General features: G+C 69.1%; 46 protein-coding genes and 1 pseudogene (2 of these 47 only partly in view). 31 read left to right on the top strand and 16 right to left on the bottom strand.

Annotation, left to right across the window (positions count from 1 at the left end; translation table 11 throughout):
• Window positions 1-253 carry the 5' portion of a MerR family transcriptional regulator gene (locus tag ED92_RS40645; protein ID WP_037348190.1) on the bottom strand. It extends 137 nt beyond the left edge of the window, so the window shows 253 of its 390 coding nt (coding positions 1-253); it begins with the start codon at window positions 251-253; its stop codon lies beyond the left edge, outside the window.
• Window positions 254-327: 74 nt separating this feature from the next.
• On the opposite strand from ED92_RS40645, the gene ED92_RS40650 reads away from it, so the two are divergent.
• The 6 genes from ED92_RS40650 (at window position 328) to ED92_RS40675 (ending at window position 10,176) form a co-directional block, all read left to right on the top strand.
• Window positions 328-2,877 (top strand): PEP/pyruvate-binding domain-containing protein, encoded by a 2,550-nt coding sequence (locus tag ED92_RS40650; RefSeq protein ID WP_037348191.1) that lies wholly within the window; start codon window positions 328-330, stop codon window positions 2,875-2,877.
• Complete coding sequence (locus tag ED92_RS40655; protein WP_037348192.1) at window positions 2,874-3,545, top strand: tyrosine-protein phosphatase; 672 nt, start codon at window positions 2,874-2,876, stop codon at window positions 3,543-3,545. Before ED92_RS40650 ends, ED92_RS40655 begins: the two co-directional genes overlap by 4 nt.
• Before the next feature lie 82 nt (window positions 3,546-3,627).
• Entirely contained in the window at window positions 3,628-4,446 is an 819-nt protein-coding gene (locus ED92_RS40660; protein WP_037348194.1) for a tyrosine-type recombinase/integrase, read from the top strand.
• 127 nt (window positions 4,447-4,573) lie between these two features.
• Entirely contained in the window at window positions 4,574-6,853 is a 2,280-nt protein-coding gene (locus ED92_RS40665) for a glycoside hydrolase family 95-like protein (protein ID WP_037348196.1), read from the top strand.
• 2 nt (window positions 6,854-6,855) lie between these two features.
• A complete protein-coding gene (locus ED92_RS40670) occupies window positions 6,856-9,147 on the top strand; it encodes a glycoside hydrolase family 95-like protein (RefSeq protein ID WP_037348198.1) in 2,292 nt (763 codons plus the stop codon).
• 60 nt (window positions 9,148-9,207) lie between these two features.
• A complete protein-coding gene (locus ED92_RS40675) occupies window positions 9,208-10,176 on the top strand; it encodes a peptidylprolyl isomerase (protein ID WP_037348201.1) in 969 nt (322 codons plus the stop codon).
• A gap of 43 nt (window positions 10,177-10,219) precedes the next feature.
• Here ED92_RS40675 and ED92_RS43620 read toward each other — a convergent pair whose 3' ends face one another.
• Entirely contained in the window at window positions 10,220-10,405 is a 186-nt protein-coding gene (locus tag ED92_RS43620; RefSeq protein WP_037348203.1) for a hypothetical protein, read from the bottom strand.
• A 176-nt stretch (window positions 10,406-10,581) separates the two neighbouring features.
• Here ED92_RS43620 and ED92_RS40685 point away from each other — a divergent pair, with 176 nt between their 5' ends.
• Window positions 10,582-11,067, top strand: a complete 486-nt coding sequence (locus ED92_RS40685; protein ID WP_255355424.1) for a TetR family transcriptional regulator — start codon at window positions 10,582-10,584, stop codon at window positions 11,065-11,067.
• A 43-nt stretch (window positions 11,068-11,110) separates the two neighbouring features.
• Window positions 11,111-11,824 carry a MerR family transcriptional regulator gene (locus ED92_RS40690; protein ID WP_037348205.1) on the top strand — a complete coding sequence of 238 codons (714 nt, stop codon included), beginning with the start codon at window positions 11,111-11,113 and terminating at the stop codon, window positions 11,822-11,824.
• On the opposite strand, the gene ED92_RS40695 is transcribed toward ED92_RS40690, so the two are convergent.
• Entirely contained in the window at window positions 11,806-12,240 is a 435-nt protein-coding gene (locus tag ED92_RS40695) for a MarR family winged helix-turn-helix transcriptional regulator (protein ID WP_037348294.1), read from the bottom strand. The two genes, ED92_RS40690 and ED92_RS40695, sit on opposite strands and share 19 nt — an antisense overlap.
• Before the next feature lie 57 nt (window positions 12,241-12,297).
• Between ED92_RS40695 and ED92_RS40700 the strand changes: the two genes are divergently transcribed.
• Together ED92_RS40700 and ED92_RS40705 are read left to right on the top strand one after the other, a co-directional pair.
• Window positions 12,298-12,804 (top strand): DUF6790 family protein, encoded by a 507-nt coding sequence (locus tag ED92_RS40700; protein WP_037348207.1) that lies wholly within the window; start codon window positions 12,298-12,300, stop codon window positions 12,802-12,804.
• 22 nt (window positions 12,805-12,826) lie between these two features.
• Window positions 12,827-13,429 carry a TMEM175 family protein gene (locus ED92_RS40705; RefSeq protein ID WP_037348210.1) on the top strand — a complete coding sequence of 201 codons (603 nt, stop codon included), beginning with the start codon at window positions 12,827-12,829 and terminating at the stop codon, window positions 13,427-13,429.
• Window positions 13,430-13,544: 115 nt separating this feature from the next.
• Here ED92_RS40705 and ED92_RS40710 read toward each other — a convergent pair whose 3' ends face one another.
• Together ED92_RS40710 and ED92_RS40715 are read right to left on the bottom strand one after the other, a co-directional pair.
• The gene (locus tag ED92_RS40710) at window positions 13,545-14,369 is read right to left on the bottom strand and encodes an NAD(P)-dependent oxidoreductase (RefSeq protein WP_037348212.1); all 825 of its coding nucleotides are present in this window, start codon (window positions 14,367-14,369) and stop codon (window positions 13,545-13,547) included.
• Between the two features lie 37 nt (window positions 14,370-14,406).
• Entirely contained in the window at window positions 14,407-15,213 is an 807-nt protein-coding gene (locus tag ED92_RS40715) for an IclR family transcriptional regulator (protein ID WP_037348214.1), read from the bottom strand.
• Window positions 15,214-15,367: 154 nt separating this feature from the next.
• On the opposite strand from ED92_RS40715, the gene ED92_RS40720 reads away from it, so the two are divergent.
• From ED92_RS40720 to ED92_RS40755, 8 genes are all read left to right on the top strand, one after another.
• Entirely contained in the window at window positions 15,368-16,879 is a 1,512-nt protein-coding gene (locus ED92_RS40720) for a sodium:solute symporter family protein (protein WP_037348217.1), read from the top strand.
• Between the two features lie 46 nt (window positions 16,880-16,925).
• Entirely contained in the window at window positions 16,926-17,870 is a 945-nt protein-coding gene (locus ED92_RS40725; RefSeq protein ID WP_037348219.1) for a 5-dehydro-4-deoxyglucarate dehydratase, read from the top strand.
• A 2-nt stretch (window positions 17,871-17,872) separates the two neighbouring features.
• Window positions 17,873-19,129, top strand: coding sequence for a glucarate dehydratase family protein (locus ED92_RS40730; RefSeq protein WP_037348221.1), 1,257 nt, complete (start codon window positions 17,873-17,875; stop codon window positions 19,127-19,129).
• Window positions 19,130-19,133: 4 nt separating this feature from the next.
• Window positions 19,134-20,279: a hypothetical protein gene (locus ED92_RS40735; protein ID WP_037348222.1), complete on the top strand. Its 1,146-nt coding sequence runs from the start codon at window positions 19,134-19,136 to the stop codon at window positions 20,277-20,279.
• A gap of 13 nt (window positions 20,280-20,292) precedes the next feature.
• Window positions 20,293-21,753 (top strand): aldehyde dehydrogenase (NADP(+)), encoded by a 1,461-nt coding sequence (locus ED92_RS40740; protein WP_037348223.1) that lies wholly within the window; start codon window positions 20,293-20,295, stop codon window positions 21,751-21,753.
• 106 nt (window positions 21,754-21,859) lie between these two features.
• On the top strand, window positions 21,860-24,202 hold the full coding sequence (locus ED92_RS40745; protein ID WP_037348224.1) for a polysaccharide lyase 8 family protein: 2,343 nt from the start codon (window positions 21,860-21,862) through the stop codon (window positions 24,200-24,202).
• A gap of 336 nt (window positions 24,203-24,538) precedes the next feature.
• Window positions 24,539-25,687, top strand: coding sequence for an epoxide hydrolase family protein (locus ED92_RS40750; protein WP_037348225.1), 1,149 nt, complete (start codon window positions 24,539-24,541; stop codon window positions 25,685-25,687).
• A gap of 69 nt (window positions 25,688-25,756) precedes the next feature.
• A complete protein-coding gene (locus ED92_RS40755; protein ID WP_037348228.1) occupies window positions 25,757-26,554 on the top strand; it encodes an alpha/beta fold hydrolase in 798 nt (265 codons plus the stop codon).
• Here the strand turns inward: ED92_RS40755 and ED92_RS40760 are convergent.
• On the bottom strand, window positions 26,535-27,446 hold the full coding sequence (locus ED92_RS40760) for a LysR family transcriptional regulator (RefSeq protein ID WP_037348231.1): 912 nt from the start codon (window positions 27,444-27,446) through the stop codon (window positions 26,535-26,537). The two genes, ED92_RS40755 and ED92_RS40760, sit on opposite strands and share 20 nt — an antisense overlap.
• 207 nt (window positions 27,447-27,653) lie before the next feature.
• Here ED92_RS40760 and ED92_RS43625 point away from each other — a divergent pair.
• A pseudogene (locus tag ED92_RS43625) lies at window positions 27,654-28,547 on the top strand (MFS transporter); the annotation flags it as partial.
• 20 nt (window positions 28,548-28,567) lie between these two features.
• Here ED92_RS43625 and ED92_RS40765 read toward each other — a convergent pair.
• Window positions 28,568-31,375 carry a BTAD domain-containing putative transcriptional regulator gene (locus ED92_RS40765; RefSeq protein ID WP_037348233.1) on the bottom strand — a complete coding sequence of 936 codons (2,808 nt, stop codon included), beginning with the start codon at window positions 31,373-31,375 and terminating at the stop codon, window positions 28,568-28,570.
• A gap of 124 nt (window positions 31,376-31,499) precedes the next feature.
• Here ED92_RS40765 and ED92_RS40770 point away from each other — a divergent pair, with 124 nt between their 5' ends.
• The gene (locus tag ED92_RS40770) at window positions 31,500-31,988 is read left to right on the top strand and encodes a hypothetical protein (RefSeq protein ID WP_037348235.1); all 489 of its coding nucleotides are present in this window, start codon (window positions 31,500-31,502) and stop codon (window positions 31,986-31,988) included.
• 84 nt (window positions 31,989-32,072) lie between these two features.
• On the opposite strand, the gene ED92_RS40775 is transcribed toward ED92_RS40770, so the two are convergent.
• Window positions 32,073-32,885 carry an SAM-dependent methyltransferase gene (locus ED92_RS40775; RefSeq protein ID WP_037348237.1) on the bottom strand — a complete coding sequence of 271 codons (813 nt, stop codon included), beginning with the start codon at window positions 32,883-32,885 and terminating at the stop codon, window positions 32,073-32,075.
• A 171-nt stretch (window positions 32,886-33,056) separates the two neighbouring features.
• On the opposite strand from ED92_RS40775, the gene ED92_RS40780 reads away from it, so the two are divergent.
• From ED92_RS40780 to ED92_RS40800, 5 genes are all read left to right on the top strand, one after another.
• Window positions 33,057-34,400, top strand: a complete 1,344-nt coding sequence (locus ED92_RS40780; RefSeq protein ID WP_037348238.1) for a cytochrome P450 — start codon at window positions 33,057-33,059, stop codon at window positions 34,398-34,400.
• 76 nt (window positions 34,401-34,476) lie between these two features.
• A complete protein-coding gene (locus ED92_RS40785; RefSeq protein WP_152611172.1) occupies window positions 34,477-35,526 on the top strand; it encodes an alpha/beta hydrolase in 1,050 nt (349 codons plus the stop codon).
• A 105-nt stretch (window positions 35,527-35,631) separates the two neighbouring features.
• Window positions 35,632-37,746 (top strand): bifunctional diguanylate cyclase/phosphodiesterase, encoded by a 2,115-nt coding sequence (locus ED92_RS40790; protein ID WP_037348241.1) that lies wholly within the window; start codon window positions 35,632-35,634, stop codon window positions 37,744-37,746.
• Between the two features lie 103 nt (window positions 37,747-37,849).
• Entirely contained in the window at window positions 37,850-39,433 is a 1,584-nt protein-coding gene (locus tag ED92_RS40795; protein WP_037348243.1) for a substrate-binding and VWA domain-containing protein, read from the top strand.
• Window positions 39,434-39,441: 8 nt separating this feature from the next.
• A complete protein-coding gene (locus ED92_RS40800; protein WP_037348246.1) occupies window positions 39,442-41,187 on the top strand; it encodes a hypothetical protein in 1,746 nt (581 codons plus the stop codon).
• On the opposite strand, the gene ED92_RS40805 is transcribed toward ED92_RS40800, so the two are convergent.
• On the bottom strand, window positions 41,181-41,885 hold the full coding sequence (locus ED92_RS40805; protein ID WP_037348248.1) for a class I SAM-dependent methyltransferase: 705 nt from the start codon (window positions 41,883-41,885) through the stop codon (window positions 41,181-41,183). The two genes, ED92_RS40800 and ED92_RS40805, sit on opposite strands and share 7 nt — an antisense overlap.
• 40 nt (window positions 41,886-41,925) lie before the next feature.
• Between ED92_RS40805 and ED92_RS40810 the strand changes: the two genes are divergently transcribed.
• Window positions 41,926-45,852: an alpha-(1->3)-arabinofuranosyltransferase gene (locus ED92_RS40810; RefSeq protein ID WP_037348249.1), complete on the top strand. Its 3,927-nt coding sequence runs from the start codon at window positions 41,926-41,928 to the stop codon at window positions 45,850-45,852.
• Here the strand turns inward: ED92_RS40810 and ED92_RS40815 are convergent.
• On the bottom strand, window positions 45,820-46,626 hold the full coding sequence (locus tag ED92_RS40815; protein WP_235213521.1) for a hypothetical protein: 807 nt from the start codon (window positions 46,624-46,626) through the stop codon (window positions 45,820-45,822). The two genes, ED92_RS40810 and ED92_RS40815, sit on opposite strands and share 33 nt — an antisense overlap.
• A 253-nt stretch (window positions 46,627-46,879) precedes the next feature.
• Window positions 46,880-48,094, bottom strand: coding sequence for a lipopolysaccharide biosynthesis protein (locus ED92_RS40820; RefSeq protein WP_037348297.1), 1,215 nt, complete (start codon window positions 48,092-48,094; stop codon window positions 46,880-46,882).
• Between the two features lie 69 nt (window positions 48,095-48,163).
• On the opposite strand from ED92_RS40820, the gene ED92_RS40825 reads away from it, so the two are divergent.
• Both ED92_RS40825 and ED92_RS40830 read left to right on the top strand, forming a co-directional pair.
• On the top strand, window positions 48,164-49,855 hold the full coding sequence (locus ED92_RS40825) for a hypothetical protein (RefSeq protein WP_037348250.1): 1,692 nt from the start codon (window positions 48,164-48,166) through the stop codon (window positions 49,853-49,855).
• A 3-nt stretch (window positions 49,856-49,858) separates the two neighbouring features.
• Window positions 49,859-50,038, top strand: a complete 180-nt coding sequence (locus ED92_RS40830; RefSeq protein WP_037348252.1) for a hypothetical protein — start codon at window positions 49,859-49,861, stop codon at window positions 50,036-50,038.
• Window positions 50,039-50,963: 925 nt separating this feature from the next.
• Here ED92_RS40830 and ED92_RS40835 read toward each other — a convergent pair.
• Window positions 50,964-52,196 carry a glycosyltransferase family 4 protein gene (locus tag ED92_RS40835; protein ID WP_037348253.1) on the bottom strand — a complete coding sequence of 411 codons (1,233 nt, stop codon included), beginning with the start codon at window positions 52,194-52,196 and terminating at the stop codon, window positions 50,964-50,966.
• Between the two features lie 163 nt (window positions 52,197-52,359).
• Between ED92_RS40835 and ED92_RS40840 the strand changes: the two genes are divergently transcribed.
• Window positions 52,360-53,055 (top strand): class I SAM-dependent methyltransferase, encoded by a 696-nt coding sequence (locus tag ED92_RS40840; RefSeq protein ID WP_037348256.1) that lies wholly within the window; start codon window positions 52,360-52,362, stop codon window positions 53,053-53,055.
• Here ED92_RS40840 and ED92_RS40845 read toward each other — a convergent pair.
• The gene (locus tag ED92_RS40845) at window positions 53,052-54,083 is read right to left on the bottom strand and encodes a DUF3068 domain-containing protein (protein ID WP_052121334.1); all 1,032 of its coding nucleotides are present in this window, start codon (window positions 54,081-54,083) and stop codon (window positions 53,052-53,054) included. The genes ED92_RS40840 and ED92_RS40845 overlap by 4 nt on opposite strands.
• A gap of 237 nt (window positions 54,084-54,320) precedes the next feature.
• On the opposite strand from ED92_RS40845, the gene ED92_RS40850 reads away from it, so the two are divergent.
• The gene (locus ED92_RS40850) at window positions 54,321-54,704 is read left to right on the top strand and encodes a hypothetical protein (RefSeq protein WP_037348260.1); all 384 of its coding nucleotides are present in this window, start codon (window positions 54,321-54,323) and stop codon (window positions 54,702-54,704) included.
• On the opposite strand, the gene ED92_RS40855 is transcribed toward ED92_RS40850, so the two are convergent.
• Together ED92_RS40855 and ED92_RS40860 are read right to left on the bottom strand one after the other, a co-directional pair.
• The gene (locus ED92_RS40855; protein ID WP_037348262.1) at window positions 54,701-55,873 is read right to left on the bottom strand and encodes a CdaR family transcriptional regulator; all 1,173 of its coding nucleotides are present in this window, start codon (window positions 55,871-55,873) and stop codon (window positions 54,701-54,703) included. The genes ED92_RS40850 and ED92_RS40855 overlap by 4 nt on opposite strands.
• 60 nt (window positions 55,874-55,933) lie before the next feature.
• Window positions 55,934-56,371: a MarR family winged helix-turn-helix transcriptional regulator gene (locus ED92_RS40860; RefSeq protein WP_037348263.1), complete on the bottom strand. Its 438-nt coding sequence runs from the start codon at window positions 56,369-56,371 to the stop codon at window positions 55,934-55,936.
• A 38-nt stretch (window positions 56,372-56,409) separates the two neighbouring features.
• Here ED92_RS40860 and ED92_RS40865 point away from each other — a divergent pair, with 38 nt between their 5' ends.
• Window positions 56,410-56,931 (top strand): hypothetical protein, encoded by a 522-nt coding sequence (locus ED92_RS40865; protein ID WP_037348264.1) that lies wholly within the window; start codon window positions 56,410-56,412, stop codon window positions 56,929-56,931.
• Here ED92_RS40865 and ED92_RS40870 read toward each other — a convergent pair.
• On the bottom strand, window positions 56,921-57,671 hold the 3' portion of the coding sequence (locus ED92_RS40870; RefSeq protein WP_037348265.1) for an SH3 domain-containing protein. 20 nt of this gene lie beyond the right edge of the window; 751 of the gene's 771 nt are visible here — the last part of the coding sequence; its start codon lies off the right edge, out of view — the gene reads right to left on this strand; the stop codon is at window positions 56,921-56,923. The genes ED92_RS40865 and ED92_RS40870 overlap by 11 nt on opposite strands.

The raw sequence follows: 57,671 nt of genomic DNA on the forward strand, positions 1-57,671 counted from the left end.
GGGCGGAGACGGTGTCCCGCCAGTCGTGCGTGGCGGTGCGCCCGGCGAGCACGGTCGCGATCTCATCGAGGCTGAGCTGGCCGGTGTCCCGCCACAGCCGGATCAGTGCGATCCGGTAGAGCTGATCGGTGTCGTAGTAGCGCCAGCCGGACCGGCGGTGCGGCTTGATCAGCCCGCGGCGTTCCCAGTAGTGCAGGGTCGAGACGGGCAGATCGAACCGGTCGGCGACTTCCCTGATCGATGCGGATTCCATGAACGTATTTGAACTCAACCCAGGTTGAGGATGCAAGCTTAGGCTAAGCAAACACCCCCTGGGAGGTAACGAAAGTGATTCTCGAGCTCGCCGAAGCGGGAGGCTGCCCGCGCGACCTCGTCGGTGGCAAGGCGGCGAATCTCGCGGAAATGACTTCGGCGGGTTTCCCCGTGCCGGAGGGCTTCTGCGTCACGACCGCCGCGTACCGGCGGGTGCTCGCCGGTGGTGACGGGCCGCGGCTGCTCGACGAGCTGACCAGGGTGCCGCCCGGTGACGGGCGGGCGCTGGCCGATCTGGCGGACCGGCTGCGGGCCCACGTGCTGACCGTGCCGATCCCGGCCCGGCTCGAAACCGGGATCGTCCAGGCGTACGAACGGCTTTCGGCGGACGGGCCGGTGTCGGTGGCGGTGCGGTCCTCGTCGACGGCCGAGGATCTGCCGGACGCCAGTTTCGCCGGGCAGTACGACACCTTCCTCGACGTCCAGGGTGCGGGCGAGGTGCTGGCGGCGGTGCGCCGGTGCTGGGCCTCGCTGTGGTCCGACCGGGCGACCAGGTACCGGGCGGCGCACGACACCGATCGCGCCCCCGCCATCGCGGTGATCGTGCAGCGTCTGGTCGACGCGGAATGCGCCGGCGTGCTGTACACGGCGAATCCGGTTTCGGGCAAACGGTCCGAAATCGTCGTCGACGCCGCGCCCGGATTGGGTGAAGCGGTGGTTTCCGGTGCGGTGACTCCGGACCACTACCGGCTGAGCGTCGAAGGCGAAACCGTCGAAGGGCCGGGCTACGGCTGCCTGACGCCGTCACGATTGGGTGAACTCGCGGCGGTCGGCAGGAGTCTGGAGAAGCACTTCGGCGCACCGCAGGACGTCGAGTGGGCGTTCAACGGTGAGGGCGAGTTGTGGTTGACCCAGTCGCGGCACATCACCACGCTCTTCCCGGTCCCGGAGAGTGAAGGGGCGCCGCGCGCGTACTGGTCGGTCAACGTCTATCAGGGGATCAGCCGCCCCTTCACGCCGATGGGCGCGTCCATGATCAGGGAGCGCCAGCGCGGCATGGCGGTGTACATGAGCGCGCTCGGCTTTTCCGACGAGATCACCGATGTGGACGGGTGGCTGTTCTGGGACATCACCGACGGCGTGCGGAGTCCGGCGAAGCGGCCGAAGATGGCCGCGTTCGTGGACAGTCTCGCGGCGCCGTCGGGCAGGCTCGTCGAACAGCTCGGCCGCGACCAGCGATTCCCTCCGGTGTCGCCCGGTTCTGGAGAGGACGTCCCACCGAAGAAACGGCGCCGCCGCTGGGAACGGATGATCCCCGCGTGGCTGTGGCCGGATCAGGCCCGCGCCAAGGTCGTCCGCGACGCCGAACGGCGGATCGCCGCTTTCGCGGGCCCGGCCGAGGCGACGGCGGAGGAGCGACTGTCCTTTGTGGAATCCGTTCGGCGAGATGTCTGTCAGATCGAAGCGAACCTCCCGCGTGACGCCAACACCGCGGGCGGGACCGGTGGGCAGCTGGCCGGGCAGTTGCTGCGCGGTTACGTGGACGAGGCGGAGATCGCCACCGTTTTCCGTGGTGTCCCGCACAATCCGACCACCGAGATGGATCTCGCGTTGTGGCGCGCGGGTGAGGCGATCCGGCGTGACGACGAAGCCTTCCGGCTGCTGCTGGACACCGCCCCCGACGAACTGGCCGCGAAACAGCTCGCGGGGACCCTGCCGGACGTGATCCAGCACGGTGTCGCCGCGTTCCTGGCGGAATACGGCTGCCGTGCCACCTCGGAAATCGACTTCGGCGTTCCCCGCTGGACCGACGATCCCGAGCCGGTCTTCGCGATGCTGGTGAATCTGCTGCGTGCGGAGGGCGAGGAGCAGAACGCGGAAACCCGCTTCGAACACGCGGCCGCGGCGGCCGAGGCGCGGATCGTCGAACTCACCCGGCGGCTTCCGGCGACCAAGGCGCACCGGGCGATCTTGGCGCGTTTCCTGCTTCGCAGGTCGAGGCGATTGCGTGGGCTGCGCGAGTTCCCGAAGTTCTGCCTGATGCGCGGTTTCGCCGCGCTTCGGAAGCAGCTGCTCCTCGTCGGCGAGGAGATCGTCCGGGCGGAGCGGCTGGACCGGGCCGATGACGTGATGTTCCTCGACCTCGCCGAAGTCCGCGAAGCCTTGGACAGCAGGGACTTCCGCGCGACCGTGGCGCGGCGGCGCGAGATCTGGGAGCGGGAGGCGCGCAGGCCGCGGGTGCCGTCGGTCCTGCTTTCCGACGGCACCGCACCTGCCGTCGAAGCCGTCGCGGGCGAAGGTGATCTCACCGGACTTGCCGCGGCGGCCGGGGTGGCGACCGGCCGGGCGCGGGTGATCCACGATCCCGACGGGGCGCGGATCGAACCGGGTGAGATCCTGGTCGCCGCGACGACGGACCCCGGCTGGACCCCGCTGTTCCTGACCGCGGCCGCGCTGGTGACCGAAACCGGCGGGATGATCTCCCACGGCACCACCGTGGCGAGGGAACACGGGATCCCGGCCGTGGTCGGCGTTCCCGGCGCGACCACGCTCGTCACCACCGGCCAGATGATCACCGTCGACGGCTCGGCGGGGACGATCACCCTCGGCGAGGAGCCCCGGTGACCGCGGTCGCTTCCGCGCTCACCGGCGCGTTCAACTTCCGCGACGCCGGCGGCGGGCCGATCCGGCGGGGACGGCTGTTCCGCAGTGACACCTTGCAGGCCCTGACCGGGACGGACAAAGAACTCCTGCTCGACCGGTTCGGTATCGAAGGCGTTCTCGACCTCCGCTCCAGCGCCGAGACGTTCAGCGAGGGCAGGGCGGAACTGCCCGGCGTCCGCTACGTCAACGTGCCGCTGCGTACCGTCCAAAGCGGACGGTCGAGCGCGCTGGAGGAGATCTACGTCGACCATCTCCGGCACGACGACGATCTCCCGGTCGCCATCGAGATCCTGGCGGTCCTGCTGGCCCGGCCCGTCGTCGTGCACTGCGCGTCGGGCAAGGACCGGACCGGGGTCGTCACGGCCCTCGCGCTCGGTCTCGCCGGGGCGTCGCGGGAAATGATCGTCCAGGACTACCTGCGCAGCGCGTACAGCCTTCCCCGGGTGATCGAGCGCTTCCGCGCGCTCCGGTTGCCGGAGGAACTGTTCCGGTGCACCGAGAGCACGATCAACGCTCTGCTGGACAGCGTCGAGGACGATTTCGGTGGCTTCGCCGGCTGGGCGCGGCAGCGTGGTGTGCCCGATGCGGCGGTCAGGACGTTGAAGGCGCGGTTACTCAACGCTGGATGATCTGCGGAAGCCCCGGTAAATCGGTGGTCGGCGGCTCGGACGTCTCGTTATCGTCCTTCCGCCGACCTCGGGGGGAGACAGTATGGGACGGAAGAGTCCGCAGGAGAAGAAGCGGCTGAGCTACGCCAAGGACCGTCGCAACGATTACGGTGCGAACGACAAGTCTTCGCGCAAGAACCTCCCGCGGCACAAACGCCGGGTGAACCAGGCGAACCGGCACCGCGATCACCAGATGCTGACCTCGGCCCGCGGACCGGTGGATCTCGAACATGCGGCGACCGCCGAGGAGGACCTGTCGAAGGTCCGGCCTCTGCAGTGGCGGAAGTGGCCCGACACCCCGCTGGGCGGGGTAGTGCGGGGAAAGCTGGACCGGATCGAGGTGCGCCGGTCGTTCGAGGCGGCAACGCTGTCCCCGCTGGCCGACGGCGAACTGGACGAGATGCTCGCCGCGGCGGCGCATCTTTTGTCGACCAAGGACGTGGCGGTCCTGCACTTCCTGGCGCGTACCGGTGTTCGGGTCACCGAACTGTCCGCGCTGGATCTGCGGGACGTGTCGGCCTGCTCGGTCATCGTGCGCGGCGGGCGACGGCGGACGATTCCGCTGCCACCCGAGCTCCGGCCGCCGCTCGACGCCTATCTTCGGGTCCGTGCCGAGCGGCCGGGTGCCGACGAGGCGACTGCGTATTTCCTCAACGCTTTCGGCTGCCGAGTGTCTCCAGGTTCGGTCAACGACGTCGTGGCGACATTCGGGACCTTGATCGGCATGCCGGGGCTGTCCGCGCGAACGCTGCGCAAGACCTTCGCCGTCAACCTGCTCCGCGCGGGGGCCGACCTCGGCACCACCTCCGAGATGCTCGGTCACGCCTCGCCCGAGGCAACTCGTGCCTACCTTGCTCGCTGACCGATAGGTCGGATGTATCTGCCGCTTTCCGGGTGAGCGCTCTGGTCAAAGCCTGCTCATTTCTGGAAACATGCCGGTCGCCAGGACTTGATCTGCGGTAAACATAGTATGAATCTGGAGGCGACCCATGGCCGAGCTGTCCAGGCGATCGATGCTGAGGGTCGCGGCGGGGGCGGCGGCGCTCGGTGGCCTCTGGGCTCAGGGTGCGCCACCGGCGCTCGCCGGACAAGACGTCCACCGCCGGATCGTCGACGACGCGCGCATGGTCTGGAAGCGGATGCCGACGGGCTGGCAAGAGGGCCCGTTCCTCGCCAACGGCTTCCTCGGCGTCCAGTTCTACGCGGGAGCGCAGCCGAACGTCCTCAAGGTGATGCTCGGCCATTCGCGTGTCCAGGACCAGCGCGGGCAATGGGAAGCGGGCATCGGGTACTCGCGGCTCCCGATCGGCTACCTCACCCTCACCTTCGAGGGCGCGATCACGGCGGTGGACTGGCACCTCGACCTGTACAACGCCGAACTCGGCGGCACGATCACCACCACCCGCGGCTCCGTGCGCTTCTCCGCGCTGGTCCACAACGACCAGGACCTCCTCCTCGTCTCGCTCACCGGGGAGGCGGCGGCGGACTGGGGGTTCACGCCGCTCACGTCGGCCACCACCCGGACGATCCGCAAACCGCCCGAGTACACGGCCAATCCCGATCCGAAGCTCGGCGGCGCGGGCGCCGTCCGGTACTGCGAGCAGCCGCTGCACGCGGGCGGCGGGTACACGACGGCATGGCGTGAGCGGACCATCGGCACGCGACGGCTCCTGGCGGCGACGGTCGCGTACGGGTTCCCCGAGCCGACGCACACCGCGGAAGCGATCACGAGGGTCGATCGGGCGTCGGCGGCGGACCCGGATCTGCTGGTCGCCGGGCACCGGCGCTGGTGGAACGCCTTCTACCGGCGCAGTTTCGTGTCCATTCCGGACAAACGGATCCAGCGGTTCTACTGGATCCAGCTGTACAAGACCGCGTGCGCCACCCGCGCGAACGGTCCGGTGGTCGCAGAATGGGGGCCGTGGTTCCCGGAGGTCGGCAACAGCTGGACGGCGGTGTGGTGGAACCTGAACGTCCAGGTCACGTATCCGATCGTCAACAGCAGCAACCATCCCGAACTCGACGCCGTCACCGCGACCTTCCGCCGTGACCACGCCAACCTCGAACTCTCGGTGCCTCCCGCCTACCGGGACGGCGAAACGTACGCGCTTTCGCATCCGGGCGACTGGCGGCTGCGGCCCGGCGGCACCCGCGCGGTCGGGATCCCCGGGCCCGCCACCAAGAACGACCAGACCGGAAACCTGATCTGGGGCCTGCACAACGTCTGGCTCGCGTACCGGCACAGCATGGACCACCGGGTCCTGCGCGACGTCCTGTATCCGACGCTCGCCAAGGCGCTCAACTACTACCGGCATTTCCTCGCGACGGGCCCGGACGGGGCCCTGCACCTGCCGATGACGAGGTCGCCCGAGTACGCCGACGCGGCCGACTGCACCTACGACCTGTCGTTGATCCGCTGGGCCGCGCGCACGCTCGTCGAATCGGCGGCCAAGTTGCGGATCGACGATCCCCGGGTGCCGGCGTGGCGGGAGATCGGCGAGAAACTGGTTCCGTACCACCAGGATCCCGCTCAAGGCGTGCTGATCGGCGACGGCGTCCCGCTGGCCGAATCACATCGGCACTTCTCGCATCTGCTCTGGCTCTATCCGCTGCGCGAGAAACTCTGGGACCGTCCCGGCGACCGGGACATCATGCGCCGGACCTTCGCGCATTGGTCGAGCGCGCAGGACAAATGGCACGGTTACAGCTTCGCGGCGGCGTCGTCGATGAGTTCCGTGATGGACGAGCCCGAGGAGGCCTTGCGCTATCTGAAGATCTTCCTCGACGGAACCGTCGTCGCGAACACCCAGCTGACGCCGAACACGATGTACCGCGAAGGGGCGAACCTCGCGATCGAGAGCCCCATCACTGCCGCACAGTCCGTTGTGGACATGCTTCTGCAGGGTGATCACGGCGTGCTCAAGATCTTCCCGTCGGTCTCGTCGACGTGGCCGGACGCGTCCTTCGAAAGCCTGCGCGCGGAGGGGGCGTTCCTCGTGGACGCGTCGCGGCGGAACGGCGCGACCGAATGGGTCCGCGTCCACAGCGAGGCGGGGGAGCCGCTCGTCCTGCGGCACGGGATCCCCGGAGACATCGAGGTCCGCGACGCGCGCGGAAGGCGGCTTCCTTGGCGTCGAACGGATCTCGGCACGATCTCGATTCCGCTCCGCCGTGGCGGGACGGCCGTCGTCTCGCGGCGCGGCACACATCCGGAACTGGAGGCGCGGGACGTGCCCGGCGACCGTGGAACTCCGGCTTGGGGGATCTGAGCATGGACATCACTCGCAGGACGGTGCTCGGCGGGGCGTTGGCGGGTGTGGCCGCGGCCGGCCTCACGCCGTCCGCGTCGGCGGTGGAGAACGACTTCGCGCTCGGCGGCCTCGACTGGCCCGGTTTCCTCGGCACGGCCGACCTGATCTGGCGCCGGATGCCGAAGACCTGGTACGAAGGCCCATTCCTGGGCAACGGGTTCCTCGGGTCGGGCATCTACGCCGAACCCGGCCGGAACGCCGTCCGGTTCAACGTCCAGCACAGCGAGGTGCAGGACCACCGGCCGGAGTTCGGCTCCCTCTTCGGGCTCGCGCGGCTGCCGATCGGGTATTTCACCCTCGAACCGGTCGGCGCCATCACCGGGATCGACTGGCGGATGGACCTGTGGAACGCCGAACTCAGGGGCACGATCACCACGGCCGCGGGCAGCCTTTCGCTGCGGGCGATCGTCCACACCGGACAGTCACTGCTGGCCGTCGAGGTCGAACCGACCGAGGGGGAGCGCGGTTTCGCGTGGGTCTTCCATCCGGCCGAGGCGGTGAGCCCGCGAACGGATCCGAAGTTCGGCAAGCCGCCGCCCGCCGGGTATGTCGCCAACCCGCCCGCGAGTCTGGAAAGCAGCGGTGACAGCAGGCTTTCCGTGCAGAGCCTGCTGGCGGGCGGCGAGCATGTCACGGCGTGGCGCGAGGTCGCCCAAGGCTCGAAGCGGACGTTGTACACGTCCGTGGCCTGGTCGTATCCGAAGCGGACCGCCGCACGGGAGGCGTTGAAGACGATCCGCCGGGCCGAGCCGTTCTCGGCGTTGGCGGCCGGACACCGCCGCTGGTGGCACGACTACTACCGGCACGGCTTCCTGTCCATTCCGGACACCCGGCTCCAGAGCTTCTACTGGATCCAGCTGTACAAGATCGCTTCCGCCGCGCGCCGGGAAGCTCCGGTGATGGCGACCTGCGGGCCGTGGCTGGAGCCGACCCCGTGGCCCGCGACGTGGTGGAACCTCAACGTCCAGCTCGAGTACTGGCTCATCCACGGCTCCAACCATCTCGAACTGGACGCCGTCGGCCACGCGCTCGGCGAGTACCGGGCGAACCTGACGAGTCAGGTCGCCGAGCCGTACCAGCACGATTCGGCGGGCATCCCGCGGACGACGGACATGAACCTGCTCAACGGCGCGGTCGGGACGAACGCCGGGTTCCCGGTCGGTATCCCCGGCAAGGAGACGCCGACGCCGGAGGTCGGGAACCTCACCTGGGCGCTGCACAACGTCTGGCTGTCCTACCGGCACACGATGGACCGGCGGCTGCTGCGGGAGGCCCTGTTCCCGTTGCTGCGCAAGGCGATCAACTACTACCTCCATTTCCTGACGCCCGGGGCGGACGGGAAGCTGCACCTTCCGGCGACGTTCTCCCCGGAGTACGGCGTCAACGCGCCCGACTGCAACTACGACCTCGCGCTGATCCGCTGGGGTTGCAAGACCCTGCTGGAGGCGGCGGCGGAACTGCGCATCGACGATCCGCTCGCGCGACGGTGGCGGGAGGTCCTGGCCACGCTCGTCCCGTATCCGGCCGATGCCAACGGCTACATGATCGGCGCGGGTGTGCCGTTCGCGAAGTCGCATCGGCACTATTCGCATCTGCTGCAGATCTACCCGCTGTACGAGATCACCTGGGAACGACCGGAGCACCGGCGGATCATCGAGACCTCGCTCGATCACTGGGTGGGCTTCGAGGGGGCGTTGCAGGGCTACACGTTCACCGGCGCCGCGTCGATGTCGGCGCAGATGCTGCGCGGCGAGAAGGCGGAGTTCTACCTCGGCGAACTCCAGCGGCGCTACCTCCAGCCGAACACGATGTACAAGGAATCCGGTCCGGTGATCGAGACGCCGCTTTCGGCCGCGCAGTCGCTGCACGACATGCTCGTGCAGAGCTGGGGCGGCGTGATCCGGCTCTTCCCTGCGGTGCCCGCGAAATGGGCGGACGCCGCGCTGCGCGACTTCCGCACGGAGGGGGCGTTCCTGGTCAGCGCCTCGCGGCAGGGCGGGAAGACGCGGTGGGTCAAGATCACCAGCGAGGCCGGGGCGCCGTGCGTGCTGCGGGCGGATCTCGATGGCGAGCTGACCGTCCGTGACCGGTGGGGAAGGCCGAAACGCTGGCGGCGGCTGCCGAACGGGGACGTCCGGATCGATCTGCGGCGCGGTGAAGAGGCCGTCGTGCACCGTGCGGGCGACCGGCCGGATTTCGAGATCCGGCCCGTCCCGGCGAACGGGGACGGCACACCGTGGGGGATGCCGTGACCTGCTGAACGGAGATACGCAAGAGTGTTCCCGTACTTCCTCCGGACGACAGGAGCACAGATGTCCCAGCCGCCGCAGCCGGGCGAGCCCGAAGGCCAGGCGCCCGACCCAGGCCCTCAGCCGGGGCAGCCTTATCCGCAGCAGCCTTATCCGCAGCAGCCGTACCAGCAACAAGGCTGGTACGGCGCGCCGCAGCAGCCGCCGCCGTCTTCGAACAAGACGGCGCTGTGGGTCGGGCTCGGGGTGCTGGGACTCGTCGTGGTGGTCGCCGTCGTGGCGATCCTCGGGTTCGTGGCGCCTGGGTTCTTCCTGTCGGACAAGAAGGGCGAGAGCGCGGTCGCGTCGTCCTCGTCGGCTCCGGCGTCCAGCACCCAGGACACGGCGACGCCGAGCCCGGTGGACATCCCGTCCGCCCGCACCGAACTGCCGAAACGCACGACGCCGCTCGCGGATCCGACGGAGTGCGCCTACCCGGCGGACACCTCCAAGGAGCCGGCGAAGAAGGTGAACCCGCCGGCGGCGGGGCCGACTCCGGCGTCCGGCACGTCGGCGGTCACGGTCAAGACGACCGCGGGTGACATCGGACTGACGCTGGACCGAGGTCTAGCGCCGTGCACCGTGGCGAACTTCCTTTCGCTGGCGCAACAGGGCTACTACGACGGCTCCTCGTGCCACCGGCTCGGCGTTTCGGGGCTGCAGATGCTCCAGTGCGGCGACCCGGAGGGCACCGGGATGGGCGGACCGGGTTACACGATCCCGGACGAGATCTTCCCCCAGCTCAAGTACGGCCGCGGGCTCATCGCCATGGCGAAGACGCAGAACCCGGACTCGGGTGGCAGCCAGTTCTTCATGGTCTTCGGTGAAGCGCCGCTGCCGCCGGAGTACACGGTGTTCGGGAGCATCTCCGACGAGGGCCTCCAGACACTCGACAAGGTCGCGCGCGGTGGCGTGGACGCGGAGAAGGGTTCCGGAGACGGGACGGGCCCGCCCCGGATCGAGGTGAAGTTCCAGTCCATCACGGTGGGCTGAACCCGCGGTTGCCAGGAAAGGACCTTTCCTGGCAACCGTCGTCTCACCCGGCGGTTCGCGGTTCTTCGCGCACGATCCGCCAGCACAGATAGAGGCAGACACCCGCCGCGGGCGCGCCACCCAGCAGGGTGGCGGCGATGCCGAGCGGAATCACCGTCCCCGCCAGGTACAGCGGCACCAGCGCCGCCGTGGCGATCGCGAACTTCGCCAGGAATACCGTCGTGCACAAGTAATAGCGTCGCCGCCGAAGCCGATCACGCCGCCGACCGTGATCAGCGCCGACGTCAGCACCTGCCCGGTCGCCAGGTACGCGACGAGGAACACCACCCGTGACGCGACACCTTCGGCTACCGTGCGCCAGCCGCCCACCTTCGCGAAACCGTTGCGGAGAGCAAGCAGCGGATCCTGCGCGTCGCTCGTGAGCTGTTCCACGAGCACGGTTACGGCGGCACGACCGTGCGCATGATCGCCACCACCGCCGAGGTCGACCCGGCGATGGTCTTTTACTTCTTCGGCACGAAACAAGGCCTGTTCAGCGCCGCGATCGAGATCTCCGGCGAGCGTCTCGTCCGGACGCTGGTGGAGAACCTCGACAAATCCGACCGCACGCCGCTGATGATGCTGACACGGTCGGCTCCCACCGACTCTCGGGCCGAAGCGCTGCTGCGCGAGTTCATCGACCGGGAGATCACCGGCAGGCTCGCGGCGCTGCTCGACACGCCGGACGCCGCGCTGCGGGCGGGCATGGTCAACGTGCAGATCCTGGGGCTCGCGGTCGCCCGGTACATCATGCGCATCGAGCCGATCGCGTCGTCGTCCGTCGACGAGCTGGTCGCCACGTTCGGCCCGCTCGTGCAGCACTGTCTGACGGGGCCCGCGCCGCGCGCGTGATCGCACTTGTATCTCCCCCGAGGGGAGGTGCGAGGGTAGGCGAATGGACGATCCCCGGTACTCGATCGGCGAGCTCTCCCGGCGGACCGGGCTGACCGTCAAGACCATCCGCTTCTACTCCGACCGAGGCATCTTGGCCCCGTCCGGGCGCACCGCGTCCGGGCACCGCCGCTACGGCGTCGACGCGCTCGCGCGCCTGGAGCTCGTGCGCACCCTGCGCGAGCTGGGACTCGACCTGGCCACGATCCGGAAGGTCCTCGAAAGCGAAGCCGCTCTTCCCGACGTCGCCGAGGCGCACCTGCGGGCGCTGGAAGCGCAGATCCACGTGCTGCGCCTCCGCCACGCGGTGCTGAAAGCCGTGACCCGGCGCGGAACCACTCCCGAGGAGATCACTCTCATGCACGACCTCGCCAAGCTGACCGAGGAAGAACGCCGCCGTCTGATCGACGACTTCCTCGACGCCGTCTTCGGCGGTCTCGAGCATCCCGGGTTCGCCGGGATCGCCCGCTCGATGACACCCGAACTACCCGAAAGTCCCGCGGTCGAACAGGTCGACGCCTGGGTGGAACTCGCCGGGCTGGCCAGGGATCCGGATTTCCGGGCCCTCATGCGACGTCTCGCCGAAGGGTACGACGCCGCCCCGCGGCGAGATCTGCCCTGGCTGGACGTCGCCGACGATCCCCGGCGGGAGCGGTATCTCGAGCTGCTCGCCGTGATCAACGGGTGGGCGGCTCCGGATCAGCGCCGCGTTCCCTGATCGGGGGAGAGGATCTCGGCCAGCCGAAGGGTGTCTTCGAGGTAGCGCTCGTAGGGGAAGCCCGCCGCGATGAGCCCGGCGCGGAACTCGTCGTAAAGCGGTTTTCCGGCGGCGTGGAAGGCTTTCCGGCCGACCTCGGTGAGCCGGACAAGCCGTCGGCGCGCGTGCTCGGGGTCGACGGTGATCTGCACCAGGCCGTCCGCCTCGAGTGGTCGTAGCGCCCGGCTGATCGCCGGGTCGGACACCGAAAGCGCCTGCGCGAGCCGATGCTGCGTCGCCGGCTCGATCTCCTCGAGGGTGCCCAAAAGCCGTATCTGGCTGTAGGTCAAGCCGTCGGTGTCCTCGGTGCGCCGCCGGGCGTTCTCGCCCAGCAGCATGACCACGCGGTGCAACAGGTCTGCGAGTCCGTCATCCACGGGGATCACTATACCTGATTGTTGACGAGTTAATATTAACTAGGTAAGACTGAAGGCATGGACAACTTCTCTTACCTGGCCCAATCCGCCTTCCCGCTGGTCTGGATGCTGGTCCCGGCTGTCGGCGCGTTCTTGCGGGCCCGCCACGCCCCGACGACTCGGGAACGGCTGGAGATCTGGCAGCGCTGGTGGGCGATCGGCGCTTTGGGCTTCGGCAGCCTGTGGATGACGGTCGCGTTCCTCGCGTTCCCGGACGTCATGGCCACCGCCATCGGCTTCGAGCGGACGCCCTTCCTGTTCGAGATCGCCTTCGCGAACCTCGGACTGGCCGTCATGGGATTCCGCGCCGCCTCGGCGTCCGCGCGCGAACGGGTCACCATCGGGCTCGGCGCCGGGATGTTCCTCTGGGGAGCCCTGGTCGGCCACGTCTACCAGTGGTTCGCCAACGGCGTCCACAGTCCTGGCAACACCGGCGGCGTTCTCGCCAACGACCTGCTCATCCCCGCCGTGATGATCATCCTGGCCGTGTGGTCCCGGAAGCTCCGCGCGGCGACCGTCGCCTGACGCAGAGGGAGATTTCCGCATCATGGCGACTCAAGCCCCTCCCGAGCGGCTCACCATGTTCATCGACGCGGTGATCGCGATCGCGCTCACCCTGCTGGCGCTAGAACTCCCCGTTCCGGCCGGCGACACCACCGAGGCGATGCTGAGTTCGGTGGCGGACCACGGCAAGGAGTATCTGGCGTTCGGCGTCAGCTTCGTGGTGATCGCCGCCCATTGGCGTGCCCACCACGAGATCTTCGGCCATGTCCGCTCGCTGAACAGCCGTCTGATCAGCCTCACGCTGGCCTGGCTGTTCATGCAGGTGCTGACGCCGTTCGCCACCCGGGTGATCACCGCGGACGGCGCCTTCCCGCCCCGGTTCAGCCTGTACGCGATCGTGCAGGTGCTGGCGTCCGCGTCGTTCGCGCTGGTCATCCGGGAGATCCGGCGCGAACACCTCTACCGCCCGGACACGCCGCCGTGGGCGTTCCGGCAGAACCTGGTGCGGAGTGTGTGCCTGGCGGCGGTGTTCGGGGTTTCGGTTCCTGTTTCGTTCGTTACTTCGGGTACTTGGGCTTACTTGTGCTGGCTGGCGGCGCCGCTCGTGTTGGCGGTGGCCGGGTGGGTTCAGGGGCGAGCGCGGTGAGGTGCTCGCCGGGCCGGGACTGTGTGGATTTTGGGGCGTTAGATGACCAGAAATCCACACAGTCCCGTCGAAGCGGCCGCATCCCAACAGCTCCGCGTCACCGGCTGCTGAAACCTCAGAGCGGGTTGTGCGCCCCCAGCGGCGCGGTGCAGAACGGCCCACCGACGTACTCCGCCGCCACCCCGGTCGGCGCGGGCATGTCCGCCAGCTGCTCGGCGTAGGTCTCCGCGTTGTCGAGCGATTTGTAGCCCAGTTCCTCGGCTTCGGCGAGCGAGTAGATCCGGCGCGTGTTGTCGGAGACGCCCCAGATCAGCCGGTAGCCGGGGGAGGGGTAGCTCAGGCAGGCCTCGAACAGCCGGGCGCCGTCGTCGGGGGAGAGCCACGTCGTGAGTCCGCGCGGGCCGAGGACGAGCGGGCTTTCGAAGCAGGAGCCGATCCGGATGACGATCACATCCATGCCGAACCGCGAGTGGTACAGGCTGCCGAGTGCTTCGATGGCCGCCTTGCTGACGCCGTAGTAGGTGTCGGGGCGGGGCGTCGAGTCGGCGGGGAGGCCGTCGGGGCCTGCCTCGTCGTTGCGGCGGAAACCGACGGAATGGTTGCTGGAAGCCAAGATCACGCGCGGCACACCGGCGGCGCGGGCGGCTTCGAGGACGGTGTGGGTGCCGTTGATGTTCACGTCGAGCGTGGCTTCCCACGAGTTCTCGCGGCTGTGCCCGCCGAGGTGGATCACCGCGTCGACGCCGGCGCAGGCCTTCGCCATCGCTTCCGGGTCGGTCACCGAAGCGGTGATCAGCTCGACGTCCTCGCCGCCCGAGGCTTCGGGCTGCGCGGCCAGGTCGAGCAGGCGCAGCACCCGGCCCGAACGGCGCAGCCGCGGGCGCATCAGGGTGCCGACGATACCCGCCGAGCCGGTGATCAGGACGCGCTGGTCTGCCATGGGAACCCCTTGTCAGTGAAGGAAAGGACGAATCAGGTCAGCGGATGCCGGCGCGGCGCAGTTGCTGGCCGAGTTCCGCGGTGATTTCGGCGAGGAGTTCGCCGACGCGCTGGGCGTCGGCGTCGGTGACTTCGGTGACCGGCATGGAGCAGCTGATCGCGTCGGTGCCGGGGATGCGGTACGGGATCACGGCCGCGACGCAGCGGACGCCGAGGCTGCCTTCCTCGATTTCCGAGGCATAGCCGCGTTCGCGGGTCTTCGCGCATTCGGCGTGCAGCGCGTCCGCCGTGGTGATGGTGTTCGGGGTGAGCGCCGACAGCTCTCCGGTCAGGAGGCCGTCGATCTCGTCGTGCGTCAGTTCGGCCAGCAACGCCTTCCCCAGCGCGGTCGCGTGGGTGGGCAGCGTGCGGCCGACGCGGGACACGAGATGCGTCGAGTGCCGGGACTCGCGCGTCTCCAGATAGACGACGTCGGTGCCCTCGCGGCGCGCGAAATGCGCCGTGTAGCCGGTCTTCTCCCGGATCCGCTCCAGCGCTTCGGTCGCGTACGGGACGACCGGGTCGCGGTCCAGATAAGCCGTGCCGCAGATCAGCGCGCGGACGCCGAGGCGGTAGCGGGCGGTGTTGGTGTCCACTTCCAGCCAGCCGGCTTCGAGCAGGGTGCGGAGCAGGCCGTGCAGGCTCGACCTGGGGAAACCGGTCCGCGCGTGGAGATCGGACAGCGAAAGCCACACGTCGTTCGCGGCGAAGGTCTCGATGAGGTCGATCGCCCGCCTGGCGGACTTCACCCCGGCGGGTTCAGGCGCGCCGTTCGCCACCGTGACAGCGGCTTCCTGCTGCGGCATCCGCGCTCCTCCATCCGGCCGTTGACTTGTGACTCCGGCCATATTAGCGTCCCGAACAGCGTTCTTATGGATGAACATAATCACTATAACAGACTCCGTTCATGGATGTGAACAGGTCGGGCTGGGCCTTCGTGAACGCGGAAAGGAGTCAGCGGTGCATTTACTGGACTGGATCATGGTGTCCGCGTACTTCGTCCTGATGGTGGTGATCGGCTTGTGGTCGCACAGCCGGGTCAACACGGTCAGTGACTTCTTCACGGCCGGCGGCAAGATGCCGTGGTGGCTGGCCGGCATCTCCCACCACATGTCCGGCTACAGCGCCGTGCTGTTCGTCGCGTACGCGGGCGTTGCGTACACGGACGGCATCACCGTCTACTTCTGGGGAATGGCCAGTATCGGCATCGGTGTCGGCATCGGCAGCTGGCTGTTCGCCTCGCGGTGGAACCGCCTGCGGTCGAAGCTCGGTGTCGCCTCGCCGCTCGAGTACCTGGCGAAGCGCTTCAACGTGCCCACTCAGCAGGCGCTCGCCTGGAGCGGCAGCCTCCTGAAGATCTTCGACATCGCGGCCAAGTGGTTCGCGGTCGCGACGATCCTCAACGTCTTCGCGGGCGTGCCCTACACCTGGGGCATCATCATCACCGGCACGATCACGCTGATCTACTGCACCGTCGGCGGTCTCTGGGCCGACGCGCTCACCGACTTCGGCCAGTTCGTCATCCAGGCCATCGCGGCGATCGTGATGCTGTGGGTCGTGCTGGACAAGCTCGGCGGCGTTTCCGGGCTGTGGACCGTGTGGGGGGACCTCCCGCCCGCCCACCTGAACCCGACCACTTCGAAGTTCACCACCATCGTGTTGCTCGTCTACGTGCTGGTGAAGACGCTGGAGTACAACGGCGGTATGTGGAACCTGGCGCAGCGCTACATGGCCGCGCCGAACACCTACGAGGCCCGTCGCGGCGCGCGGCTCTCCTCGATCCTGTACCTGGTGTGGCCGCTGGTGATGATGTTCCCGATGTTCGCCGCCCCGCTGCTGATCCCGAACATCTCGAACCCCAACAACGCCTACGCGATCATGACCACGACGTTCCTCCCGCCGGGTCTGGTCGGGCTGGTGCTGGCCGGGATCTTCTCGCACACCATGGCGATGGTCTCCTCGGACGCCAACGCGATCTCCGCGGTCATCACCCGCGACATGATGCCGGTGCTGTGGAAGAAGGCCCGCAACTTCACCGAATCGCAGGGGTTGCTCGCCGCGCGGATCTCGACGGTGATCTTCGTCGTGCTCACCATGGCGGTGGCCACGCAGGCCGAGAAACTCGGCGGTGTGCTCGGTATCGTGGTGCTGTGGGTCGCGGCCCTGATGGGCCCGATCTCGGTGCCGCTGCTGCTCGGCATGCTCCCCGCGTTCCGCCGCTCCGGCTCCCGCGCGGCCCTGATCTCGTGGGCGGGTGGTCTCATCGCCTACGCGATCGCTTACTACGGCTACAACGCCACCCTCGCGGTCACCGTGTCCACCCCGATCCTGGTCTCGCTGGCGCTGTTCATCGGGCTCGGCTACCTCATGCCCGAGCGCAAGGCCTCCACCGACGAGATCATCGACACGATCGACCGCGACGACGACGTCTTACCCCGCAAGTCGCAGGACGGCACCACCGTGCCCGCCTGACCGGGCCCGTACCCGGGACCATCCACAAAGAACGAAAGAGAAATCCATGGCACAGCCCAAGATCGAACTCGACGGCCTACTGGCGTTCCCCCTGACCCCCTTCACCGAGGGGCTGGAACTCAACCTCGACGCGTTCGCGGAAACCGTCGAGAGCCACGTGGCCGCCGGAGCCGGTGCGCTGTTCGTCGCCTGCGGTACGGGCGAATTCAGCTCGCTGTCCCCGGACGAGCACGCAGCGATCCTGCGTAAGGCTCGTGAGGTCGTGGCCGGGCGTGTGCCCGTCTGGGTCGGCGCCGGCGGCGGTGCGGCCTCGGCCCGTGCCGGGATCGCGGCGGCGGAGGCGGGCGGCGCGGACGGCGTCCTCCTCCTGCCGCCGTACCTGGTCACCGGCCCGCCGTCCGGGCTGGTCGACCACGTCCGGTACGCCGTCGGGGATTCCTCGATCCCGGTGATCGTGTACCACCGTTCCACCGGCGTGTTCACCCCGGGCTCGGCGGTGGAACTGCTCGACATCCCGTCGGTGGTGGGCATCAAGGACGGCTTCGGCGACGTCGAACTCATGAGCCGGATCATCACCACGATCCGCTCCGTCGGCACCGACCGGGCCAAGGATTTCCTGTTCTTCAACGGTCTTCCGACGGCGGAGGTCTCCGCGCGCGCCTACGCCGCGATCGGCGTGGCGCGGTACTCCTCGGCCGTGCACTGCTTCGCGCCCGAGATCGCGGCCCGGTTCCACCGCGCGCTCGCGGAGAACGACGACGCCGTCATGGAGGCGCTGCTCGCCGGCTTCTACCTCCCGCTGGTCGCGTTGCGGGACGAGGGGCAGGGCTTCGCCGTGTCGCTGGTCAAGGCCGCCGCGCGGCTGCGCGGGGACAAGGTCGGCTCGGTGCGCCCGCCGCTGGTCGAGCCCACCGCGGACCAGATCACCCGGCTGGAGAAGATCGTCGACGACGGATTCTCCGTCCTCAAGTCCGTCGAGGCCGGTGCCTGAAGATGAAGGTTCTCGACGTCGTCCTGACCCCGGTCGCCTTCGCCGACCCTCCGCTGCTCAACGCGATGGGCGTGCACGAGCCGTTCGCGCTGCGCGGGGTCGTCCAGCTGATCTGTGAGGACGGGGTGGTCGGCCTGGGCGAGTCCTACGGTGACCTCGCGTTCCTCGACCAGGTCCGGAAGGTGCTGCCGGAGCTCAAGGGACACGACGTGTTCGACCTGCCCGGTCTCCGCCGGAAGGTCGCGACCACGCTGGGCGAGGTCGTCTTCGCCGACGCGCACGGGCTCACCGGCGGTTTCTCCGTCAGCAAGACCGTGGCCAGCGTGTACTCGCTGTTCGAGGTGGCCGCGCTCGACGCGCAGGGCCACTACCTCGGCAGGCCGGTCGTGGACCTGCTCGGCGGCAAGGCGCGCGACGCCGTCGACTTCTCCGCCTACCTGTTCTACAAGTTCGGCGCCCACATCGGCGCCGAGGAGGACTCCTGGGGCGAGGTGACCACGCCGGACGCGCTCGTCGGCGAGGCACGCCGCATGGTGGAGGAGTACGGCTTCGGCTCCATCAAGCTCAAGGGCGGAGCGTTCGACCCCGACGAGGAGATGGACGGGATCCGCGCGCTCGCGGACGCCTTCCCGGACCACCCGCTCCGCATCGACCCGAACGCGGCGTGGACGGTCGAGACGGGGATCCGGGTCGCCGAAGAACTCGACGGCGTCCTGGAGTACCTCGAAGACCCGACGCCGGGTATCGAGGGCATGGCGCGGGTCGCGGAGAGGTCGAACATGCCGCTGGCCACGAACATGTGCGTGGTGCGCTTCGCGGACATCGAGCCCGCCTTCCGGCAGCGAGCGGTCGGGGTCATACTTTCGGACCATCATTACTGGGGTGGTCTGCGGGACACCCAGGCCCTCTCCACCACGGCGGAATGCTTCGACGTGGGCCTTTCCATGCATTCGAACAGTCATCTCGGGATCAGTCTGGCCGCTATGGTGCACGTGGCCGCGGCGACGCCGCACCTGACCTACGCCTGCGACACCCACTGGCCGTGGAAGACGGCCGACGTCATCGCCCCGGGTGCGCTGGAGTTCGTCGACGGTGCGGTCGCGGTGCCCGACAAGCCGGGGCTGGGGGTCGAACTCGACCCCGACGCGCTGGCGCGGGCCCATGAAGACTATGTCCGAAGTGGACAGACCAAACGGGATGACGTGACCTATATGCGGAAGTTCGTGGGAAGCTTCGAACCGAACACGGCACGGTGGTGACGAGGTGAAGGTCACCGGATACGCCTACCCCTGGGACGTCGTCGACGATCCCGGCTTCGTCGAGCGCGTACGGGAACTCGGCGTCGACGAGGTCGCCGTCGCCGTGTCGTACCACAGCGCCCGTGCGGCGACGCCCTGGTCGCCCGAGCGCACCTCGGTCGTCGCGCGCCACGCGGCGCTGTACCGGCCGGTGCGCGACGAGGCGTGGGGTGAGCTGAAGCCCGCCGAGCCGGACTGGGTGGAAAGCCGCGACAGTGCGGGCGACGCCGTCCGGGCGCTGAACGAGGCGGGCATCCCGGCCGCGGCGTGGATCGTGCTGACGCACAACTCCCAGCTGGGCACGGAATTCCCGGATTTCACCGTGCGCAACTGTTTCGGCGAGCGGTATCCGTGGGCCCTGTGTCCCGGCGTACCCGCGGTCCGCGAGTACGCGGCCAACGTGACGGCGGAGAGCCTCGCCGGGCTCGACTTCGCCACGGTCATCCTCGAAGCCTGCGGTCCGCTCGGCGCCGTGCACCAGCACCAGCACGAGAAGACCGACGGTGTCTGGTCGCCGGCGGTGGCGCGGCTGCTGTCGATCTGCTGCTGCGACGACTGTCTCGACGCCTGGGCCGCGGCCGGTCAGGATCCGGCGAAGGCGTTGGGCAAGCTGCGGGCCGAGGTCCGGCGGCTGATCGACAGCGGTGACCTGCGTGCCACCGAGGACAAGATCCTGCCCACGTTGCGGCAGGTCCTGCTCGACACTCGCCAGAACGCGACCGACGCCCTGCGGCGCGCGGTGCTCGAGAAGATCCCGTCCGGGCCCCGGATCGTGCTGCACGGCGCGATGGACCCGTGGGTCACCGGCGCGCTGCCGGGGTTGACGCCGTCGGCCCCGGACGACGTCGACGCGGTGGTGCTGCAGAACTGGGCACCCGGTCACCCCAGCGTGAACGCGGTCGCGGCGGCGCGGGCGAAACTGCCGGAGAAGGTCGCCGTCGGCAGCTACATCACCGCGGTGGCGGCGAGCCCGGTGCCCGACATCGAGGCCTACACCACCGAACTCGGCAAGGCAGGCGCCACCGAGCTGCACCTGTACCACCTCGGCCTCGCCGGCCCGGGGCGCTGGGCGGATCTCATCGCCGCCGTCAGCGCCGCGCAAGAACTCTAGGAGACGCAAGAAAATGAGCCAGGCAACGGATCCCGCCACGCTCGAACAGATCCTCGCGGCCGCCGCCGATGCGGCAGGCACGACGGCGGCCGCGACCCCAGCCCAGCGCGCCGGATGGCTGAACGCGGCCGCGGACGCCCTCGACGCGGCGGCCGAAGAGCTGATCGCGCTGGCCAACCAGGAGACGCACCTCCCGGCCTCCCCGCGGCTGCAGGGTGAGCTGAAGCGCACGACGTTCCAGCTGCGCCTGTTCGGCGAGGTGCTGGCGGACGGCGAGTTCCTCGGCGCCACCGTGGACCACGCGGACGCCGCGTGGCCGATGGGGCCGCGGCCGGACATCCGCCGTCTGCTCACCCCGATCGGGCCGGTGCTGGTGTTCGCCGCCAGCAACTTCCCGTTCGCGTTCAGCGTCGCGGGCGGTGACACCGCGTCGGCGCTGGCCGCGGGCTGCCCGGTCGTGCTCAAGGCGCACTCCGGGCACCCGGAGCTGTCCGCCCGCACCGGCGAGGTCCTGCGCGACGCGCTGGTCGAAGCCGGTGCGCCGGAAGGCATCTTCGCGGTCATCTACGGCCAGCAGAACGGGGTCACGGCGCTGAAGGACCCGCGGATCCAGGCGGCGTCGTTCACCGGTTCCGTGCTGGGCGGGCGCGCGCTGTTCGACATCGCGACCTCGCGGCCGTCACCGATCCCGTTCTACGGCGAACTCGGCAGCGTCAACCCGGTCGTCGTCACCCAGGGCGCGATCGACGCGCGCGGTGAGGCGATCGCCAAGGGGTACGCGGGTTCGTTCACCCTCGGTGCCGGGCAGTTCTGCACCAAGCCGGGGCTGCTGTTCCTGCCCGAGGGTCATGGCCTCGAGGACACGCTGCGCGAGGCGGTCGCGGCGATCCCGGCGCAGCCGATGCTCAACGAGCGTATCGCGGCGGGCTTCGCCGACGGACTCGCGAAGCTCAGCGACGTCGACGGCGTCGAGGTGCTGTCGGAATCCGGTGGTGGGGAAGGGATCTCGCACGGCGCGACGCTGCTCGCCACCACCGCCAAGGCGTTCCTCGCCGACGCCGACACGGTCCGCGAGGAGTGCTTCGGACCGGCGTCGCTGATCGTCACCTACACCGACCAGGCCGAGCTGATCAGCCTGCTGGGGGTGATGGAACCGGGGCTCACCGCGACCATCCAGGGTGAAGAGTCCGATGTGGACTGGATTCGTCCGGTCCTCCCGTCGCTGACCAGGGTCGCCGGCCGTCTGCTGTGGAACGACTGGCCGACCGGAGTCACCGTCACCTGGGCACAGGAACACGGTGGTCCCTACCCGGCGACCACCGCGCCGACCAGTACCTCGGTCGGCACCGCCGCGATCGAGCGGTTCCTGCGACCGATCGCCTGGCAGGGCTTCCCCGACGCGCTGCTGCCGGAACCGTTGCAGGAGAACAACCCGTGGGACCTGCCCCGCAGGACCGACGGGAAGCGCCAGTAAACCTCGTGAGTGGCAAGGACGCTTAGAACCGTCCTTGCCACTCACGAGCCGCAGCACCCGCCGCCGCCCTTGATCGCCGTCTTACGACCCTTTGGGAGGCACTGTCATGCCCGGATTCGGTAACTTCGACAGGAGGACGGCCTTGCGGGGAGGCGCGGCAGCGGCCGCTTCGGTGGCGCTCACCTCGGCACTCGCGGGCACTTCGTCCGCGCAGCCCGTCGCTTCGGGCTCGTCGTCCATCGTGACCGGCTATCGCGAACTGCAGACCGGTATCAACCGGCCGTCGGCGGAACGCACGGCCGCGCTGGCGAACCTCGACAGGGTCGCGAAGGCCTACCACGACAGCATGACGGTCGGCGACGGTCCACTGTGGAAAGACCTCCCGCTCGGCCCCGGCAGCGACTTCACGACATCGATGTACGCACGGCTCCGCGCGATCGTGGTCAACTGGGGCACTCCCGGCGGTGCGCTCGCGGGTGACCCCGCCGTGCTCGCCCGGATCAAGGGCGCGCTGGAACTGTTGTACACCAGCGATCAGTACAGCGAGAAGACCGCCGAGATCGGCAACTGGTACACCTACGAGATCGGCATCCCGCTCTACCTGCTGCACATCCTCGCCACGGTCGCCGACGAGCTCACCCAGGACGAGCTCGCCAAGTATCTGAAGCCGGTGCTGAAATTCTCCGGCAATCCGAACCTCCGCACGAACAATCCGAGCGTCGTCGAGACCGGCGCCAACCGCGCGGACAAGTCGACGATCTCCGTCGTCTCCGGCGCGATGCTGGGAGACGCCGAGCGGATCAAGCGCGGTGTCGGCGCGTTCACCGACGTCGAAGGCGGGGGAGCGGCGAGCGTCATCGCCAAGCTCCACCGCTCCGGCGGCGACGGTTTCCACACCGACGGTTCGTTCCTGCAACACGATTCGGTGCCTTATCCCGGGCACTACGGGATCATCCTGCTCACCGCGGTCGCGTCCGCCATCCACGTCACCAAGGGCACGGAGTTCGAACTGCCCGCCGACGTCCGCGACGAGGCGTACGCGCTGGTCGCCGACACGTTCGCGCCGTTCGTGTACGCGGGCGCGCTGATGGAGTCGGTCCGCGGCCGGTTCCTTTCCCGGCAAGGGGAATCCGCGCACGACATCGGGCACCAGCTCACCGGCGCGGTGGTCCTGCTGGCCCGGTCGGCGAGCGGGAAGCGCAAGGAGGAGCTCGGCGGTCTCGCCGCGAAGTGGATCACCGAGGACACTTTCGCGCCGTATCTCAAGATCCCCGACCCCGAGCGGTTCGCGCCTGGGCCGGACCTCGTCGGCATCCCCGGTATCGAGTTCGCACAGGAGCTGCTGGCGACCAACGTGCGGGCGACGCCGACGGTCGCGACGCACCGCGTGTTCGGCCAGCAGGACCGGATGGTGCACATCACCGAAGGCTGGTCGGCCTCGCTCGGCGTCGCCTCGACGCGGATCGCGCGGTACGAGTCGATCAACTCGATGAACCTGCACGGCTGGTACGTCGGTGACGGCTCGCTGTACCTGTTCCTGCCCAAGGCGAAGGGGCACTTCACCGACGCCTACTGGCCGACGGTCGATCCGCAGCTGCTGCCGGGGACGACCACCAAGAGCGGTCCGACCCCCAAACTGGAGTCGGTGCCGCTGACCGGCAAGGACCACTGTGGCGGCGTCCGCTGGGACGCGCGGCACGGCGCGCACGCCCTCGACTTCGTCTCGCAGGACGGCACGCTGACCGCGAAGAAGTCGTGGTTCTTCACGCCATCGGGTGTGGTGTGCCTCGGTGCCGGGATCACCGACTCCTCCGGCGAGCGGATCCGGACCACGATCGAGAACCGCAATCTCGGCGAGAACGGCATCGGTGTCCTGCTGGCCGACGGGCATCTCGTCGGGGGCTCGGAGTCTTTGCGGCGCAAGCGATGGCTGCATCTCGAACGGGTCGGTGGCTACGTCCTGCTCGACGACGCCGAGGTCACCGCGCTGCGCGAGGACCGGACGGGGACCTGGCGCGACATCGACAAGGGCGCCAACACCAAGGGCACCACGGTGCCTTACACGCGGCGCTACCAGAAGCTGGTCATCGAGCACGGCGAGAAGCCCTCGAACGCGACCTACGCGTACGCCGTCCTGCCGACCGCGTCTGTGGTGCAGACGATCGCCTCGGCCTGGTCGTGGCGCGTGCGGTCCAACACGGCGACCGTGCAGGCGGTCCGGCTGTGGGACGCGACCCTGCTGGCGAACTTCTTCGCCGCCGGCTCGGTCGACGAGGTGTCGGTGTCCGGTCCGGCGTCGGTGGCGCTCGGCCGGACCGGGAACGGTTGGCAGCTGGCGGTTTCGGATCCGACGCAGCGGCAGGAAGTCGTGCGCGTGACCGTGCGGCGGAAGACCTTCGAGGTGCCGGTGAAGGACACCTTCGGCGCCACACAGACCGTCCGCATTTAGTCGACTAAACGCAGCGATCACCCAGTCCGTGAAGGCCTCCTTGAGGGACTCTGGGTCCCTCAAGGAGGCCTTCACGGACGAATGCGGCGATCGCCACGGTGGGCCAAAGACAGTGTTGCGAAGGGGACTTTCGTCGCATCGGATGCAGGGAAAGCTCCCTTCGCCCTCCGCGATCGCCAGGGACGGCGGCGGCCTCGTCGTGAAGGGCCCCTTCACTACTTTCAGGGTAGGGAAGGAGGCCTTCACGGACGGACGCGAACATGCTCGCATTTAGTCGACTAAATGCGAGGGGGATTTAGGTCAGGATCTGGCCTGAATGGCTCTTACGGTCACCCCATGACCGACATCGAGCAGTTCCGCATCGACATCCCGCAGTCCGATCTGGACGACCTGACCGACCGGCTGGCCCGCACCCGCTGGCCGTCGGCGCTGCCCGGTGCCGAGTGGAGCCGGGGCGTCCCGGTCGCGTACCTCAAGGATCTGGCCGAATACTGGCGAGACGGCTACGACTGGCGCGCGTGGGAGAAGCAGCTCAACGAATTCCCGCAGTACGTCACCGAGATCGACGGCCAGCGCGTGCACTTCCTGCACGTCCGGTCGCCGGAACCGGACGCGATCCCGCTGATCATGACGCACAGCTGGCCCAATTCGATCGCCGAGTTCCTGAACGTGATCGGCCCGCTCACCGACCCGCGAGCCCACGGTCTCGACCCCTCGCGCGCCTTCCACGTCGTCGCGCCGTCCTTGCCGGGCTTCGGTTTCTCGCCGTTCCCGGAGCCTGCCGACGAACGTCCGTGGGACATCGCGCGGGTGGCGCGGACCTGGGCCGAGCTGATGAGCCGCCTCGGTTACGAACGTTATGGCGCGCACGGGAACGACGCAGGCGCGCTGGTGACGCCCTGTCTCGCGGCCCACGCGCCCGAGCACGTCATCGGCTCGCACATCACGTCCGGGCTCGGTGTGCCGATGGGCGATCCGGCCGATTTCGAGGGGCTCACCGAACGGGAGCAGGCCGAGCTGGCAGGCCTGATGGAGCGTTTCGCCGGCGGCAGCGGATACGCGCCGTACCTGACGAACAGGCCGCAGACGCTGAGTTTCGGCTTCCTCGATTCGCCGGTCGCGCAGCTGGCGTACCTGGTGGAACGGTTCAAGGAGTTCGACGGCTGGCCCGGCGGCGCGGCGCCCGCCGAGCCGATCGACCGCGACCTGCTCCTCACCAACGCGACGCTGTACTGGCTGACCGGGACCGGCGGCACCTCGCTGTGGCCGTACTACGAGGGGCAGGCCACGATGCCGATGGACCAGACGGTGGTGCCGACCGGCGTCTCCCACGGCGGGCCGTCCGCGTTGCGCACGATCGCCTCCCGCAAGAACGACGTCGTGCGCTGGGCCGATCACGACAGCCCCAGCCACATGGTCGCGATGGCCGTGCCGGGTGACGTGGTGGCCGAACTCCGCGAATTCTTCGGAAATCTCCGGAAGTGATGTCGAACGGTGGTCGTCGGCTCCGACCCAGTGCCGAAGCTAGAGTGAAGCGACCCTGCGGAGGACCTGATGACCACCTCGTTCGAGACCGTGACTTCGGCCGACGGCACCCCGATCGCCTTCGACCGCACCGGGGAGGGCACGCCGGTGATCCTGGTCGGCGGTGCGTTCAACGACCGGACGACCGTCGCCGGCCTGGCCGCGACGTTGGCGCCGGAGCACACCGTGATCGCCTATGACCGGCGTGGCCGGGGCGACAGCGGCGCCGGTGCGGTCTATTCGGTGGAGCGCGAGGTCGAGGACCTCGCCGCGCTGATCGAGCACGTGGGTGGTTCGGCGGCCGTGTTCGGGCATTCGTCGGGTGCGGTACTGGGGCTGGAGGCGGCCGCCAGAGGCGTCGCCATGACCAAGCTCGCCGTGTACGAGCCGCCGTACGTCGTCGACAACAGCCGGGAGAGGCCCGCGGCCGACCTCTTCGACCGGGTCCGCGCCCTGATCGCCGACGGCGACCGCGACGGCGCGGCGGAGCTGTTCCTGGTCGAGGGGACGGCGACGCCCGAAGAGGTCGTCAAGGGCATGCGGGACGACCCGTTCTGGGCGTGGTTCACCGGCCTCGCCCACACGCTGCCCTATGACCTCGCGCTCTGCGGTCCCGGAAACGTGCTGCCCGCGGACCGGCTGGCCAAGATCTCGGTGCCCACGCTGGTCATCGACGGCGGGGAGAGCGACGCCTGGATGCGGGCGGGCACCCGCGCGGTCGCCGACACGATCCCCGGCGCGCGGTACGCCACCGTCGCAGGGCAGGACCACGGCGTCCTGCACCAGCCGGACAGCTTGCGCGAGCTGCTCACCGGGTTTCTCGGCTGACGGGCTCGGCCTGTTCGAGCAGTTCGGCCAGCGCGGTCAGCGAGGGGCTGACGTGGCCCGTCCGCCAGACGAGACCGAGCTGGCTGGACTCTTCCAGGCCGCGAACCGGGACATAACGCAGATCGGTGCGGGTGTGCTGTTCCGTCAACGGACGGCACACCAGCATCGCGTGCGTCCCGGACGCCGCCAGCGCCATGCCCTGCTGGACGGTCGTGATCCCCGCCGTCGAAGGAATCGGCGTGCCCGACGGAGTGGCGGGCGGAGTGCGCGCGGCCTTCCAGTAGCCGGGGCCGTCACCGGCACGGTGGAGCAGGTCGAGTTTCGCGAGATCTTCCGCATCGATCGACGCGCGCTCCGCGACGGGGTGGTCGGCTCCGACCATCACGTACTGGTCTTGCGGCGGGAACCGGAAGCCGACCGTGAGCTCGCTTTCGTGGACCGGGAGTTCGGCGATGACGGCGTCGATCTCGCCGTCCAGTACGGCGGTGAACGGTGAGCCGAGCGGGACGTCGTGGGTGTGCACGGCCACGCCGTGCCGCTCGCGCAGCGCGCGGAAGATCGAAGTGACCTCCTCGTAGACCATGCCGGTGAACCCGACCCGCAGTTCTTCGACGGCGCCGCGCATCGCCCGTTCACGCGCGCGTTCGAAGGTGCGGAGCAGCGTGCGATAGGCGGGCCGGATCTCTTTGACGAACTGCGCGCCGGCGCGGGTGAGCCCGACCTTGCGGCTGGTGCGCTCGACCAGCCGCGCGCCGACCTTCGTCTCCAACGTGGCGATGAGCTGGCTCACTCGCGATTGCGAGTAGCCGAGCCGTTCCGCCGTACGCCCGAAATGCAGCTCCTCCGCCAGCGTGAGCAGGCATTCGATCTGCTGCAGATGCGCCTGGTGCATCCTCGGAAGATAACACCGGATCGATGAGCTTTCCTCATCGATCGATGAGGAAGACGTCGTTGTTCGCGGGTGCCGCGCGGTGATGGGCTGGACGGCATGAGTTCCTCTGCCTCTCACCCGCATCCGGTCCTGTCGCGATGGGCCGCCGTCGGCGTGCTGACGCTGAGCACGTTCCTGGTGGTGACCGCCGAGATGCTGCCGGTCGGGATGCTCACCCCGATGGCGGACGGTCTCGGCATCTCCGCGGGGGCGACCGGGCTCAGCCTGACCGTCACGGGTCTGGTTTCGGCGGTCACCGCTCCCGTGGTGCCGCGGCTGCTCGGGGATCTCGACCGTCGCAGGGTGCTGGCCGCGGCCGTGGCGGTACTGGCCGTCGGCAACGGGCTGACCGCGATCGCCGTCGATTTCGGGCTGCTCATGGTCGCGCGGATCGTGCTCGGTGTCGGCATGGGCGCCGTTTGGGGAATGGCTTCGGCCGTGGCCATCAGGCTGGTCGCGGCTCGCGACAGCGCGCTCGCGGTTTCGTTCACCGTCGGAGGCGTCGCCGCCGCCTCGGTGCTCGGAGTGCCGTTGGGCACGTTCGTGGGCAACGCTTTCGGCTGGCGAACGGCCTTCTGGTCGCTCGCGGTGTGCGCGTCGCTGCTCGTTCCCGCCTTACTGCTGGCCTTGCCCGAGCTTCGCCGTCCCGCGGTCGTCGAAGAAACCGGAGCCGGACAGCGCCGCTCGTTGTTGCGCCCCACCGTGGTCACCGGTCTCGCCGTGGTGGTTCTGCTGGTGACCGCGCATTTCGCCGCGTACACCTACGTGCGTCCGGTCCTCGAAGAACTGCCGCGGATGCCGGCGGGCGCGATCGCGTCGCTGTTGCTCGTCTACGGCGTCTTCGGGCTGATCGGCAACTTCGTGGCCGGAGCCGCGACCGGGCGCAAGCCGCGGGCGACCGTGCTGCTGCTGGCGGCCGGAATCGCCGTCGCGCTCGGTCTTCTGGCACTTTTCGGTGCCTCCGCGCTCGTCGCCGGGGTCGCGATCGCCCTGTGGGGGATGGCCTACGGCGGACTGTCGGTCGGCGGGCAACTGTGGATGACCGCCCTCGCGCCGGATCGCGTCGAGCACGTCACCGGTCTCTACGTCGGCGTGTTCACCGGTTCGATAGCCCTCGGCGCTTTCGTCGGCGGCTTGGTCGTCGAGGGCGCGGGTGTCGTGCTGTTGCTGTGGAGTGCGGCGGCGCTCGCCGTGGTCTCCCTGCTGGTGGGTTCCGTGGGCAGGCCCATCGCGGCGTAGTGCTCCCGCGCGGCTGCGGCCTGCCCCAATCCGGCCAGCGCGCGGGCTTCCTGCAACCGGTAGCCGATCCGCTTCGCCGTTTCGAGCGCGAGCCGATGCCGCCTGAGGCCCGTCTCCGTCTCGCCGAGCGCGAGGCAGGCGGTGCCCAGGCTGTTGGCCGCCATCGCCAGCAGCAACGGATGATTGAGCCGCGTGAGGATCGCGCACGCGCGTTCGGCCTGGTCGCGCGCGTCGCCAGGGCGATCGGCGAGCAACAGGGCGTCGGCGAGGTCGATCCGGCTCCACGCCTCGCCGAACAGGTAGCCGAGATCCCGCGAGGCGGTGATCGACCGTTCGATGACCTCGAAGGCCTCGCCGAAACGGCCGAGCCGGGACAGGACGAGGCCGAGCTGGGCCGAACTCAGGATCACGCCGCGCTCGTCCTCGCGCAGGTCCACCGCCCGCCGGGCGGAGGCCAGCGCGTCGTCCAGCCTGCCGAGGACTTCCTGGGCGTTGCTGAGATTGGTCCACAGTGTGGCGGCGCCGGTCTCGCCGACGACGGCCAGGCCGTCCCGGTAGAACCGGATCGCCTCGGGGTAGCGGCCGAGCATGCCGTGCAGCGCGCCCGCCCTGGACAGCGCGATCGCCTCGGCCCCGCGATCACCGGACGCGCGGACCACGTCCAGCCGTTCGAGCGCGCAGTCCATTCCCTCGGTGAGCCGCCCGTTCTCCCAGAACGCCAGGGTGAGGCTCGCCAGGCTCAGCTGGATCGCTCGCGGGTCACCGATCCGGCGGGCGGCGGTGATCCCCGTCCGTGCCACGGCGAGCAGTTCGTCGAGATGCCCGCTTTCCCGGAGGTGGTCCGCGGTGTCCACGGCGATCCGCCAGGCGTACTCGTCCAGACCGGTGTCGAGCGCGTGCCGGGTCACCGCGACGAGGTTCGCCCGCTCTGTCCGGTACCAGTCGGGGCCGCCACCGTCGCGGTAGTGATCGAGGAGCCGGCGCACGGCTGGGCCGGATTCCTCGTCGCGGGCGGCGTTGCGGGCGTGCTCGGCGATCAGGTCGTGGAACGCGTAGCGGCCCAGCGCGGGCTGCCTGACCAGGTGGGCGTCGAGCAGGTCTTCCAGCAGGCGTTCCGCCTCGCGCTCCCCGATGCCGGCCAGCGCGGCGGCCGCGGGCACGCCGATGTCGGCACCGGGATTGCGCCCCAGCAAGCGGAACATGCGCTGTTGCGCGGTATCGAGTTCCCGATAGGACAGTGCGAAGGCCGCGGCCACGTCGCGTCCGGCGACCTTCAGTTCGGCCAGCCGGTCGTGTTCGGAGCCCAGCCGCTCGGCCAACGTCTGCACGGTCCATTGTGGACGATTCTGCAGCCGGGCGGCGGCGATGCGGATCGCCAGCGGAAGGTTGCCGCACAACGCGGCCACCCCCGTGTCCGGTCGCCCGGACGCCGCCGCGAACAGGGCACCCGCCTCCTCGTCCGGCAGCACTTCGAGACTGATCGACGCGGCGCCGTCGACCGCGGCGAGGCGGCGCCTCCCGGTGACCAGGAGGGCGACCGTCGCCGAACCCGGCACCAGCGGTCGCAGCTGTTCCGCGCTCGCGGCGTTGTCGAGCACCACGAGCAGCGACCGGCCCGCCGTCCTGGTCCGCCACAGCTCGGCCCTCCGGTCGACACCGCCGGGAAGCCGTGAAGCCGGGACGTCCAGCTGCCCGAGCAGGGCTTCGAGCGCGGCCTCGGGCGGAAGCGGTTCGCGCGCGGGGGAGTGGCCGTGCAGATCCACGAACAGCTGCCCGTCGGGGAAATCGGCGGCGAGCCGATGCGCGGCGTGGACGGCGAGCGACGTCTTGCCGACACCGGCCATCCCGTCGACGACGACCGGGCGGCCGAGCCGGACGGCGTCGAGCAGACGGCGGATCTCGGCCTCGCGTCCGGTGAAATCCGGGACGTCGTAGGGGAGGAAGCAGCGGGTCTTGCCGTATTCCGGCTCGTCGCGCAGGATCCGTTCGTAGAGCTCGCGCAGCTTCGGGCCCGGATCGATCCCGAGCTCCTCCACGAGTCGCGTTCGCGCCTGCCGGTAGACGTTCAGCGCGTCGGCCTGTCGGCCCTGCTGGTGCAGCGCGCGCATGAGCAAGCCGGCGAACGGTTCCCGGAGCGGGTGTTCGGCGACCAAGGCCGTCAGCTCCGCGACGGAGTCTTCCCCGGCGGAGATCTCTTCGTCGAGGCAACGTTCCACAACGGACAGACGACGCTCGTCGAGTTCCTCGGCTTCGCCTCGCAAAGCCGCACTGTCCACACCAGACAGAGCTGGTCCGCTCCAGCACGCGAGCGCTTCACGGAACTCCCCGCGCGAGACGTGCTCCTCGAACGAGCGCAGATCGAAGGAGCTCGGACGCAGGACGAAGCCGGGCCCTTCGGCGGTCAAGACGTCGTCGGCGGCACCCTCGGCGACGAGCGTGCGCTTCAACGCGGTGGTGAGGTTGCGGATCTGGCGGGTGGCGGTGGCGGGCGGATCCTCGTCCCAGACGACGTCCACCAGCCGCGAGACCGAGACGACGCGATCGGCGCCGAGCAGCAGCGCGGCGAGGATCCGCTCCTGCCGCGGGCCGGCCAGTTTCACCGGCCGTGCCCCGTTCCGGCACTGCACCGGCCCCAAGATCCGGAACTCCATCGCACCCCCTTCCGCGAGGTTAACCGGCCACGCGCCCGGGCCGGTGCGGAAGTGATGCACCTGTGATGCGCCGTCCGGCGAGCCTTCTCTTGGACGGATTACGGGACGTGATGAGGAGAATCCCATGCGCAAGCGCTATTACGCGGCGTTGGCCGGGCTGGTCGTGGCCGCGGCGGGAATCGGTGTGCCCGCCGCGGCGGCGGCGGGAGAGCAGCAGGCCGAGTCGGAGCGGCAGGCGTGCCAGCGCTCGTTCGACCGCGCGGTCTGGGAGGACATGGACAGCTACAACAAACGCGACGAGGCCCGCTACCGGGCGATCATCCACCAGAACATGGTGACCGTCGGGCGCAAGGGGCAGCTGTTCATCGGCTACGAGGCCAACGTGGAGCCGGTGGTCGACGTGCAGTTCAAGCTCCCGTACGAGTGGAGCATGCCGTGGACGGTGACCCACACGGTCGTCGAGGACTGCAAGATGGGCTACGCGATCCTCGACGCGTACTACAAGGTGCCGTCGCAGAACATCAACCGGCACTACACGATCAGCCTGACGCTGGTGCGCGAGCACGGTAAGTGGCAGGTCATCAAGGACACCGTGACCGACGTGCTGCCCTGAGCCGGGGGAGGCGAGGGGAAACGTCAGGAAAGGGTCGTTCAGGACGAAATATGTCCTGAACGACTCTTTCCTGACATCCTGGGCTCAGGGTTTCCGGCCGACCCCGGCATACGGCAGCGAGTTGATCTCCGGGTCTTCGGACATGTCGCCGGCGCCCTGGGGGTTCCACATCGCGCATCCGACGACACCGGGCTCGATGACGTCGAACCCCTCGAAGAACGAAAGCACCTGGTCGTGGGTCCGGGGGATGGGGTCGTTCTGGGTGCTCTTGTACGCCTCGATGGCCTCGTCGAGGCCGCTCGAGTTCGCGTCGGCGGCGACGTGCGAGATCGCCAGGAAGCTGCCGGAGGCCATCCGCTCCCGATAGCGGGCCAGGATGGCGTGCGGCTCCCACGAATCCGGCACGAAATGCAGCAGCAGCAACATGAACAGGCCGATCGGCTGGTCGAGGTCGAGCAGTTCCCTGGTCTCGGGCGCGTCGAGGATGTCGTTGGCGTCGCGGAGGTCGGCCTGGATCGCCGCGCACCGGTCGTTGCCGCGCAGCAGCAGTTTGGCGTGTGCCACGGCGACCGACTCACGGTCGACGTAGACCACCCGGCAGGACGGGTCGATCCCCTGGACGATCTCGTGGAGGTTGCCGACGGTCGGGATACCGGAGCCGATGTCGAGGAACTGCCGCACCCCCGCCTCCACCATGTGCAGCGCGGCACGCCGCAGGAAGGCGCGGTTGAGCCGGGCCGCGTCGCGGATACCCGGCATGATCTTGAGGATCTGTTCGCCCAGCTCACGGTCGGCCTGGAAGTTGTGGTCGCCGTTGAGCCAGTAGTCGTAGACCCGGGCGGGATTCGGCACGGTCGTGTCGACCTCGGGAGGCACCCAGCTCAGGTTCGAAGTCACCGTCGTCGCCGCCGTTCGGTTGGGATCCGTTGGGGCACAGGAGTCTAGCGGTCTGGCGGGACCGGGCTGCCATCGTCCGATCGTGTGGATGTGCGGCGGCGGAAGCCTCACCGCGGCCTCGCGGCCCTAAGGTGGCCGGGTTCACCGTCCAGGCACCGGGAGACGAGCACGATGGCAGCACCTCCGGACGTCGCCGTCGCACCGGGCCGGTGGCCGGTACTGGGGCATACCGTGCCGATGCTCCGTGACCCGCTGAAACTGTTGTCCTCACTGAGTTCGCACGGCGACGTCGTGCGGCTCGACTTCGGCCCGATGCCGGTCTATCTGGTCACGACGCCGGAGCTGGCGTGGCGGCTGCTCGCCGTCGACGCGGGGAAGTTCGACAAAGGCATCGTGTTCGACAAGATGCGGCCGTTGTTCGGCGACGGCCTCGCGACTTCCAACGGTGCCTTCAACCAGCGGCAACGACGGATGATGCTGCCCGCTTTCCAACGGAGCCGGATCGCGCTCTACGCCGAGACGACGATGACGAAGCTCGCCGTAGACCTTGCCGACTCGTGGAAACCGGGCGAGGTCGTCGAATTCGACCGGCGTATGCAGGATCTCGCGCTGACCATCTCCGGGCGCACGCTGTTCTCCACCGAACTCGGCGACGACGCGCTCATCGAGATCCAGCGGTCGATCCCGATCATGTTGAAGTACGTGATGGTCCGGGCGTTCTCGCCGAAGTTCGTGGAACGCCTGCCGATCCCGGCGAACCGCGAGTTCGACGCGGCGGCCGCACGGCTGCGGCGGGTCATCGGCGACGCCGTCATCGAAGCGCGCGAGAAGGGCGGCGATCAGGGCGATCTGCTGTCGATGCTGTTGCTGGCCGAGGACGACGAGACCGGCGAGAAGATGACCGACCGGCAGGTGGAGGACGAGGTCATCACGATCCTCACCACCGGCGCCGAGACCACGGCCGTCGCGCTCGCGTGGTTCTTCCACGAGATCGGGGCGAGGCCGGATATCGAGCGCCGCTTCCACGCCGAGGTCGACGAGGTGCTGGCGGGCGGGCCCGCGCGGTTCGAACACCTGCCGCGGCTGGTCTACACGCAGCGGATCATCAACGAGGTCGTCCGCCGGACGCCGCCGGTGATCCTGATGCGGCGGGCGCGGGAGGACGTCGAACTCGGCGGCGTGCGCCTCCCCGCCGGTACCGAGGTCGCGGTCAGTCAGCACACGGTGCATCGCGATCCGCGCTGGTTCCCCGATCCCGAACGGTTCGACCCGGATCGCTGGGAACCCGAGCGTGCCGCCGAGGTGCCGAAGGGCGCGTTCATCCCGTTCGGTGCCGGTGCCCGGCTGTGCCCCGGACATCAGTTCGCTCCCACGGAGATCGCGTTGGTGGCGGCGACGATCGGCGCGCGATGGCGGCTGGAACCGGTGCCGGGGGTGAAGGTGTTCCCCAAGATCAAAGCGACGATGCAGCCGAACCGGTTGCCGATGATCGCGCGTCCGCGAACCCGAGGCTGACGGTGAACGTTCGATCACCAGGTGTAGGGTTCATGCTCCTTCCGAGCGTCCCGATTCCGGAGAGGGTTCTGTGAGAATGCCGCTCAAACTGGCCACGGCGGTGGCCACCTGCTGCGTGCTCCTCGGCGGTTTCCTGGTCGCGGCCCCGGCCGAGGCCGTCGACGTCCGCTGTTCCGATCTGGATCTGCCGGTCACCGGCCCGCTTGGCGAACCCGCCACGGTGCACGGCCGGTTCTGCCTGCCCGAGGGGCCGGCGCCCGAAGCTGTCCAGTTGCTGGTGCACGGCGGCACCTACAACAGCGCCTACTGGGACCTGCCCTACGACCCGGATCGCTATTCCTACCAGCGGGACATGGCCAAACACGGCTACGCGACGTTCGCCGCGGACCAGCTCGGTTCGGGCGGGAGCAGCAAACCGTTGAGCCTTCCGCTCCTGCTGCCGGTGCTGGCGCGGTCGATGCACGAGGTGGTCGGTCACCTCCGCGCGGGACGGGTCGGTGGTACGCCGTTCGAGAAGGTCGTCATCGTCGGGCATTCGGTCGGTTCGGGGATCGTCGCGGCCGAGGCCTCGACGTATCAGGACGTCGACGGCGTGATCCTCACCGGGATGACGCATCTGCCGTCGGTTCCCGCGCTGACACTCGGGGTGCTTTTCGGCCTTCAGCCCGCGTTCACCGATGGACGACTCGGTTCGCTGGGCAGCGATCCGCTCTATTTCACGACGAAACCGGGAGCGCGTGCCGGACTGTTCTACGCGACGGAAAATACCGACCCCCAGGTCGTCGAGGCGGACGAGGCGACCAAGGATCAGGTTTCGGTCCCGGGAATGGGGACGGTCGCCGTGTTCGGCATCGTGTTGCCCGCGACGAAAGCGATCCGGGTTCCCGTTCTCCAGGCCGTCGGGTCGGAGGACATCCTGTTCTGCGGCCTTTTCTCGCTGCGCGACTGTTCGAGCGCAGAGTCGTTGCGTCCGGCGGAAGCGCCGTTCTACCGGCCCGAGGCCGAGCTTTCCACGTATGTTCTGTCCGGTGCCGGACATTCGCTGGCGTTACATCGCAACGCGTCCCAGTATCGGGACGCCACCCGCGATTGGCTGAGGGAAAAGGTCGGTGTTGCAGTACCGTAGGGTCACCACCCGATTGGGTGACCGTCAAACCGTGAGTACGGCTTCAGAATCGTGGAGGATGTTCCTCCACCACGGAATACGAAAGCGACCCCAGGACCGGCGGACGTGACTGCCCCACTTCCGGACGGCGATGAGTTCCCCGTATCGCCGGACGCCCCGAAGCCAACTTCATCCTCCGCGGCACCGAAGCGGAAGAACGCCGCGCCGACCCGCGCCACGCTGGCCCGCAAGTGGGCCTACCTGGTCACCGGTACGGCGTATCTTCCGTATACCCACGCCCAGATCGAAGAGCATTTCGCCGCTCTGCTGGACGAGGTCTTCGACGCGGTGCTGAGCGGCGACGCCGAGCCCGCGCAGGCCACCGAGGCCGGCGCGCGGCTCGTCGCGCTCAGGTGCGTCGGGCCGGACAGCCTGCGTCGCACGATGGACGTACTCGGCAAGGGGCTGTTGCACGAACCGGAGTTGCGGGGCGTGAAGTCGCTCCCCGAACGGGTGTTGCAGGTGCTCGGCGCGCTCGCGTCCGGCTACGGCGAGGCGTTGCGCGAGAGCATCCAGACGCAGCAAGAAGATCTGAGCCGCACGTTGGTCACGCTCGAACGCGAGACGCGGCGTGAGCTGGTACTGACCCAGGCGCGTTTCGAGCAGCTGTTCACCGGCTCCGCGACCGGCGTGGCCGTCACCAGGGTCGACGGCCGCGTCCAGCGGGTGAACCCGGCGTTCGCCGAAATGCTGAACCGGCCCGTCGCGGATCTGAACGGGCTCAACCTCTACGACCTCGTGCACCCGGACGACGCCGACGGCCTGCGTGAGGGCTACCGGAAGCTGCTCGAAGGCGAGAGCCAGCGGCTGGAGATGTCGCGAAGACTCGTGACCGAGGACGAGGAACCACCGTGGGCCGCGTTCACCGGCGCCGTCATCCGTGACCCGGCCGGTGAGGCCCAGCAGCTGATCACCCTGGTCGACGGCGACACGGACGTCTCGCTGCTGCAGCGGCAGCTCAGCCGTCAGGCGTTGCACGATCCACTCACCGGCCTGCCGAACCGGCAGTGCTTCGGCACCCGCCTGGAGAAGGCGTTGCGGCACGCCGACCCGTCCTTCGGCGTCACGGTGTACCACCTCGATCTGGACGGGTTCTCGCTGATCGCGGGCGGGCTCGGCCAGAAACAGAGCGACGACCTGCTGAAGAACGTCGCCGCGAAGCTGCGGGCCGTCGTCGGCGGCGAGGACGCGCTCGTCGCCAGGATCGGCGGCGACGAATTCGGCATCCTCATCCAGAACACCGCGACCAGCCCGGACGTCGCCACCGTCATCGGCATGATCAACCAGGAGCTGTCCGAACCGGTCTACCTCGAGAGCGGAAGCGGCGTCGCGGTTTCGGCCTGTGTCGGCGTCGTGCACCGGCCGCCGAGGGACATCGCGCCGAACGAACTGCTGCGCGTGTCGGACATGACGCTGCGCCGGGCGCAGGCCAACGGTTACCGGCAATGGGCGCTGTCCGATTCCGTGCTCGACAGCCGGGAGCGGCACGAGTTCGGCCTCGCCGTCTCCATGGCGGGCGCCTGGGAGACCGGTGAGATCGAGGTCGGCTTCCGGCCGCTGACGTGGCTCGCGGACAGCACGCCGGCGGGTATCGAGGCGAGGCTCGCGTGGAACCATCCGCGTCACGGCCGGATCGGGCACGACACCTGCGTCCGCTTCGCCGACGAGACCGGCCTGATCGTGCCGCTCGGCGAATGGCTCATCCGCACCGCCTGCGAGGAATCGGACGACAGGCTCCCGATGGTCGTGGGGCTGACCCCGCATCAGGCCGCCGATCCGGATCTCGTCGGGTCGGTGCGGACCATCCTGGCCGCGACCGGCCTCGGGCCGTCACGGCTCCGGCTGGGCTTTCCCACCGAGGCCGTGCTCTCGGATGTGGGCGAGACGGTCGACAATCTGCACCTCCTCGCCGAGATCGGCGTGGACGCGGAACTGCAGGGCTTCGGCGCGGGCGGCGACGTCGTCTGCCTGGTCGACGTGCCCGTGCGGACGGTCCGGATCGCTCCCCGGCTGGTGGAGCGGCGGACGGAACCACTCGCGGAACGCACGCTGCGGAACCTCATCGACACCGCGAGCATGGCGGGCGTGACGGTGATCGCGGACGGCATCGATTCGACCGGCGACGCGGGCTGGTGGCAGTCCGTCGGAGCCCACATCGGCGCCGGACGGTATTTCGGTTAGGCCGTTTGCCGCAACGGGAGGCGCTAAGTTACCCGAGGGTTGACGTTCGCGGGCGGATTGGGCAACATCCCAGGTCCTCACCCCGCACCTCGGAGGCACGCACATGCAGGACGGCCCGAGGCGTGCCGGGCGTTTCAACGCGCCCGTCGTCGTCTTGAGCCTGTTGCTGGTGATCGCGCTCGGCGCCTGGTGGGGCGTCGACTACCTGCGGGCCCGGTTGGCGGGCAACGGATGTGACGCGCTGACGCCGGTCGAGATCACCGCGGCGCCCGACGTGGCGCCGGTGCTCACGCGGCTCGCGAAGACCGTGCCGCAGGAAGAATGCTTCAGTGTCAACGTGACCGCGAGCGAGTCGGCCAAGACCGCCGATCTGCTCGGCACCACCGCCTCCGGCGGGCCCGACGTCTGGATTCCCGAGTCGAGCACGATGTTGTCGCAGGCCAGGGACGCCGGTGCGTGGAACCTGCCGGAATCCGGTCAGTCGGTGGCGAATTCCCCGGTGGTACTGGGACTTCCCGACGAAACCGCGCGGCGGTTCGGCTGGCCGGGGAAAACCCCCTCGTGGCAGGAGATCCTCGACGGCGCACCGATCGGCATCCCGGATCCGGCGCGCGATCCGCTCGGCGTCGGCACGTTGCTCGCCTTGCGGAAGCTGACCGAGAAGGAGCCCGACCCGGCCGCCGCGTTCACCGCCACCATGCGGAAACTGAACCCGGCGCCGGACCGGTTCCCGGCCGCCTTCCCCGCGACCGAACAATCCGTCCTCGCGCGGAACCTGGTGGCGGCGTACCCGGGCGTCCCGGTGCAGGGGTTCGACTACCCGTATGTCGTGCTGCCCAAGGCGTCCGAAGCGTCGAGGACCGCGGCGGAACGCTTCCTGCGGCTGCTGCTCGACCCGCTCGCCGGCGGTATCTTCGCCGACGCGGGATTCCGGGCGCCCAATGGTCAGTTCGCCGTGCCGCGGGCGCGGGACAGCCGGACCGATCCGGCACCGCTCCCACCGGGAGCCCCGCCGGTCGCGGAGCTGTACGCCGTCCTGCAGGCCTGGGCGGGGACGAATCTGAGCGCCCGGGTCCAGGTGCTGCTCGACGTCTCCGGTTCGATGGCCGCCGCCGTGCCGGGCACGGGGAAGAGCCGGATGGACCTCACCCTGCAGGCCGCGACGCAGGGGCTCGGCCTGTTCAAACCCACGACAGAACTGGGTTTGTGGCTGTTCTCGACCAAATTGGACGGTGACAAGGACCACCGTGTCCTGTTGCCGATGAAGACGATCGCCGAGCAGAAGGCCTCGGGTGGTGTCGCACGACTCCAAGCCGTGCGGCCGAAAGCCGGTGGCGCGACCGGGCTCTACGATTCGATCCTCGCCGCGTATCAGAACGCCAGGCAGAACTGGAAACTCGGCCGCATCAACCTGGTCGTCGTGCTCACCGACGGGCGCAACGAGGACAGCGAGACGATCGGGCTGCCCCGGTTGCTGGAGGAACTGGGGAAACTGCAGGATCCGCGGAAACCGTTGCCAGTCATCGGGATCGGTATCGGGCCGGATATCGACGCGTCCGAACTGCGGCAGGTTTCCACCGCCACCGGCGGGGAATCGTTCACCACTCCCGATCCGAGGAAGATCTCGGACGTCTTCTACCAGGCGCTGAGCAAGATCATGTGCCAGCCGCCGACCTGCAAGAATTGAGGCGATCCGTGGCTCTCCGGGGGAAAAGACCTTCGCCGGTCGCGCTCGCCGCGTTCGCGGCCGGCGTGATCCCGTTCGTCCTGCACGTGTGGGCCGCTCTGCGCGGCAGCCTCGCCCAAGACGACTTCGTCATCACTTATCACGCTGCGAAGGCGGGCCCGTTCGACTTCGGCTACTTTTTCCAGGACTATCACGGCCATCTCGCGCCCGGCGGCTTCCTCCTCGCCGATGTGCTGACCGCGTGGGCCCCGCTGAACTTCGCCGTGCTGATGGCACCGGTCCTCCTGATGCAAGCGGTGGCGTCGGTGCTGCTGTGGGCGGTACTGGTGCGCTGTTTCGGGCGCCGGTGGGGGATTCTCGTCCCGTTCACGATGTTCACGACGTCGACCCTGCTGCTCGTCCCGACGCTGTGGTGGGCGTACGCCATCCAGATCGCGCCCGTGCTGCTGGCCGCCACCGCCGCGCTGCACGCGCACGTGCGGTATCTCGCCGACGGCGGCCGCTGGGCGATCGCCACCGTGGCGTGGACCGTGTTCGGGCTCGCCTTCTACGAAAAGGCGGTGTTCATCCCGGTGCTGATCGCCGGGATCACCGTGCTGCTCGGGATTTCCTTACGCCGCCACCTCGTCCTGATGGGTGTCCTCGCCGCCGTCCTCGCGGGCTACGCCGCAGTGTTCCTGACCTTGACCACGAGCCAGGTCGGGCAAGGTGGCGGCCCGGTCACCGTCGGCACGGTCGCGGACATGACGGGCCGGATGCTCGGCGACGCCCTGATCCCCGGGATGGTCGGCGGGCCCTGGTCGGGGCCGGGCCCCGGCGCGACGTTCGCCGCTTCCCCCGTGGTGGTGCGGATCGTGCTGCTGCTCTTGGCCGTCGCGACGCTGGCCATCGGGATCCGCATCGGCGGGCTCCGGGCCCGGAAGGCGTGGATCCTGCTGGGCCTGGTGTTCGTGGCGGACATCGGGCTTTCGGCGGCCACAAGGCTCACCGAGGTCGGCCCGGAACTGGGCAGCGATCCCCGCTACGTCGCCGATCTGGCACTCGTCGTCGCGCTGTGTCTCGCTTTCGCCTTCCTGGAACCCAAACCGCTCGACCGGCCTTCGGATCCCGTGCCGTCCTCGGCGAAACGCCCGGTCGCCCTGGCGCTGTGTCTCGCTTTGATCGCGAGTTCCGCCGTGGGTTTCTCCCGGCTGGCGCCCGGACTACGGTTCGAACATTCCCGGGATTTCCTCGCCAACGCGCGCGCTTCGATCGAACGCGACCCCGACCTCGTCCTGTTCGACACGGCCGTACCGAACGACGTCCTGCACGGCTGGTTCGGCGAGAACGCCCGCGCCTCCCGGGTGGTCGGCCTGATCCCCGGATTCCAGTTCGATCAGCCGACCAGCCGGATGTCCCTTTTGGACGATTCGGGTACCGCGAGGACGATCATCGGCGTGGAACCGGTTTCCCGTGGCCTGCCCGGTCCGGTGGCGGGCTGTGGCTACACCGTCGGCGAGCAGCTGGTCCGGGTTCCCTTGGACACGCCCGTTCTCGGCCGGTACCTGCTCCGGATCGACTACTTCACCTCGGACGGCGGCGAAGGGTTCGTGGATCGGGACGGAGCCCGCGTGCCGGTGTGGTTCCAACCCGGCCTGCACACGATGTATCTGCCGATCGAGGGCCTGTTCGACAAGGTCGGCTTCCAGTTGTCCGCCAAGGGTGCTCCGGTCTGCCTCGCCAAGGTCGACGTCGGCAGACCGCTCACTCAGTAGGGGTCGTACGGGCTGTCGTGGCCGAAGATCTTCGCGACGGGAGCCAGGCGCAGCCGCAGCAGGATCTTGATCCCGACGTTGCGTGCGAACCAGGGCAGCTGCGCGAGCACGCGCAGCCGGTCCTTCGCGGACGGCGGGGTGAGCCGGAACCGGGCCAGTGACGTCGCGCGGTCGAGGTAGGTGTACCGCCGTCCGAAGAGGACTTTCACGATCGTGCCCAGCGTGACGCCGATCGAGGAAAAGCAGTCGTGGACCAGGATTTCCCCACCGTCGGCCAGGTTCGCCGACCAGCGCAGGTCGTCGGTGTAGGTCCAGTAGTCGTGTTTGCCGTCGATGTAGAGCAGCTGGATCGGGCGGTCCCAGCGTGGGCGGAGCTTCGTGCTGTACTCCGCCACGAGCTCGACGACGTCCTCGACGCCTGCCTTTCTCAGGTTCGCCTCGAACCGTTGGCGTGTCGGCGATCCGCCGAACAACCGGCCGTCGACGAACGGGTCGACCGCGACCACCCGCGCCCCGACCGTGCGGGCGGCGCTCGCGAGCACGATCGTCGAACGGCCCTGGTGGCTGCCGATCTCCACGATGAGATCGCCCTTGTCCAGCCGGCACGCGGCGTTCCACAGGGCGAGGCCTTGATCCCGCGTCATCCAGCCCTTGACGGGTTCGGCGAGCGACCACGCTTCTTCGAAACCGTCTGTCATAGGGCGCATAGTAGCCACGTTTCCGCCTAGTATCTACCGGATGGTAACCCCCGGCGCGCTCGTGAAGAGGCCGAGCACGTGGATCGTGCTGGCACTCACCGTGCTGTCCTTTGTGCAGCGTCCCGGCAGGACGACCTTCGACACGAAACTCGACCTCGCCGTGGATCCGCTGGCCTTCCTCGGCCGGGCGCTGCACCTGTGGAATCCCCAGGCGACGGCGGGGGAGCTGCAGAACCAGGCCTATGGCTACCTGTTCCCGATGGGGCCGTTCTTCGCGGTGTGCCAAGCCGTCGGGATACCGGTGTGGATCGCGCAGCGGCTGTGGTGCGCGATCCTGCTCTCGGTCGCGTTCGGCGGCGCCCTGCTCGTGGCCCGCGCGCTGAAAATAGGGAACGAACGGACTCGGCTGATCGGAGCAGTGGGTTACGCCCTCGCGCCGAGGATGGTCACCGAAATCGGTTCGCTGTCCTCGGAAATGCTGCCCGCCGTCCTGCTGCCGTGGGTGCTGCTGCCGTTGATCCTCGCCGATCGCATCGGCTCGCCGCGCCGTGCCGCCGGGCTGTCCGCGCTCGCCGTGTTGTGCATGGGCGGGATCAACGGCGCGATGGTCGTGATGGCGCTCGTGCTCCCGGGATTGTGGCTGCTGACCCGGAAATGGCGCAGTACGCACGTCGCGCTGGTCATCTGGTGGTTCGTCTTCGTCGTCGGCGTGGTGCTGTGGTGGTTCCTGCCGCTGGTGCTGCTCGGCCAGTACAGCCTGCCGTTCCTCGACTACATCGAGTCCGCGACGAACACCACGGCGCCGATGTCGTTGTTCGAGGTGCTGCGCGGCACGAACCAGTGGGTCGCCTACGTCGTGCAGGGCACGCCGTGGTGGCCTTCGGGCTGGGCGCTGATCGACAATCCGGTGCTGATGGCGGCGACCGGACTGGTGGCCGCGGTCGGGCTGTTCGGCCTCGCGCGGCGTGGGCTGCCCGAACGGCGGTTCCTGGTGCTCGGCGTGCTGACCGGGCTGACATTGCTGACCGTCGGCTACGTCGGGACGCTCGACAGCCCGCTGGCGGAACCCGTGCGGCATCTGCTCGACGGCCCGCTCGCGCCGCTGCGGAACGTGCACAAGTTCGAACCGGTGCTGCGGCTGCCGTTGATGCTGGCGTTCGTCCACGGCATCACGAGCGCCGCGCCCGCGATGCGGCGAAATCTGCGGCCGGCGCTGGGCGCCTTGCTGGTCGTGGCGATGGCCGCGCCGGTGTGGCTGCTGACCTTGCGGCCGGGGCCGGGTTGGGACGAAGTACCGGGATATTGGTACGACGCGATGGGCTACGTCGCCAAGACCGACGCGACGGCGCGCACGCTGCTGCTTCCCGCGACCGGGTTCGGCGAGTACGACTGGGGCCGCACGGTGGACGAACCGGCGCAGGCCATCGCGGACAGCCCGTGGGCGGTGCGCAACCAGGTGCCGTTGGGCTCGGAGGGCAACACCCGCCTGATGGACTCGGTCGACGCGGCCTTGGCCGACGGCAGAGGTGATCCCGGGCTCGCGGCGTTGCTCGCGCGGTCGGGCTACCGGTTCCTGCTGCTGCGCGGCGACGTCGACCGCGCCAAGGTGGGCGCGCCCGACTTCACGACGTTGCGCGCCGGGCTGGCGGGATCGCCGGGGATCGAGAAGTCGGCCCAGTTCGGGCCACTGGAAATCTTCGAGGTGAAACGTCCGGTGCCGCTCGTCACTGCGACGTCCACGAAGGACGTTCCGACGGTGAGCGGCGGGCCGGAGAACCTGTTGCCGCTGATGAACTCCGGGCAGCTCGAACCCGGCACGCCGACGGTGCTGACCGGGGACGGCGGTTCGCCGACCGGGCCGAGGCTGGTCACCGACGGGCTGCGCCGCGCCGAACGCAATGTCGGCGGCGTGCGGGACAACCTGAGCCAGACCCTGACCGCCGGGGAATCCCCGCGCCAGCAACGAGCCGCGCTGGACGTCCTGCCGTTCCCTGGTGAGCAGCACCAGACCGTGGCCGCGTACCGGGGCATCCGCTCGGTCACCGCGTCGACGGCGGCTTCGTTCGCGGACGCCTTCGGCGGCTCGGATCCGAGCCACCAGCCGTTCGCCGCGCTGGACGGGGATCCGCGTACCGCCTGGCATTCGTCGAGTTTCACCGGCCCGATCGGGGAGTGGCTCGAAGTCGAACTCGACACCCCGCGGCTGGTGAACTCGGTTGATCTCGCGATGGTCGACGACATCCGCGTCGGCTGGCCGCCGACCAGGATCCGGATCACCACCGACAACGGTTCCGTCGATCACCAGGTCGTCCGGGGTGCGGGGGCGCACACCTATCCGGTTCCGGCGGGGGTGACGCGCAAGGTGCGGATCACGTTGCTGTCGCTCGTGGTCGGCAGGCAGGACGGGAACGTCGGGATCTCGGACCTGAAAATCCCCGACGTGGAACCGCAACGCGCGCTGGAAGTTCCCGCCGACCTCGGGGCGGGAACGCCGCCGGGGTTCGCGTTCACGCGTGGGCAGCAGCCGAGGTACGCGTGCGTGCCCGGCCGCTGCGACCCCAACGCGGGCCGCGACGGTGAGGAACCGGACGGAATCCGGCGGCTGTTCTCGACGACGTCGCAGAGTGCCTACGAGTTCGGTGGTACCGTGTTGCCGGCGGGCGGTGGCCGGGTGCCGGTGGAGCTTCCGGGCTTGCGGGTTTCGGCGACGTCGCAACTGGGCGGGGATCCGTCCTCGAGCGCGTTCGCCGCGGTGGACGGGAATCCCGCGACCGCCTGGCAGCCCGACATCACGGACCTGCGGCCGACGATGACGCTGGACTGGGCGAAACCTCAGACGATCTCCGGAATCCACGTCGCCGCCGACTCGCGTGCTCCCGCGCGCTTGGAACTGACCACGCCCACGTCGAGCCGTTCCGTCGAACTCGACGCTTCCGGCGCGGCGACCTTCCCGCCCCTGGAGACGTCGCAGCTGAAGATCGCGTTCGCGGGCCTCGACGACGACCAGCGGACCCGGAACTCGCTCGGGATCGGGAGTCTTTCCCTGACCGGGGCGGAACTTCCCGCTCCGGCCGCGGAATTCGCGCTGCCCTGCGGATCGGGTCCGAACGTCCGCCTGGACGGCTTCGACTACGACACCTCGGTGCGTGGCACACTCGCCGACTTCGTCGCGCACCGGCCGCTGACGCTGTCCGCGTGCCCCGATTCGGCGGGCGGTGTGGACCTCGCGGCGGGCGGGCACGAACTGCGGACCGACCGTTCCGACTCCTTCGTGGTCCAAGACCTCTGGCTCAAACCCGCCGGCCGGGCCCTTACGCCCGCCGCGCATCGCGCCGTCACCGTGGACTCGTGGGACGCGACCTCCCGATCGGTCACCGTCGCGGGCGGCGACGAGTCCGTTTTGGCCGTTCCGGAGAACGCGAACGCGGGCTGGACCGCCTCGCTGAACGGGACTCCGCTGGTGAAGACGCGCGTCGACGGCTGGCAGCAGGCGTGGATCCTGCCCGCGGGTTCCGGGGGTGTGGTGCGACTGGAGTTCACGCCGGACTGGAAGTACCGGTCGGGTCTGCTGATCGGGGCGGTCGCGATCCTGCTGGTGCTGATCGGTGCGCTGTGGCCGGTCCGCCGTCGTCGTATTTCGGTGGCAGCCGGTTCCGGGCCGGTGGTGCCGGTGGTCCTGATCGGACTGCTGGCCGTACTGGGCGGGATGCTGCCGATCGTGCTGCTGATCGCCGTCCTGCTGGCCCGCCAGTTCAGCGAACGCGCGCCGCGATACCTCGCTTTCGGCGGGATGGTCGTGGGAACGCTCGTCGCGGTGGTGGGGCGGCTGCTGGGGCATGGGCAGGAATGGGCCTATGGGCCGGTGACGCAGGCTTCGCTGCTGCTGGCCGCGGCGGCGATGGTGGCGATGTGTGTGCCTTGGTTCGCGGGCCGCTCAGCCGAGCCGGACGTCGGGCCGCGGTCGTAGGCGAGCGCTGTCCAGCGCCGCTCGGAGCTCGGCCACGACTCTGCCGGGCTCCGAACGCAGTCGTGACGGCAGCGTCTGGACGACGATGATCCCGGCCGCGGCATATCGGGCGTTGCGGGCGAGAGTGTCGCGAAAGCCGGTGTCTCCCGTGTGATGCTCGAGGGAATCGATTTCCCAGGCGAAGCCCAGTTCGTCGCACCAGCCGTCGGGCTGCGCGATGTAGGTGCCGTCCGCGCCGAAGATCTTGACGTTCCACCGGCACTCGGGCAGATCCGACCGCTGCCAGAGACGCCAGGCATCGGCCTCGGCGACCGATCGGGCGCCGCCCAGGATCGGGAGAAGCGCGCTTCGCAGAAGTTCCTTGCCTGTCCGGTGGCCTTCGTCGAGCTCGTCGGCGAGGGATCGCGGCAGGCAGAAACCGCGCTGGACGGACTCGGCCATCATCGCCGTGATCTGGTCCTTGTGCGGTGTCCTTCGCGCCGCGTCGATCACCGCGCGGGACACCGGAGCCGTCGGGATTCCGGATCGCGGTCTGGGATGGGGGAGACGTCGTGACCGTTCGATGTGGACGAACCCGCGGTTCGCGACCGAGCGGTTCGCGGGGACGAGCACGTGGACCTCGTCGGTGTCCGGGAGGTAGCGCAGTCCGTAACGCTCCAACGCCCGAACGCCGGTCAGGATCGAGCCGGGGCCGGAATGCAGGAGCGCGGCGTGAATCCTGTGCTCGTCGGTGGCCTCGCCGTTCTGGAGCAGCACGACGCCGGGCAGCAGCATTCGCCACTGCCCTCCCTGACGACAGCGTCGCGAAATCGTGCTTCGCGATACTCCGATGGCCTCGAGTTGTTTCGCCGTGATCACCGAAGGACTTTCGACGATCAGTGGGTGGCGAGCCCAATCTCCTCTTCGCACGGACTCAGCATGGAGTCGATCACCGACAGAATGCGCCGGCCGGACGTCGTGACCGGACCTTTCAGGCCTGACCGTGTGGATTTTGGTGCGTTAGATGACCCGAAATCCACACGGTCCCTCACCGCCTCCGCGACCGCAGTTCCAACACCGCCCCAGAAAGCGCCAACCCCCCAGCGCAGCAAGCGGCGACAGTCACCACCTGAGCGGCCGAAGCGTGCAGCCAAGTCGTCACCAGCACCGTCTCCACCACCACGGTCGTCCACATCAGCACGGTCACCCGCCGGTCACCGGCGGCGAGGCGCGAGAACAGCAGGATCTGCACCAGCGCGAGCATCGAGCCGGCGAGGGCGAACGGCCAGACCGGCATGGTGCTGGCGGCGTAGCCGGAGCCGCCGATGAACGAGAGCAGACGCGACCCGAATGCGAAAGAAACCAACAGCACGAAGGCGTCCAGGGCAGCGCAGACGGCCAGGGCGGCGGGCAGGATGCGGCGCCGGTCGTCGCCGTTCGCGAAGCGGGGCAGCACCAGGACACCGACGGCTTGGGGAAGCCAGTACGCGATCTTCGTGACGATCGCGCCGAGCGCGTATTCGCCTGCTTCGGCAGCGGGGAGGGTGTGGCGCGCCAGCACGAGGTCGAGGTTCACCAGCAGGACCAGCGCCAGCATCGCCTGCGCCGCGTGCAGGACCTCGCCCGCGTGCCAGCCCGCCTTGCGGGGCCGCGGCCGTCCACAGAGGACCCAGCCGCAGAAGATCACCAGGTACGAGCCGATCGCGGTGCCTGCCAGCGCGCCGGTGGCGTCACCGCCGATCAGCAGGCCGATCAGCGAGCCGCCGACCTTTCCCGCGCCTTCGAGCGACATGAGCCCGGCCAGCAGCGCGAACCGGCCGCTGCCCTGCAGCAGACCGTGGAAGAGGCCGAGCAGCGTGAGCGGTCCGAGTGTGACGGTGAGCAGCAGCGCGGGCACCACCGAATCCAGGTGCAGCACGAAGACCAGCACCGGCGCCAGGATCAGCCCGATGGTCGCGACGACTGCGCTCGTCGCGAGGCCGAGCGCGAACAGCGTCCCGCTGTCCTGCGACTCCTTTGACGAACGCAGCCGGGCCACCCGCAGCGCGACCACGGTTTGCAGCCCCATCGCGGGCACGACGCCGATCACCAGCACCGCCAGCAGCGAACTCAGCTCACCGAACGCGCTCGGCGCGAGCAGCCGGGCGGCGACGATGCTCAGCGCGTAGGCGCCGGCGTTGTTCGCGGCCAGCGCGAGCGAGACGAGGATCGCCGCGACACGCTTGTCGGTCCTGGTCTGGTCGACCTCGGCGTCTACGCTCAACAGAGCTCCCATTACCGGCGAGTAATCTCCGCGACCATAACCGCGATCGAGGCGGAAAGGGAAGGGCACTTGGACGCACGGCGCGAACGTCTCGTCCTCGCCGCGGTGTCGGCGGGGCTGGCGCTGCTGGTGTTCCTGCCGGTGCTCGGACGCGGCTTCGTCCTGAGCTACGACATGGTGTTCGCCCAGCGTCAGTCGCTGATCCCGGACGCGCTCGGGCTCGGTTCCGCACTGCCGCGATCGGTCCCCGCCGACGCCGTGATCGCGCTCGCGACCGCACTCGTTCCCGGCGACATCGTCCAGAAAATCGTCTTGTTCCTGGCGCTCTTCGGAGCGGCATACGGCGCAGCGCGGCTGGTCCCGACGGAGCAACTCGGTACGCGCGTCGTCGCCGCCACCGGTTACGCGTGGACGGCCTATTTCGCGGAGCGGTTGTTCATCGGGCATTGGCCGCTCCTGCTCACCTACGCGTGCCTCCCGTGGATCGTGCGCGCCGCGCTTTCCCTGCGCCGGAACGAACCGAGGGCGCTCGCCCGGCTGATCCTCGCCTGCGCCCCCGCCATGCTCACCCCACCCGGCGGAGTGCTGGCCGCGCTCACCGCGATCGTGCTGGCCGGGCCGCGAAAACTGGGCCACACCCTCGGTCTCGCCGTCGTGCTCAACCTGCCGTGGCTCGTCCCGACGCTCCTGCACGACGGCGGAACGCTGTCCGATCCCGCCGGGGTGGCCGCGTTCAGTGCCCGCGCGGAAAGCTGGGGCCCGGCCATCCTGAGCGTGCTCGGACTCGGCGGGATCTGGAACGGCGACGTCGTTCCCGGCAGCCGGGGCGCGCCGGTGGCGCCGGTGCTGATCCTCGTCACGGTCGCCGTGGCCTTGGCCGGGTTCCGCCCGCTGGCGCGGAAGTGGGGCACCCCGTCGGCGAGGGCGTTGTGCCTGCTGGGGGTTCTCAGTGTCGTGCTCGCCGCGCTGGCGACCTTGCCGTTCGGCGAGCCGGTGCTGTCCTGGGCGATGGGGCACGTGCCCGGCGCGGGGCTGCTGCGGGACGCGCAGAAATGGGTGGCGTGGTGGGCGCTTCCGGTCGCGCTCGGCTTCGCGCTCGCGGTCGAGGCCGCCACCGCACGTCTGCGGACCGGGGCGGCGCGTGGGGCGCTCGTCGTGGCCGCCGCGCTCTTTCCCTTGCTCACCATGCCCGATCTCGCGTGGGGCGGCTGGGGAAGACTCGAAGCGGTGCGCTACCCGGACGACTGGAACGCCGTCCACCGGGTGCTCGCCGAAGACGACCGGCCCGGCGACGTCGTCGCGCTGCCGCTGTCCACGTTCCGGAGTTTCGCCTGGAACGACCACCGGACCCAGCTGGACCCGGCGCCACGCGCACTCCCCGAGACCGTGCTCGTCGACGACACGCTGCGGGTCGGCGGCGAGGAGATCGCCGGCGAGGATTCCAGAATGGACCGTGTCCGCGCGGCGAAGTCGCCGGAAGACCTGTCGGCGGCCGGAATCGGCTGGATCCTCGTCGAACACGGGACGCCGGGGCGGGTCGATCCTCGGTTGCTGACCGGCGCGGAACCGGTGTGGTCCGGTGACTGGCTCACGCTTTACCGCACTCCCGGTGAACCCGCCGTGACCGGGACGCGATCACCGCTTCCTGTGCTGCTGGCAAACGGAGTAGCGCTGGTGACGATCGCGGCCGCACTGTTGTGCCTCAAGTTACCGGTGCGTACATTGAGCCGACGCAGGAATTCCCTGTCGCGGAAGGAGTAGGTCTTGGGCACCCTCATCGGCGCGGCCGCCGCCGTCATCATCGGGCTCGCAACGGCCGCAGGGGGGAGTTACGCGCTGACGAACTCCGCCGATCCGGACGCCGCACCCCAGGTGCAGGCGAAGATCAAGGAGCAGTTCAACCCGAACTCGAGCCCCGAGCACGTCATTTACGGCAACCGCTGAGCCGGTGTCCGAGCTCGCTTCCGACCACGCCGGCCGGGTCGTCGGGCTCTACGGCGACCCCACCGTTTCCTGGAGCATCCTCCTGGAAGCGCGGCTGTCTTCGTTTCTGGCGCCGGAAAAGGCGCGGATGCGGCTGGCGGTCGCGGTCGGGGAACGACCGTGGCTGGGGGCCGCTCCGGACGTCGAAGCCGTTCGGGGCGAAGAACTTCCGGCGGTCCGCGATCGGTTCGCCGAGGCGGCGTACGAACGCGGCGCCCCGCTGCTCCGGGTCGCCGTCGGCACCGACGAACCGGTCGTGCTGATCGCCGCACACCACGGCGCGCTCGACGGTCTCGGCCTGCTCGCCGTCCTCGGTCTGGCCCTCGACGTCCCGATTTCGTCCGCCGCCAAGGGGATCGGCGCCCGCACGGCGGACCGATCCTTTCTCGTGTCCGCCTTCCAGCGGCTCGCTGAAGCGCTTTTCGCGCCCCCTGCGAGAATCACTCCAGAGAGGTCTGAAAGCGGCCCTGGGGACGTGTTCAGCGCCAGGATCCTCCCGCGCTCACGGTTCGGGTCCTCCGCGTTCGCCGCGGCCGCCGCGGATTTGACCGAGACGTGGAATGCCCGGCATGGCGAGGAAGCCGCCCGCGTCGTGGCCGCGGTCGGCGCGTCGTGGCGAGGCGGCGCCGCCCCGGAACCCTTGCACGACAGCGCGTTCTTCCGGTTGCGGCTCGGCGGGAAACCCACGGTCGCCGAAGTCGGCGCGCTGCTGGCCACACAGCCGCCGGAGCCCGATTTCCCCGCCCGCAGCAGCCGGATCGCCCGGCTGGGCACCCGGCTGCTGGCAGGCAGGCTCGGTTCGACCTACCTCGTTTCCAACCTCGGCGTCGTTTCGGCGGCGGACGCGGTCACCTCGATCGCGTTCTATCCCGCCGCCAGCGGCCGCTCAGGCGTGGCGTTCGGCGCGGTGACCGTCGGCGAGACGAGCACCGTCACCGTGCGCGCACGCCGCAAGGACTTCGACGACGCCGCCACGGCCGATCTGGCCGACGGGATCGTGGAAGCCTTGCGGCGTCAGGACCCGAGGATGGGGGATGGCCACCCCGGCCACGTCGCGCACGAGTGATTCGAAGCGGTTCACGCTGTGCTCCCAGTCGAACAGACCGGCCCACGTGACGCCGGCCCGGCCCATCTCGCTCCGCCGTACCCGGTCGGCGAGCAGCCCGTCGACCTGCGCGGTGAAGTCGGCGAAGTCGTCGGCCAGCAGACCCGTCTTGCCCTCCACAATGGACTCTGCCACGCCGCCCGCCGCCCGGTAGGCCACCGACGGAACGCCGTGCGCGGCGGCCTCCATGATGACGATGCCCCAGCCTTCCTTGACCGACGGGCACAGGTGCAGCCAGGAGCGTTCCAGGATCTCGTGTTTCTCGTCCTCGTCCACCCACCCGTGCAGCCGCACACGGTCCTCGACGCCCCTGTCGCGGGCGTGTTTGCGCAAGACCTCTTCCCACGGGCCCTGGCCCACGACCTCCAGCTTCAGCGTCGGCCAGCGCCGGGACAGTTCCGCGACGACGTCGATTGCGTGCTCGATCCGCTTGTGCGGCACCAGCCTGCTGACCGCGACCAGCGTCGGCTCGGTCTCCCGGACGGCCTTGCCGCGCGGGGGAGTGTCCAAACCGTTGGGTACCACCGTGATGCGTGAGCCTTCGATGCCGAGGCCCGCCAGTTCGCCCTTGGTGATCTCGGAAACCGTGACGTAGCGGCAGTGGCGGAACAGCCACGGCGCCAGCCTCGACTCGATCCACCAGCCGATGCGGCCCAGTGTCTCGCCGAGTGCGCTGATCCACTGTTCCTTGTGGACGTGGTGCACCAGCACGAGGACCGGGCAGCCCGCGACGAGCCTGGCGAAGAACGGCATCCCGTTCTGCACGTCGACGACGAGGTCGGCGTGCGCCTTCCGGATCGCCCGGAGTGCGTGGAGGTAGACACCGAACTTGTTGCCACGGCGGCGATAGCGGACACCGTCGCGCCATTCCCCGGCGTTCGCTCCCGGGTACGCCGCGCACTGGATCTCCACCCGGTATCCGGCCTTGGCGAGCCCTTCGGCCATCCGCTCGACGTACCGCTCGGAGCCGCCGCCCTCCGGATGCCCGGTGTCGCGCCAGTTGACGAGCAGCACACGTGGCCTTTCCATCGTGGTTCTCCCAACCTGTTAGCGACAATGCTAGGTTACCGGTGCGTACACGGTAGATGAATCATTCTCGGAAAGCGATGGTTCGATGGTCGGTAATCGGTCGGTGACCCCAGCAACGATGCCTCATCGCGCCACTTTGCGCAGATCGGTGACGTTGTTCCGGGCTTTTCTCACCGAACAGACGGATCCGGACGGTTTCTACTCGGTGCTCGCCGAGGACTCGGTCCGGCAATTGGCGCAGCACACTCCGTTGAACGGCCGAACCATCGTCGACGTCGGCGGCGGTCCCGGCTATTTCTCCGACGCGTTCCGTGCCGCCGGAGCCACGTATCTCGGCATAGATCCCGACGTCGGAGAGCTGACGGCGCGCGGAGAGGCCGGGGAGAACATGGTGCGCGGCAGCGGGACGAAACTGCCCGTGCGCACCGCTTCCGTCGACGTCTGCTATTCGTCGAACGTCCTCGAACACGTTTCCGAACCCGAGGTCATGCTGGCCGAGATGTGCCGGGTGACCAAACCCGGCGGAACGATTTTCGCCTCGTTCACGCCGTGGTATTCGCCGTGGGGTGGGCACGAGACGGCACCTTGGCATTTCCTCGGTGGCCACTACGCCCGGCGGCGTTATGCCGAAAAGAACGGAAAGGAGCCGAAGAACAAATTCGGCGAGAGCCTTTTCGCCTTTTCGGCCGGCGCGGCCATCCGGTGGGGGAAGGCCGCGCCGCTCGCCGATCTCCAGGAGGTCTACCCGCGCTACCACCCCTCCTGGGCCCAGTGGATCGCGTATGTCCCGGGTGTCCGGGAGATCGCGTCGTGGAATCTGGTGATGGTGCTGCGCAAGCGTTAGTGGCGCGAGGGGGCGCGGCGCTTCGCCAGCAGGAAGACCCCAAGGGCGAGGAACGCCGCGCCGGTGACGCCGAGCACGATCGGCCCGGTGCTCCCGATGAAGTCCAGTTTGCCCTTGTTCTCGTCGACCTGCTTGACCATCGCGTCGACGGTCGCGTCGGTGAACTCCAGCTTGCCGTCGAAGACCACCGTGGGGGTGGGGTTGGCGGCCGACCGCAGTTCCTGGTGCGACTGCTGTTCCTGCTTGACCTGGATACCCGTCACCGGCTCGATCCAGCTGGTGATGGTGCCCTTGTAGAACTGGCCGGCTTCGACGGAATCGCCGGTGGCCCCGATGAGCGAGCCCGGCACCTTCTTCGTCGAGATCTTCGTGTCGGGGATCTCCTGGACGAACTTGTAGACCTCGACACCCTTGATCTCGTCGACGCCCTTGAACCGGGCCTGGACGGGACGGCCGGTGTTGTCGTCGTAGACCTGGTAGTCCTTCTGCTCGGTGTCGAAGGGGAACTTGAAGTTCAGGCCGGGCTGCGGCTTGTACTCCTGGACCTCGTCGGGCTTTTCGTTCTCCTTCTCGGCCTTCTCCTTGAGTTTGGTGACGAAGCTGCTATTGGCCGAGCACTTCGCCTCTTGGTCGCCGCCCGGCGGCACGTAGCCTTCCGCGGTGCGACGGTCGAAACACACCTGGCGTTTGCTCGCGCTGACAACGGTTTGGTCGCTGGTGTCGACGACCGACACGGCCATCAGCCACACCGCGACGTCCGTGCCCTCTTGCATCTCCGGCGGCGCGAAGTTCGCCACCACGTGGGCGGTCGCCTTCAGTTTGGCGTCGTCACGGATCTCCGTGACGGTCTTGTCGCCCACCTTCTTCACCGCGAGCACCTTCGACGCGGTGCCTTCGAGGACCGACGTCGATTCCTGGTTCAGCGGCACCTTGGCGAGTTCGGGTTTCACGTAGGTCGGCAGCAACACCGCGCCGGCGACGGAGAACACCCCTAGGGCCAAGAAGATCAGGCTCAACGCTCGACGCAACGGTCCTCCTGGTGAGACCACGGAAACATCCACATTACCCATCGGTAATCAGTCGCCAGATACTGGCCCGCGCGCCGGTCGGCGTCAAAGGTGTGACCGACGGTCACAGGCACGCCGTGCGACCGGAAGGTGGTACCGGCGCCGCCATTCGGCCCAGTCAGCCAAACATGTTTGTTCCCCGGAACAACGTGATGGGGACCACCATCGGACGACTTCCGGTGCGTGGAAAGGAACTCTGTGCCGCAGGACCCGAACGATCGCCGCGCGCTGGACATCGGCGCGTACTCGGATTCCATCACCGACGTCGAGCTCCGCGACGCCGTCGCCGACGTCGCCGCGCTGCTTTCGTTGCACGGCAACGTGATCCGTGATCTCGACGCCAGGAGATCACGGTGGCGTCCCGGACGGCGGTCGCCGCATCCCGACATCGTCCTGTCCGCGGCCGGACGCCGTCCACAGTGGACGAGATCCGCGAATCCCGAAGTGACCCTGCCGGTCGCCACGACCGCGCGCGGCCGGACGCTCGCGGTGCGGCTCACCGCGCGGCCCGGTCTCGGGCACACGCTGCTGGACCTCGCGAGGATCATCGACGCAGACATGGCGCCGGAAAGAACGGTCTAGGAGTCCGTCAGCCGGACCGCTTCCAGTGCGACGTAGAGCTCGCCGACGTCGACCGGGTCGGACAGGTCGCGCCGGGTCAGTTCCTGCACCCGGCGCAGCCGGTAGCGGACCGTGTTCGGGTGGACGATCAGCCGGTCCGCGGCCTCCTTTGCCGAACCGTGCCCGGCGAACCACGCGTTCAGCGTGTCGAGCAGGACCTGCCGCTCGGCTTGGGGCAGCACCAGCAGCCCGGCCAGCACCGAACGCAGCACGTCCCGCGACATCTCCGGCGCGCTCGCGACCAGCGTGGTGACCGGGGAGTCGCCGAACACGGCGACACCGGCGGCGCCGGTGGCCAGCGAGCGGCGGGCGATCCGGGCCCGGTGGACGGCGTCCGGTACCTCGAGGAATCCGTTGAACGGCCTGCTCATCCCCGCCGCCAGCGGCAGGGTGCCCAGCAGGTCGCGCAGCCGACGGACGTCTTCGACGCGGTCGATCACCACGAGGCCGACCTCGGCGCCCGGCCGCCAGGCCGACTTCCAGCGCCGTGCTCGCAGCAGCGCCTCGACGCCGGGCCGCTCCTCCGGCTCGACGGCTTCCGTCACGACGGCGACGAACGTGCCCGCGGCCGGGAGGTCGAGCTCCTTCGCGGCGTTCTCGAGTTCCGGCTGGGTGGCGAACCGGCCCTGCAGTAGACCGTCGAGCAGGGCGAGCTTCTCCTGCGAGAGCTCGGCGGCGACCTCGCTGTACGCGGTGGTCAGCGCGTCGGAATAGAGATCGATGGTCTTCCAGACGTTGGAGTTGATCTCCACCGTGCGCGCCGGGTTGATGAAGCCGGGGCCCGCCAGTTCCAGCAGGCGTTCGTAGACGAAGATCCCGCCGATCCGGAACGCGCGGAGCACGGACGGCAGCGGGATACCCTGCCTGGCCTGGGCCAGCCCGGTCTTGCGGGCCGCGTCGAGCGGCAGCCCCCGTCCCTCGACGAGCGCCGTCAGCGCCCGTTCGAGATTCGCCCGGCAGACCTTGCGCAATTCGTCCGGCGCGGTGCTGTCCACCTGGTGGTAGAACTCGTCCTCGTCGCTGAGCAGCTGGGCGAGGCGATCACTGAACTCGGGCAGCCGGGTGAGCATCGCCTGCATGAGCACACGCTGCTCCCGGGGTGCGGGAGTAGCGAGAGCTTCGGTGCCCATCCGTCAACTCTAACCCGATGGAGCGGCCGCTTTTTATCACGATGCGACGAAAGGGCGGTTTCACGAGCTGAGCGCGGTTGACAACCTGCGCAGGGTTTCGCGGGCCCGCCGCAGGTCATCGAGGGTGACACCGCTGTCGTCGAGCACGTCCCCGCGCCGGGTTTCGCTCGCGTCCCAGAGCCGCTGCAGCAGTCGCTCGCCCTCGGGGGTGATGGCGTACAAGGCGGAGCGGCGATGGGCGGGATTGGGTCGTGCGCACAGTTCGCCGGCTTCGGTGAGGTCGTCCACGACGCGCTGGACGGCTTGGCGGACCTGGCCGAGCCGTCGCGCGATGGCGGGGACGGCCAGTGGTTCTTCGGACACCGCGCTCAGCACGTGCCAGCGGGCGACGGTCGTGCCCTGCCCGGCGGCCTCCCGTTCGCTGATCCGGCGGCTCACTCCCGCCAGCTCGTAGACGTCGGCGATCAGCAACCGGTAGTCGTGGACGAGCTCGCTCATAGTTGACAGTATACTGTCAAAGTGCCCATCCTGACCGCATGGATGTCGCCGAGCAGATCGCCGCCGTGTTCACCGCCGCCGGACCGCGTCCCGAACTCGCCGCACGGTTGAGCGTGTTCGAGCCGCTGATCGGCAGCTGGGACCTGGTGGTGCACAACCACGCCGAGGACGGGAGCGTCCGGACCGTCGACGGCGAATGGCATTTCGGCTGGGCGCTCGACGGCCGTGCGCTGGCCGATGTGTGGATCAGTCCCGCGCGGGCGAGCAGGACCGGCGGCGTGGACGGCGAGTGGGGGATGAGTCTGCGCTTCTACGACGAGAAGATCGACGCGTTCCGGTCGACCTGGCTCGGTCCCGGCAACGGCTGGGTGATCCCGTTCCTCGGCAAGCCGACGGAGGACGGCTTCGAGATCGAGGCGGACACCGACGGCGTCCGGCGCCGGTGGATCTTCTCCGGGCTGACCGCCGCGAGCTTCTCCTGGCGGGCGGAGGAAACGCTGCCGGGCGGGGCCCCCTTCGTCCGGCAGCGTTTCGAGGCCACTCGTGCGGTCAGTGGTTGATCTTGAACCACGGCTGCGACCAGCCGAGATAGGTGTAGTTCCAGGCGTTCTTGATCTCCGAGATGGTGGTCTCGGTGAAGCTGCCGGGACCGTGGATGTCGTTCGACAGGAACTTGCCGCCGCCGATCGAGATCATGGTGTGTCCCGTGCCGCCGTTGCTGAAGAACGCGAGCCCGCCCGCGGGGACCTGGGTGTCGCCGGGGTGCTTGTACGAGCCCGGGATCTGGGTCCAGTGCACGTAGGCCGTTTCCGAACCGCTCGCGGTCCAGCCGTAGGCCCACGAGTTGATCCGGTCGCACCAGCGGTAGTAGTTCGGGTCGTTGTTCGTGTGCACGTGCGCCTTCGCCCACGCGACGGCTTCGGCGCAGGTCCTCGGGTTGCCGGTGCCCGCGGTGGAGCAGGACAGGGTGCTGCCGGCGCAGTCCGGGGCGACCCGGCCGTCCGAACCGGTGTAGACGTAGGCGTCGCTGATGTAGCCGCCCTTCGACGGCACGTAGTCCCAGATATCGGTGGTGCCGTACTTCCCGGTCACCGTCGTGCCGTTCGTCTGGCAGTCGATCGTGACGGCGGTGCCGCTCGCGACGGTGCCGACCGAACTCGCGCTCGTGCTCGGGCTGGACCGCACGGTCACCGCCACCCCGGAGTCGGTGTTCACCGTGCCCGTCGCCGCGAGCGCCTCGCCCGCGCCGCCGAGCATGATCGCCCCGGCCAGCGCGATCGTGCCCACGGCGCCTCTGGCG

Origin of the sequence: Amycolatopsis sp. MJM2582, assembly GCF_000754115.1 — a bacterium.
Lineage (GTDB): Bacteria > Actinomycetota > Actinomycetes > Mycobacteriales > Pseudonocardiaceae > Amycolatopsis > Amycolatopsis japonica.

Bases quoted from the DNA above. Each gene is read 5' to 3' on its own strand.
- ED92_RS40745 (WP_037348224.1), top strand. From the start codon at position 21,860: ATGCCCGGATTCGGTAACTTCGACAGGAGGACGGCCTTGCGGGGAGGC.
- ED92_RS40675 (WP_037348201.1), top strand. From the start codon at position 9,208: ATGTCCCAGCCGCCGCAGCCGGGCGAGCCCGAAGGCCAGGCGCCCGAC.
- ED92_RS40815 (WP_235213521.1), bottom strand. From the start codon at position 46,626: ATGCTGCTGCCCGGCGTCGTGCTGCTCCAGAACGGCGAGGCCACCGAC.
- ED92_RS40670 (WP_037348198.1), top strand. From the start codon at position 6,856: ATGGACATCACTCGCAGGACGGTGCTCGGCGGGGCGTTGGCGGGTGTG.
- ED92_RS40740 (WP_037348223.1), top strand. From the start codon at position 20,293: ATGAGCCAGGCAACGGATCCCGCCACGCTCGAACAGATCCTCGCGGCC.
- ED92_RS40665 (WP_037348196.1), top strand. From the start codon at position 4,574: ATGGCCGAGCTGTCCAGGCGATCGATGCTGAGGGTCGCGGCGGGGGCG.
- ED92_RS40865 (WP_037348264.1), top strand. From the start codon at position 56,410: ATGGATGTCGCCGAGCAGATCGCCGCCGTGTTCACCGCCGCCGGACCG.
- ED92_RS40660 (WP_037348194.1), top strand. From the start codon at position 3,628: ATGGGACGGAAGAGTCCGCAGGAGAAGAAGCGGCTGAGCTACGCCAAG.
- ED92_RS40755 (WP_037348228.1), top strand. From the start codon at position 25,757: ATGACCACCTCGTTCGAGACCGTGACTTCGGCCGACGGCACCCCGATC.
- ED92_RS40765 (WP_037348233.1), bottom strand. From the start codon at position 31,375: ATGGAGTTCCGGATCTTGGGGCCGGTGCAGTGCCGGAACGGGGCACGG.
- ED92_RS40760 (WP_037348231.1), bottom strand. From the start codon at position 27,446: ATGCACCAGGCGCATCTGCAGCAGATCGAATGCCTGCTCACGCTGGCG.
- ED92_RS40730 (WP_037348221.1), top strand. From the start codon at position 17,873: ATGAAGGTTCTCGACGTCGTCCTGACCCCGGTCGCCTTCGCCGACCCT.
- ED92_RS40710 (WP_037348212.1), bottom strand. From the start codon at position 14,369: ATGGCAGACCAGCGCGTCCTGATCACCGGCTCGGCGGGTATCGTCGGC.
- ED92_RS40725 (WP_037348219.1), top strand. From the start codon at position 16,926: ATGGCACAGCCCAAGATCGAACTCGACGGCCTACTGGCGTTCCCCCTG.
- ED92_RS40750 (WP_037348225.1), top strand. From the start codon at position 24,539: ATGACCGACATCGAGCAGTTCCGCATCGACATCCCGCAGTCCGATCTG.
- ED92_RS40805 (WP_037348248.1), bottom strand. From the start codon at position 41,885: ATGACAGACGGTTTCGAAGAAGCGTGGTCGCTCGCCGAACCCGTCAAG.
- ED92_RS40785 (WP_152611172.1), top strand. From the start codon at position 34,477: ATGCCGCTCAAACTGGCCACGGCGGTGGCCACCTGCTGCGTGCTCCTC.
- ED92_RS40690 (WP_037348205.1), top strand. From the start codon at position 11,111: ATGGACGATCCCCGGTACTCGATCGGCGAGCTCTCCCGGCGGACCGGG.
- ED92_RS40780 (WP_037348238.1), top strand. From the start codon at position 33,057: ATGGCAGCACCTCCGGACGTCGCCGTCGCACCGGGCCGGTGGCCGGTA.
- ED92_RS40715 (WP_037348214.1), bottom strand. From the start codon at position 15,213: ATGCCGCAGCAGGAAGCCGCTGTCACGGTGGCGAACGGCGCGCCTGAA.
- ED92_RS40705 (WP_037348210.1), top strand. From the start codon at position 12,827: ATGGCGACTCAAGCCCCTCCCGAGCGGCTCACCATGTTCATCGACGCG.
- ED92_RS40795 (WP_037348243.1), top strand. From the start codon at position 37,850: ATGCAGGACGGCCCGAGGCGTGCCGGGCGTTTCAACGCGCCCGTCGTC.
- ED92_RS40810 (WP_037348249.1), top strand. From the start codon at position 41,926: ATGGTAACCCCCGGCGCGCTCGTGAAGAGGCCGAGCACGTGGATCGTG.
- ED92_RS40700 (WP_037348207.1), top strand. From the start codon at position 12,298: ATGGACAACTTCTCTTACCTGGCCCAATCCGCCTTCCCGCTGGTCTGG.
- ED92_RS40855 (WP_037348262.1), bottom strand. From the start codon at position 55,873: ATGGGCACCGAAGCTCTCGCTACTCCCGCACCCCGGGAGCAGCGTGTG.
- ED92_RS40770 (WP_037348235.1), top strand. From the start codon at position 31,500: ATGCGCAAGCGCTATTACGCGGCGTTGGCCGGGCTGGTCGTGGCCGCG.
- ED92_RS40860 (WP_037348263.1), bottom strand. From the start codon at position 56,371: ATGAGCGAGCTCGTCCACGACTACCGGTTGCTGATCGCCGACGTCTAC.